Annotated in this window: 40 protein-coding genes (1 of these 40 running past the window's edge); 28 read left to right on the top strand and 12 right to left on the bottom strand. The window is 50.0% G+C overall.

The window, feature by feature from the left end; all coding sequences use genetic code 11:
• Positions 1-2538, top strand: a 2538-nt coding sequence (locus FCL47_RS18690) for a LamG-like jellyroll fold domain-containing protein (protein ID WP_304992178.1), incomplete at its 5' end; no start/stop codon positions are given.
• 91 nt (positions 2539-2629) lie between these two features.
• On the opposite strand, the gene FCL47_RS18685 is transcribed toward FCL47_RS18690, so the two are convergent.
• The 5 genes from FCL47_RS18685 to speA form a co-directional block, all read right to left on the bottom strand.
• A complete protein-coding gene (locus tag FCL47_RS18685; protein WP_136815156.1) occupies positions 2630-3238 on the bottom strand; it encodes a response regulator transcription factor in 609 nt (202 codons plus the stop codon).
• Positions 3238-4632, bottom strand: a complete 1395-nt coding sequence (locus FCL47_RS18680) for an HlyD family type I secretion periplasmic adaptor subunit (protein ID WP_240744297.1) — start codon at positions 4630-4632, stop codon at positions 3238-3240. The genes FCL47_RS18685 and FCL47_RS18680 overlap by 1 nt, the downstream gene beginning before the upstream one ends.
• A complete protein-coding gene (locus FCL47_RS18675; protein ID WP_136815155.1) occupies positions 4629-6782 on the bottom strand; it encodes a type I secretion system permease/ATPase in 2154 nt (717 codons plus the stop codon). Before FCL47_RS18675 ends, FCL47_RS18680 begins: the two co-directional genes overlap by 4 nt.
• 404 nt (positions 6783-7186) lie before the next feature.
• Positions 7187-8782 (bottom strand): TolC family protein, encoded by a 1596-nt coding sequence (locus tag FCL47_RS18670; RefSeq protein ID WP_136815154.1) that lies wholly within the window; start codon positions 8780-8782, stop codon positions 7187-7189.
• Positions 8783-8907: 125 nt separating this feature from the next.
• Positions 8908-10833 (bottom strand): biosynthetic arginine decarboxylase, encoded by a 1926-nt coding sequence (gene speA / locus FCL47_RS18665; RefSeq protein WP_240744295.1) that lies wholly within the window; start codon positions 10831-10833, stop codon positions 8908-8910.
• A gap of 698 nt (positions 10834-11531) precedes the next feature.
• Here speA and FCL47_RS18660 point away from each other — a divergent pair.
• Together FCL47_RS18660 and ctlX are read left to right on the top strand one after the other, a co-directional pair.
• On the top strand, positions 11532-11906 hold the full coding sequence (locus tag FCL47_RS18660; protein WP_240744294.1) for a hypothetical protein: 375 nt from the start codon (positions 11532-11534) through the stop codon (positions 11904-11906).
• A 30-nt stretch (positions 11907-11936) separates the two neighbouring features.
• Entirely contained in the window at positions 11937-12869 is a 933-nt protein-coding gene (ctlX, locus tag FCL47_RS18655) for a citrulline utilization hydrolase CtlX (protein WP_136815153.1), read from the top strand.
• Positions 12870-12907: 38 nt separating this feature from the next.
• On the opposite strand, the gene FCL47_RS18650 is transcribed toward ctlX, so the two are convergent.
• Positions 12908-14230 carry an aspartate kinase gene (locus FCL47_RS18650; RefSeq protein ID WP_136815152.1) on the bottom strand — a complete coding sequence of 441 codons (1323 nt, stop codon included), beginning with the start codon at positions 14228-14230 and terminating at the stop codon, positions 12908-12910.
• A gap of 209 nt (positions 14231-14439) precedes the next feature.
• On the opposite strand from FCL47_RS18650, the gene FCL47_RS24445 reads away from it, so the two are divergent.
• From FCL47_RS24445 to FCL47_RS18580, 15 genes are all read left to right on the top strand, one after another.
• A complete protein-coding gene (locus tag FCL47_RS24445; RefSeq protein WP_153306379.1) occupies positions 14440-14607 on the top strand; it encodes a hypothetical protein in 168 nt (55 codons plus the stop codon).
• A 238-nt stretch (positions 14608-14845) separates the two neighbouring features.
• On the top strand, positions 14846-15205 hold the full coding sequence (locus FCL47_RS18645) for a TusE/DsrC/DsvC family sulfur relay protein (RefSeq protein WP_136815151.1): 360 nt from the start codon (positions 14846-14848) through the stop codon (positions 15203-15205).
• 220 nt (positions 15206-15425) lie between these two features.
• On the top strand, positions 15426-16685 hold the full coding sequence (locus FCL47_RS18640; RefSeq protein ID WP_136815150.1) for a DNA repair exonuclease: 1260 nt from the start codon (positions 15426-15428) through the stop codon (positions 16683-16685).
• Positions 16682-20194, top strand: coding sequence for a YhaN family protein (locus FCL47_RS18635; RefSeq protein WP_136815149.1), 3513 nt, complete (start codon positions 16682-16684; stop codon positions 20192-20194). The genes FCL47_RS18640 and FCL47_RS18635 overlap by 4 nt, the downstream gene beginning before the upstream one ends.
• A gap of 322 nt (positions 20195-20516) precedes the next feature.
• Complete coding sequence (exbB, locus tag FCL47_RS18630; protein WP_136815148.1) at positions 20517-20939, top strand: TonB-system energizer ExbB; 423 nt, start codon at positions 20517-20519, stop codon at positions 20937-20939.
• Entirely contained in the window at positions 20932-21309 is a 378-nt protein-coding gene (locus tag FCL47_RS18625; RefSeq protein WP_136815147.1) for a biopolymer transporter ExbD, read from the top strand. Before exbB ends, FCL47_RS18625 begins: the two co-directional genes overlap by 8 nt.
• A complete protein-coding gene (locus FCL47_RS18620) occupies positions 21306-22061 on the top strand; it encodes an energy transducer TonB (protein WP_136815146.1) in 756 nt (251 codons plus the stop codon). Before FCL47_RS18625 ends, FCL47_RS18620 begins: the two co-directional genes overlap by 4 nt.
• A 38-nt stretch (positions 22062-22099) precedes the next feature.
• On the top strand, positions 22100-24235 hold the full coding sequence (locus tag FCL47_RS18615) for a TonB-dependent siderophore receptor (protein WP_167496559.1): 2136 nt from the start codon (positions 22100-22102) through the stop codon (positions 24233-24235).
• Between the two features lie 48 nt (positions 24236-24283).
• The gene (locus FCL47_RS18610) at positions 24284-24820 is read left to right on the top strand and encodes an FmdE family protein (RefSeq protein WP_136815144.1); all 537 of its coding nucleotides are present in this window, start codon (positions 24284-24286) and stop codon (positions 24818-24820) included.
• A gap of 2 nt (positions 24821-24822) precedes the next feature.
• Positions 24823-25986 (top strand): iron ABC transporter substrate-binding protein, encoded by a 1164-nt coding sequence (locus FCL47_RS18605; protein WP_136815143.1) that lies wholly within the window; start codon positions 24823-24825, stop codon positions 25984-25986.
• 31 nt (positions 25987-26017) lie between these two features.
• Complete coding sequence (locus tag FCL47_RS18600) at positions 26018-27040, top strand: iron ABC transporter permease (protein ID WP_205747367.1); 1023 nt, start codon at positions 26018-26020, stop codon at positions 27038-27040.
• A gap of 3 nt (positions 27041-27043) precedes the next feature.
• Entirely contained in the window at positions 27044-27802 is a 759-nt protein-coding gene (locus FCL47_RS18595; protein ID WP_136815141.1) for an ABC transporter ATP-binding protein, read from the top strand.
• A 309-nt stretch (positions 27803-28111) separates the two neighbouring features.
• A complete protein-coding gene (locus FCL47_RS18590; protein WP_136815140.1) occupies positions 28112-30127 on the top strand; it encodes a PAS domain S-box protein in 2016 nt (671 codons plus the stop codon).
• Positions 30124-30861 (top strand): PAS domain-containing protein, encoded by a 738-nt coding sequence (locus FCL47_RS18585; RefSeq protein ID WP_136815139.1) that lies wholly within the window; start codon positions 30124-30126, stop codon positions 30859-30861. The genes FCL47_RS18590 and FCL47_RS18585 overlap by 4 nt, the downstream gene beginning before the upstream one ends.
• Positions 30862-30894: 33 nt before the next feature.
• Positions 30895-32703, top strand: a complete 1809-nt coding sequence (locus FCL47_RS18580) for a sigma 54-interacting transcriptional regulator (RefSeq protein WP_136815138.1) — start codon at positions 30895-30897, stop codon at positions 32701-32703.
• A 112-nt stretch (positions 32704-32815) separates the two neighbouring features.
• Here the strand turns inward: FCL47_RS18580 and FCL47_RS18575 are convergent, their stop codons facing one another.
• Positions 32816-34201: an ammonium transporter gene (locus FCL47_RS18575; protein ID WP_136815137.1), complete on the bottom strand. Its 1386-nt coding sequence runs from the start codon at positions 34199-34201 to the stop codon at positions 32816-32818.
• Between the two features lie 33 nt (positions 34202-34234).
• On the bottom strand, positions 34235-34573 hold the full coding sequence (locus tag FCL47_RS18570) for a P-II family nitrogen regulator (RefSeq protein ID WP_136815136.1): 339 nt from the start codon (positions 34571-34573) through the stop codon (positions 34235-34237).
• Positions 34574-35137: 564 nt separating this feature from the next.
• Between FCL47_RS18570 and FCL47_RS18565 the strand changes: the two genes are divergently transcribed.
• From FCL47_RS18565 to FCL47_RS18525, 9 genes are all read left to right on the top strand, one after another.
• Positions 35138-35428 carry a hypothetical protein gene (locus tag FCL47_RS18565; protein ID WP_136815135.1) on the top strand — a complete coding sequence of 97 codons (291 nt, stop codon included), beginning with the start codon at positions 35138-35140 and terminating at the stop codon, positions 35426-35428.
• Positions 35429-35434: 6 nt separating this feature from the next.
• Entirely contained in the window at positions 35435-35803 is a 369-nt protein-coding gene (locus FCL47_RS18560) for a hypothetical protein (protein WP_136815134.1), read from the top strand.
• A gap of 145 nt (positions 35804-35948) precedes the next feature.
• On the top strand, positions 35949-36299 hold the full coding sequence (locus FCL47_RS18555) for a DMT family protein (RefSeq protein ID WP_136815133.1): 351 nt from the start codon (positions 35949-35951) through the stop codon (positions 36297-36299).
• Between the two features lie 18 nt (positions 36300-36317).
• Positions 36318-36479, top strand: coding sequence for a YqaE/Pmp3 family membrane protein (locus FCL47_RS18550; RefSeq protein WP_136815132.1), 162 nt, complete (start codon positions 36318-36320; stop codon positions 36477-36479).
• Positions 36480-37108: 629 nt separating this feature from the next.
• A complete protein-coding gene (locus tag FCL47_RS18545; protein WP_167496558.1) occupies positions 37109-39184 on the top strand; it encodes a PAS domain S-box protein in 2076 nt (691 codons plus the stop codon).
• A gap of 80 nt (positions 39185-39264) precedes the next feature.
• On the top strand, positions 39265-40962 hold the full coding sequence (locus tag FCL47_RS18540; RefSeq protein WP_136815130.1) for a sigma-54-dependent Fis family transcriptional regulator: 1698 nt from the start codon (positions 39265-39267) through the stop codon (positions 40960-40962).
• Positions 40963-41357: 395 nt separating this feature from the next.
• Positions 41358-45902 carry a choice-of-anchor O protein gene (locus tag FCL47_RS25725; protein ID WP_136815129.1) on the top strand — a complete coding sequence of 1515 codons (4545 nt, stop codon included), beginning with the start codon at positions 41358-41360 and terminating at the stop codon, positions 45900-45902.
• 252 nt (positions 45903-46154) lie between these two features.
• Positions 46155-46526 carry a hypothetical protein gene (locus FCL47_RS18530; protein WP_136815128.1) on the top strand — a complete coding sequence of 124 codons (372 nt, stop codon included), beginning with the start codon at positions 46155-46157 and terminating at the stop codon, positions 46524-46526.
• Positions 46527-46745: 219 nt separating this feature from the next.
• The gene (locus FCL47_RS18525; RefSeq protein ID WP_136815127.1) at positions 46746-47396 is read left to right on the top strand and encodes a glutathione S-transferase family protein; all 651 of its coding nucleotides are present in this window, start codon (positions 46746-46748) and stop codon (positions 47394-47396) included.
• A gap of 75 nt (positions 47397-47471) precedes the next feature.
• Here the strand turns inward: FCL47_RS18525 and FCL47_RS18520 are convergent, their stop codons facing one another.
• From FCL47_RS18520 to FCL47_RS18505, 4 genes are read right to left on the bottom strand one after another with little or no spacing between them, the layout of a single operon-like run.
• The gene (locus FCL47_RS18520; protein ID WP_136815126.1) at positions 47472-47717 is read right to left on the bottom strand and encodes a glutathione S-transferase N-terminal domain-containing protein; all 246 of its coding nucleotides are present in this window, start codon (positions 47715-47717) and stop codon (positions 47472-47474) included.
• Positions 47718-47757: 40 nt separating this feature from the next.
• Entirely contained in the window at positions 47758-48528 is a 771-nt protein-coding gene (locus tag FCL47_RS18515; RefSeq protein ID WP_136815125.1) for an ABC transporter permease, read from the bottom strand.
• A complete protein-coding gene (locus tag FCL47_RS18510) occupies positions 48525-49430 on the bottom strand; it encodes an ABC transporter ATP-binding protein (protein WP_136815124.1) in 906 nt (301 codons plus the stop codon). Before FCL47_RS18510 ends, FCL47_RS18515 begins: the two co-directional genes overlap by 4 nt.
• 19 nt (positions 49431-49449) lie before the next feature.
• Complete coding sequence (locus FCL47_RS18505; RefSeq protein WP_136815123.1) at positions 49450-50328, bottom strand: hypothetical protein; 879 nt, start codon at positions 50326-50328, stop codon at positions 49450-49452.
• A gap of 401 nt (positions 50329-50729) precedes the next feature.
• On the opposite strand from FCL47_RS18505, the gene FCL47_RS18500 reads away from it, so the two are divergent.
• Positions 50730-51435 carry the 5' portion of a transposase gene (locus FCL47_RS18500; protein WP_136815122.1) on the top strand. The gene runs 191 nt beyond the window's last position, so 706 of the gene's 897 nt are visible here — the first part of the coding sequence; the start codon lies at positions 50730-50732; the stop codon falls past the right edge of the window.

The following is a 51435-nucleotide window of genomic DNA, read 5'->3' as shown; positions in this document are numbered from 1 at the left end:
GCACCTACTGTACTTATTTCCGAAGATACCAATAATGACGGCACGATCGCACATTCCGAGATTGACGGAACGGTTGGCGTAAAAATAACTGCGCCTGCGGATGCGGTGATCGATGATATCCTGCGCGTCACCAACCCTGACGGCACGGTCACCGATCACGCCGTAACCCAGGATATTCTCGATAACGGGTTAATCCTCGAGTATGCACGACCGGAAGACGGGGAAAACATCACCGTCACGGCAACTCTGGTGGATAAGGCCGGTAATATCTCCGAGACGGCAAGTGACTCCGCCATCATGGGCGATACGACACCAACCCAGGCACCTACTGTACTTATTTCCGAAGATACCAATAATGACGGCACGATCGCACATTCCGAGATTGACGGAACGGTTGGCGTAAAAATAACTGCGCCTGCGGATGCGGTGATCGATGATATCCTGCGCGTCACCAACCCTGACGGCACGGTCACCGATCACGCCGTAACCCAGGATATTCTCGATAACGGGTTAATCCTCGAGTATGCACGACCGGAAGACGGGGAAAACATCACCGTCACGGCAACTCTGGTGGACAAGGCCGGTAATATCTCCGAGCCGGCAAGTGATTCGGCCATCATGGGCGATACAACAGCAAGCAATCCAATCATAACTGCATCAGATGCAGAAGGTGGAGAAGATACCGCCATAGCATTGCACATCGGTTCTACATTAACCGATATTGATGGCAGTGAAACTCTTTCAGACATGACGATCAGCGGTGTTCCGACAGGAGCCATACTAAGTGCGGGAATTGACAATAGCGACGGAACCTGGACTCTTACCCAAGATCAACTGGAAGGACTTACTGTCACCCCGCCTCATAATAGTGATGAAGATTTTACTCTGACTGCCAGCGTAACAAGTACTGAAATTAACGGAGATACTGCTACAACCACAGAACAGATCGAAGTTACCGTAAATGCTGTGGCGGATGCCCCAACCATTGTGGTTAATTTGAGCAGCCACAATGTTGTAAATAACGGGCTGGTTGGGCATTGGGTATTTGATGAAAACGATACAGGCAGTAAACGTACCTATAACCTGGTTGATAACCGCGAAGGAATCCTGATTGATGATGCGCAGTTTAATAGTGACGGCCACAATTTATCTTCAATGTCCCTTGATGGGAAAGGTGATTATGTTGAGGTTGTCGGAGGTTACACAACTCCTCTTGCCGGAACGGCAACTCTTTCTGCCTGGATTAAGCTGCCAGAAGGATTTATTGGCGTTAAAGGAAATAATAATATTGGCTGGGATTCTCCAAGTATCATCGGATCAGAACAAAATGGTGGAACAAACGATATCCAATGGGGTTGGATAAGTGATGATGGCCATATCAATATGGGTGTAGCCAACAGTTATGGTGCAAAATCAACTACTGTCGTTAATGATGGAGAGTGGCATCATGTTGTATTGACTCGGGATCATGTAACAGGTGAAACCAGTGTTTATGTGGACGGGAATTTAGAGAGTACTGTTAAGACAGTAACTGGAATTAAAGACTCAACACATATAAGCGGATTTGGTGCAACATTTGGCTCAAATGGCTTAAATGAATACCTGCAGGGGGAACTCGATGACATACGTATATACGACCGCGTCTTGACAGCGAGTGAAGTTTCCCAGATTTCTGCCTATGAAAACAATATGTCCGCTTATGATCTTATAGGCATTGAAGGAGATCCTGTTTTCTTCACACTAAATGCCGGACTTGTTGATACCGACGGATCAGAATCAATCACCAGCCTCATGATTTCTGGTATACCTGAAGGAGCAACACTGACTGACGGAGACCATTTCTTTACCGCCACTGCCTCAACTACTGAGGTGAATGTTACAGATTGGGATACAAATAATTTCAGTATAACAGCCTATGCGGATGCTGGCGGGGAAAATCAAGTTTACACATTAACCGCTTCGGCAACAACAACAGAGAGTTCAAACAACGATACCGCCACCACAAGTACCACTTTTAATATCTTTGTCATAGACACAAATCTTGCTCTTAGCGGCGATGAAGGCAATGACTACATTAAAGGCAGTGACACTGACGATGCGTTAGATGGAGGAGAAGGCCATGACACCATTGCTGCGGGTGCAGGTAATGATACAATCGTCTTTGACAGTGATGATATCTCAATCAATGGTGGTGAAGGTATCGATACCCTGTTGATTCATGATCCCGTACTAGATTTCAGTAAAATCTCAACAATAGTTCAGAATATTGAAAAACTCGATTTGAGTGACAATGGACACACTGTCGAGTTAAGTCTCAAGGATGTCTTTGATATGACTTCCGGGCCAAATCACACTTTGGAAATTGATGCGGGAGATGATGATACAATTAGTATTAATACGAGCGGTTGGACGCAGGATGCATCTCACTCAGGATTATTTACCAATGCAGGCGGTGAAACAGTGCAAATTGTCTCTTCAGATGATGCTGGAAATGATATCCACATTGATTATACCGATGACGGTACTTCTATAGGATAAATACCAAGCATTGTGATAACCAAAAACAGAGAGCCGGAGCAATTCATTACTGACACGGCTCTCTGCATTAGCCAAAAGGAACAGCTCTTTCTCAACAGTTGACAAAACGAGTGTCTTCCTTTAATCGAAGACCTAATTCCAAACGATTCCGCAAACCAGTCTTGTCATATATTGAACTCATATGGGCTTTAACAGTGCGCAGACTAACATACATTTTGTCGGCCATCTGCTGGTTGGTCATGCCTTCAGTGACATAAAGAGCTACTTCCTGCTCCCGTCGACTTAACTTACTCAGGATATCATGACTTGATTGATCAATGTTTTCAGTTCCAACTGAAGCAATCAGTTGAGAAATAATAGCCGGCGGAAGCCATATCTGGCCAGCTTTCACACTTTTCACCGCTTGATCTAAGTTCTCCTGACGCATATGCCGATTTCCATAGCCTCTGATACCGCGCTGGAGCAACATAACAGCCTCCGGGAAAGTCGGAACTACCGTAAGAGCAATGATTGGCAAAGAAATATGGCTGCCTTCCGGGATCTTGCTGTGCTTTATATCAACAACTAACACTTCACCTTCCGCCAGATTCCTTTTTCCCAAAAGACGAATATCCGGAATGAAAACAACGCCAGACTCTCCAAAGAGTGAGAGAAGTTTTCCTGACAATACATCATCTTTACTGCAACATATTACCGCCATTATCGTTCCCGCAAAGCATTATTTTTGGCTCTGAGAATTGGTTTCATAATATATTGCATTACCGTTTTCTTGCCCGTGATGATATCCACCTGTGCTGTCATACCAATGATGATATTTTTTTTATTATCTTCAGTGCCAAGATAATTCTGCTTACTTTTTACACGCACAAGATAAAATTCTTCCCCCTTTTCATCGGTAATCGTATCGGCACTGATAAGAGTAACCTCTCCTTCCAGACCACCATAAATTGCAAAATCGTATGCGGTAAATTTTAATATGGCTTTCTGCCCAGGATAGATAAAGGCAATGTCCGAAGGCTTTATCTTCGTTTCTACCAGGACACCTTTATCAGCCGGGACGATCTCCAGAATATCCATTCCTGGTTTTAACACACCACCAACGGTATTAATCAGGAGTTGCTTAACCGTGCCATCCACTGGAGACCGAACATTCGTTCGGGTAACCCTGTCTTCGATTGCGACCTGCGTGAAAGACAATCGGTCGATCTCGGCCATCACCGCATTGAGTTCTTCCAGGGCAGTCGCATGGCGTGATTCATCGATCTCTTTAATTTTTTGATCGGCTTCAATAATCTGCACATTCAATTTCTCAATCGTTTTTATGGTTCGATTTACTTCCTGTTTTTTTTCCAGATCCTTTTGCTGTAATTGTAAAAATTCGAGTTCGGAGATCAGATTTTTTTGCCGTAATGGACGACTTACTTCAATCTCTCTGTTTATCATATTCTGGCTCGCCTTAAAGGACTTAAGGTCCTGCTGCGCGTCCTGCAACTCAATTTTCCGTTGCTGCAATTGTTGCTGCAACACAGATTTTTGATTTTCATGTTGCCTGAGGTGAGTAGCATAAAGCCTTTTTTCATTTTTCATCAAATCAGCTATCTGGCCGTCACCTTCAATTTCAATAAGGGTCTCAGTAATACCTGATTCAGCACGTAATCTGCTGGATTTCGCCATGAGTTCATTAATCTTGCTGGCACTTTCATCATAGGAGCTGCCGATACCGGTATCATCAATCGTGAGGAGCGTTTCCCCCTGCTTCACGAATTGCCCTTCAACCACATGAATTTCCTTAACAATACCACCTTCCAGGTTTTGTACTACCTGGATTTGACGGGAAGGTATCGTTCGTCCTACTCCCCTGGTTCGTTCATCTAACTCAGCAAAATAACTCCAGGTTATGGAGGTAATCATGACAAGACAGATAACGTACAAAAGCACGTTCAGACGAGACGAACTCCCGGCAAGCATCGCCCCACTGAGACTGTTCATAAATTCAACATCTGTCTTGCTGTACTTACCATTACGCTTCATTGGGCCAACCTTGTTCTTGTCTGAAGGAACTGCGGAGGCGGTATCTTTTGGGTCTGTAATCACAGGCTTTTGCCTCCAAGTCGAGCAAGAATTTCATCCTTTGGACCGTCCATGACAAGGGCACCATCGTCCATCACCAGCAGACGATCAACAATGGCAAGAATAGAAGGCTTATGCGTGATTATAATGGTAGTTTTGCCTTTTGTGGCCTCTTTCAAGTTGTTAATCACCTTAACTTCTGTGTTGTAATCCATCGCGTTTGTCGGTTCATCAAGCAAAACTATGGGGCTTTCGGAAATAAAGGCCCGGGCAAGCGCAATTGATTGCCGTTGCCCACCGGAAATATTGTAACCTCGCTCGCCTACCTGTAAATCCATGCCAAGCGGGTGGCGGTCGGTCAAGGCGTTTACTACGCCAAAACCTGCTGCTTTGACAATTTCAGCATCTGTCGCATGGGGAGATTTAAGGGTAATATTGTCACGAACAGTTCCTGAAAAGAGGGTTACATCCTGGGGAACAAAATTATAATTCTGCCTTATATCTACTGGATCAATTTGTTTAATGTCCAGATTGTCGATGAAAACAGCACCACTGCCGGCTTCATAAAAACCGAGGAGAATATTACTGAGTGTTGATTTTCCTGAACCAACCTGACCTATTATGCCTACACGTTCACCCGCCTTAATTTTGAAACTGATATTTCGTAAGGCTTTTTGGTCTTCCCCAGGATAGGAAAAATCGACGTTTTTAAATTCTATTTCCCCCTTGAATTCCGGTCGTCTGATGAACCGTTTGCCATCGGGGCGTTCCTCTTTTTTGGCCATCAAATCATTGAGGGATTGCAGACCTGTTTTCATCTGTTGGTAGTTTGTCAGTAAAGAAGCAGCCTGTGTCCATGGTGCGATGGAACGAGTTGCTAATATATTGACGGCGATCAATCCACCCATTGTCAACTCACCATCTTTTATGAGATACACCCCGACGACAATAACGAGGACGGAACACAATTGCGTTAAAAAGGCGGAGATCGTTGACAGGGAACTCGACCTTATTCTAGAACTGAGACTTTTTGAGGCGATATCACCAGTCGACTCCTCCCAATGCCATTGAATGGTACTGCTGGCATTAAAGGCTTTGATTGTCTCTAAATTGGCAAGAGATTCAACTAAAATACTATTGCGCCTGCCTGCCGCAGCATGCGTACTTTCAACAATTGTCTGAATAGCTTTTTTCATGGGTACCGTGAAAAGAAACAGTACAAAGATGACAGCAACAGGCAACAGTGCCAGGGTGGGTTGTATGGAATAAATCACCAGCACAAAGATCACCGAGAAAGGTAACTCGATAAAAGCAGTGAGAGCAGTCGATGCCAGAAAGGAACGTATTCCGTCAAAATCACGTAAATTGCTGGCGAATACGCCAACAGACCGTGGACGTTCTGCCATTTTGATATTCATGGCGTGTTCAAAGAGCATCGAAGAAAGGATAATGTCGCTCTTTTTTGCAGCTCTTTCCAACAAAACTGTTCTGAGAAATTTCAACGTAAGATCAAATGAATAGATGAAACCAATACCTATAGCAAGAACCCACAGTGTGTCTATGGCGTTATGAGGAATGACCCTGTCATAAACATTCATGGTGAAGAGGGGACCGGCTACTACAAATATATTTATGAACAGAGTGGCCAGTATAACCCGGAGGTAAATATCCTTGAATTTATATAATGTCCCGAAAAACCAGTGTTGATTGCTCTTTAATTTGTTTTCATCAAGCAGAGTGTTCTGGCCAAACCCCTCATACTTTCTCCTTAACAGGAAAACATAGCCGAGATATTCATCCTCCAGCTTATCGAGAGCTATCTCCATAGGATCATCATCAATACTGGGGATAATGACAATTGCCCGACCCTCTTCAAGAGATAATTCGGTCAGCACACACGCATTCTCATTTTTTAGCAGGAGTATCGTGGGGAGAACAACTGCAGGAATTGATGCCAGGGGTCTTTGTTGTAGATTGGAAGTAAATCCAGCTCTGGCTGCAGCTCTTGAAAAGTTCGATTTAGAGCTGTTGATGGTAAATAATCTCTGTTTCTCCTCTTTTGGATCAAACGGGAGACCTTCAACCAAGGCCTCTGCCGAGGCAGGTTTTTTGTTGATTTTGGTTAAAGTAACCAGACAGAGTAGAAGAGGATCAGACCGTAATTTTTCATCCATATCTTTATTTCTATTTAAAATGGCAGAAGGCGGCGTTAAAGAGGAGATACAAGAAACGAGAAAACAACCGGGAAATCCTGATGACAAACCACCTGATTAAGGGGGGATTTCTTTGCTCAAAGGGGCACAATACAATCTTATGAGTTACTCGCAATGACTGAAAAGACTTCGAATTGTCTGATTTTTACCGATATTTTCCCTTCACTGAATCCGTGAAGGAGCGCAAACGGGGTGATAATTTCTTAGTGGTATTCTTATCGGAGGCAACGCCGCCTTTCATAAGAAATTTATCATCTCGGTGTCAAAGAAGCTTCTGCCTTAGCGGCATAAGTTGTGCTATGGCGTCACCCGTTATTAAAAATGATACCGGATGACGCCCCAAAGTTACGCCTTTACGCCTTGCCTCAGTTTGTCTTGGTTGAAGCCTTGAAGCCAGTGGGAGCAATATACGGAGCAAGTTGCGACCCGTCTATATGTGGATACCCTAGTGCCTTCCCATTATCTTCCTTGCACCCGTAAGGTTTGAGAGAAGAATGAGGCTCTGAGTTATCACATTGGTCGGAGACATCAAGAACCTGGTCCTGGTCACGATTGTCGCCCAGATCTGCATAAGTTACCGTTTCTTCACTTTCTTTTGCTGGAAGATTCAGCACCTTGCGCAGTCCGGTATCATGCTCGTCCAAAAGTACCCCGGTTCCCTGCATCATTCGGTACAAAGCAGTAAGGTGAGAGAATTGGGTCTGAGACATGGAGATCTGCGCATCTGTATATTCATTCTCCATATTGAGAAGATCCAGCAAGGTTCGCCGGCCGACAGAGTACTCGTCCTTAAAAGCATTCAACGTCTTTTCGCTCAGTAAAACATGGTCACGCAGGTACTCTTGTTTATAATCTTCCGCCTCTTTAATATTCCAGGCAAGCCGAATGGTTTCATTAACATTTCGTCTCTCGATATAGGAGCGCTGGTACTCTTTTCGAATAGACTGTTGCTCCTTGGCTTTGTTGCCTTCCCGGAATCCGCCATCGAAAAAAGTGTAGTTTAAAGTCAGGTATGCACCAGCCTGAGTCGTCTCTCCCTCTTCGCCACCGGTATCGGAGCGGTATTGCCCCTGGAGCTCAAAATCCACTGTAGGGAGATAGGCCGATGAAGCTTTATCATAAGAATGACGACGGGTCTCGATGTTATACTTGGCAACTTTTAAAGCCGGGTTCCTCTTTAATGCCATATCAATTGCGGTCTGTACCGAATCAGGAAATTGATACGCCGGCTCTGGCTTGATGAACTGTTCAGGTCGCAGCAGACGACCAAATTGTCGATGGAAGACAGTCAAGGCCTGATTAAGATCCTGCTGCCTGGAGATATAGCTTGCCTTAGCCAGTACCAGGCGTGATTCGGAGTTGTACAGTTCTGAGAAACGATTAAATCCTGCCTCGGTTTTCTCTCGAACCTGACGCATAATTCGCTCTTGAGTGAGCGCGTTTTCCTCCGCAATCTGCAATAGTTCAACGGCCTGGACCACGTTGATATACGCTTCGGCGGCATCTAAATAAACTTTATTGGCGACAGTTAACACTTCATAAGCAGCGGCTTTGATACGCGCGTCTGTTTCCTTGACAAACGCAGTAGTTTTTCCACCATTGTAGAGGTTTTGCCGGGCAAAAAGCGTGGCACTTGTTGCAAGGAGATTTTCTTCTCTATCATCTGTTGGTACACCTTTTGTTCTTTCCGGTCCCGTGGAAAGTTTCGTACCAACAGTTGGGTAATACTCGCTCGTTGCAATGGAACGTTCAGCGACAACACTTTCATACTGTTTCAAGGCCTCCAAAATGGAGGGATCGGTTTTGGTGATATTTTGCAGTACCTCCTGAAGACTTACACTATGTGCAGTAGCTGCTTCCGTCGCAAACAGCAACCCGGGAGAAACAAGAACAAGGGCAACAGGCAGGAATAATTTCTTTTTTATTGCTCTAATACAGGCAATACAAAAAACACGTGTCATAAAATTTATCTCTTGATGTTAGAGGGTACTGTCTGGAATTGACAAGTATACAAAATCTATGTAACTAGTTTGAAAATAGGTGTTTTTTTAACATATCCATTGACTGAAGCCAAGCCTAATCCGCCCTACCGTTCAAAATAGGTATACCCGCGCAGACCTGCCTCATAGGCCTGCATCACCTCTTTACGTTCCAGGGGTGAAATACGACCTTCCTTTACTGCGGTTTCGGCGGTTTTGCGAAACTTCATCAGCAGCCGTTTGGGATCATACTCCACATATGAAAGGATATCGGCAACCGTATCCCCTTCAAGCTCACCCGAAAAATCGTATTTGCCGTTTTCATGCAGGCTGACCGTCACCACATTGGTATCCCCGAGCAGGTTATGCAGATCGCCCAGCGTTTCCTGATAGGCACCGACCAGAAACACCCCGAGATAATACTCCTCCGATCCATTCAGATCATGGAGGGGCAGGAATCGTTTCGCGCCGAAACGATCGACAAATCGATCGATTTTGCCATCGCAGTCACAGGTGATATCGGCGATTATCGCATTACGTGTCGGTTTTTCATGCAAACGATGAATGGGCATGACCGGAAACAGCTGGTCAATAGCCCAGCTGTCAGGCAGCGACTGAAACAGGCTGAAATTGCAGTAATAGATATCAGAGAGCAACCGTTCGATTTCATGGATCTCCGCCGGGGCGTTTTTTAGTTCTCTGCCCGTTTTGAGGATCGAGTTGAGAATAGTCCAGAACAGATTCTCCGCAAGGGACCGTTCCCGAAGGGTTATCTGGCCGCGATTAAACAACTGCCGCACTTCATCGCGGTAATAGATTGCATCGTTTAAGGTCTCCTGGAGATTACGGATACTCAGATTTTCAAGCGATTCGAGCATATTCAGCAACTGGGGCGGACAATCTTCCGGCAATTTTTCCGGCAGGGAATCCGGTTCAAAAATTGTTTTGTCCAGTACATTAAAGAGCAGCACCGAATAATAGGCGACAAGGGCGCGACCAGTTTCGGTGATGATTGTCGGATGGGCAATTTCTTCCTCGTCCAGCGTGGTCATGACCGCCTCGGTTATATCGGTGCAATATTCGTTCAGGGTATAATTCCGGCTGCTGAGGAAGTTGGACTGTGAGCCGTCATAGTCCACGGCAAGACCGCCACCCAGATCGAGGTAACGCATTCCCGCCCCTTCTTTCACCAGCCCGGCATAGACCCGGCAGGCCTCGCCGACTGCGGTGCGGATCTGGCGGATGTTGGAAATCTGGGAACCGAGATGATAGTGAACCATCTGCAGGCAATCGAGCATTCCCTCTTCTTTCAAGAGGTCAACCGCATGTATCAACTGGGTCGTATTCAAGCCAAAAATAGATCTTTCTCCGCCCGATTCGGCCCAATGCCCGCCGCCTTGCGTTGACAGCTTGATGCGCACTCCCAGCACCGGATTGACTTTAATCACCCGGGATCGCTCGATGATAAGCGGCAGCTCGCTTGGCATCTCCACCACGAGAATACATCGAAACCCCAGTTTTACGGCATGCAGGGCCAGATCGATAAATTCCTCATCCTTGTAGCCGTTGCAGATAAGGGGAGCTTCTTTATCCACCATCATCCCCATTGCAGCAATAAGCTCGGCTTTGCTGCCGGCTTCCAGACCATGATGATACGGGGCACCGTAGTGGACCATGGCATCGATGACCTGTTTTTGCTGATTTACCTTGATGGGATACGCCCCCATGAAATTCCCCTGATACCCAAGGTTCTTCATGGCAGCAATAAATGTCTCGTTGAGTTCGGCAATCTGGGCATCTAGGATATTTTCTATCCGAAGCAGCACAGGCATATCGAGGCCGCGATCTTTCAGGCCTTCAACAATTTCCGGCAAAGAGACTGCTCGGTCAGGATATTTCGGTGACGGCTGCACAAGCATATCCCCTTTATCCGAAACTCTGAAATACCCGCCACTCCACTCCGCCACCCGATAGAGCTCCGACGACTTTTCAATCGTCCAGCTTTCTAAAAAATCGGCCAATATATCCACCACTTAATTTTCATACCGGATCACAATGCGCAATCCGGCAATAAGAACAATATAAAAAAAAGCATTGACCATACTTGACCAATACCTTCGTCCCCTGCCAGCAAAAAATCATTGGAGTTAAGTGTAACCACCTTTTCCCTCTCATGGGGAAAAATCTTTCAGGATACTGGAAAGTGTCGGCCCACGTCAATAAAATCCGCCAGCTCATTATTGATCCTTAAGCCAGTAGCCGTTTGCTTCGGTAATTGGCTGTTTACATCTTGGCATCTGTGCTTATGTTCTGCCCCCGTATCTTTGGCAAAGCGGCGAAGACAGGGTGCTGGAGAATCTGTGAGACACTCGTCCCGGCCAAAAGATTTACGGGATTTCGTTCAGTACTCGCTTGACGGGTGCTCTTTTCAGTACTCGCTTGACGGGTGCTCTTTTCAGTACTCGCTTGACGGGTACTCTTTTCAGTACTCGCTTGACGGGTACTCTGTATAGTCCCCGTGCGGTGCGGGGATAAGTTCCTTCACGAAATAAGTTGCTTGGAAAAAGCCCAAAGATAATTAAATGCAAGTCAATAATCCCGCCCAAAAGATTTGCGGGACTCTTTTCAGTACTCGCTTGACGGGTATAAGTTCCTTCACGAAATAAGTTGCTTGGAAAAAGCCCAAGCAACTTATTTCTAAGTCACTAACTTTACATACCAGGGGATCTTGATGGTTAAGAAAAAAGCACTGACCGGGTCGGGAAAGACCATTGCAAAAATAAAAGAAAAGGCGGCAAAGAAGAAAGAAGAGCCGGCCAGACCGCCGATGCTCCAGGCCCTGGTTTGGTACAAGGAAGAACATTATCAGGAACTTCTCAAGCTCTTCGATGACGCAGAACTGCTGCCGCCAACTTACCAGCACTGGCTTGCTCGAGCTGAGGAAAAGAAAGCCGAAGTCGAGGCAGGCGGAGATCAGGTTATGAAGGTTTTTATCGATCCCGAAACTTTTCCGGAATGGTGCGAGAAAAAAAATCTGGCCAAGGATGCCAATGCCCGTGCCCAGCTGGCCATCGAGGTTGCCCAGGCCAACTCTTTTTCACTCTGACCAGTCATCCTGTAATCAGGAATACATGCCATGACCTCAAAACATATTCAGGCCCCCGGTGCAGTCGTCATGATCCGACCGCACCGTTTCCATCCCAACCCCGAAACCGCCTCGGACAATGCTTTCCAGAGAACCGACGGTCACCTCTCCCCAAAAGAGATTGCCAGGGCGGCCTATGACGAGGTGACCAATGTCGCGGTACGCCTGGAAAAAGAGGGAGTGAAGGTGCATATCTTTGAAGACCGGGGCGAAAAAGAAACGCCCGACTCGGTCTTTCCCAACAACTGGTTCTCAACGCATCCGGGCGGTCATGTGGCCATTTTCCCCATGTACAATCCCAGCCGACGCCGGGAAAGGCGCTACGATATAATCGAGATGCTCAAGGCTGATTACCGGGTACAGGACGTAATCGATTATTCCTGCCTGGAATATGACCATCTTTTCCTTGAAGGCACCGGGGCTATGGTCCTCGATCATATCGCCCGGGTTGCCTATACCGCCAGATCAAACAGGGCCGACCCAATCCCCCTGGAACGGTTCTGCACCCATTTTAATTTTGAGCCGATGGCCTTTGCCACCGCCGACGAGAAGGGCGGTTCAATCTATCATACCAATGTGATGATGTGCATCGCCACCGACTTTGCCATGGTCGGTTTCGATATCATCAGTGATCCCCACAGGCGGGAAGAAATAAGGGCACGCCTTGCGGAAATGGGCCGAAGAGTCATCGCCCTTGACAATCATCAGATAAACGAATTTGCCGGCAACGCCATCGAACTGTCCGCCGGAGAGGGGCGAATTCTGGCAATCTCCGCCCGGGCCGCCGCATCGCTGACCAGACAGCAGAAAGATTTTATTGAAGAGTCCGCCCGGATTGTCGAGCTCTCCGTGCCAACCATTGAGCTGGCCGGAGGATCGATACGCTGCATGCTGGCCGGGATTCACCTGGCGCGGCGGTATTGATCGAGATCTCTTCCGGTGAAAGATTCTATGCCAAAACCTCATTGTCCAACAAAGGCCGCGTACAACGACTGCACGGCCTTTTCATAATCATCACCGCTCACGCCGATGATGATATTCATTTCCGAAGCCCCCTGACTGATAACCCGGACATTGATGCCGCCATTTTTCAGGGCGGTAAATGTCTTGGCCGCGATGCCGACCGTCCGGACCATCCCCTCGCCGACCACGGCGATCAAGGCCAGATTTTTTTCAATATACAACTTATCCGGCAGTAACTGCTGTTGGATCTGAGCAATAATAATTTCTTCAAGTCCCTGCAGGTTGGCGTCATCGACGATGACACTGATTGCATCGATACTTGAAGGACATTGTTCAAAATTGACCCCCTGCTCCCGGAAAATGCCAAGCAGACGATGGGCAAAACCGACTTCCTTGTTCATCAACGTTTTCTCAAGACAGATCATCGAGAAGTTTCGCCTGCCGGCAATGCCGGCAACCTCGGTTTCAGCAATCGTCTGTTCGCTCAGCTGAGGGCTGATACGTGTTCCCGGATCGCCGGGCCGGTTGGTATTTTTGATGCAAATGGGGATACCTGCCTCCTGTACCGGCAGAATAGCTTCGTCGTGGAAAACGGAGGCACCCATATACGACATCTCACGAATCTCGCGAAAGGAAATCTCGTCAATGGTTTTCGGATTATCGACAATGCGTGGATCGGCCATAAGAATGCCCGACGTATCGGTCCAGTTTTCATAGAGCAGGGCACCCGCAGCCCTTGCCGCAATAGCGCCGGAGATATCCGATCCACCGCGGGAAAACGTTTTCACCTCGCCATTGCCGTCATGGCCATAAAAGCCGGCAATCACGTAGAGCGCGCCCGGATCCGACAAACGATCGCCCAATTTCAGGTAACTGGCAGGGTCTATCGTGTTATTGGGTCGGATGAGCAGATAATCGGCGGGATCGACAAAATCGGCATGCAGATATTCGGCAATAAGCCTGGCCGAGAAATATTCCCCCCGTGAAGCGGCAAAATCCCGGCTGCATCCACGTAAAAGTTTCTTGCCGAATTGATCGATTTCATCGGGTACCGCGGAGCTCAGGTGCAATGCACCCGCTATCTCAGCAAACCTGTCCCGAATAAGACCGAACGGCTCGCAGATGTCGGTGGACATATTCGCCATATCATAACAGAGATAGAGCAGATCGGTAATTTTCGCTTCCGCCGCCTGCCGCTTCCCCGGGGCCGAAACCACCACAATTCTGCGCCTGGGATCGGCGTCGACTATCGCTTTAACCTTACCTATCTGCCTGCTGTCGGCCACACTTGAACCGCCGAATTTGGCAACAATCCTGTCCATCCTTTTTTCCTCTACGTTTGGTTTTGCATCCGTCAATCCTGCTTCCTGAGGAGCGCATCCTATACGGTTTCGGTTTCTTTATCAATTTCTGTTCACCTTGAACTCCCACATTGTCGGCCTTTACAAACCCATCCCCAATATTATATTCGTCTTATCTCAGCTGACAACGGATATGATGTACTCGCATGCAGACACAAGAGGAGTGGGTCATGACAACGAAGGATAAATCCTCCCAGAAAAAAAGGTCAACTCCAGGCGAAAAAAGAGCAACAGATCGCAGAAAAGAGACAAGCAAAGGCTACACGTACATCACCATGGTGGGTTGGATGTGCCGCAGGGAAAAAACCAGAAGAAAAAATGATGATTTCACCTTCTGACATCCGCCTCCAAAACCAATCCCACTTATCCCGCCAGACCGTGCAACCTCTGCTGTTACACTTTCTTTCATAAATGGGTTTTCAGAAAGGGTAAAAACGCGACTGTGGCCATGAAGGAAGGTTAGCATCGACACGATTGACAAGCGAGCCCTTGTTACTACTGTGTAGTAACAAGAAGTCGGTTTTGTGATTGCCTCATGCCATCACTACTGTTCACCGATTTCAAAGGAGGCTCATTATGGCTCAGTTAGATGGTGGAAATACGCAGATTGACATGGATGAAGAAGGTTTTTTAACGCATCCGGAACAATGGAACACCGAAGTGGCCAAGCTGCTTGCCAAACGTGAAGGCATAGACGAACTTGACCAGTCAAAGCTGGATATTGTTTTATTTTTAAGAGAATACTATCAAAAGCATTCCTCTTTCCCGATTCTCGGGTATGTCTGCAAAAACGTGCATGCCGAATCCCGTGCCTGTGTAACCGAAGAATTTATCGACCCGATGAAAGCCTGGAAGATTGCCGGCCTACCCAAACCGCCCCAGGTCTTTTTCACCAGCTTTGACGGCAAGCACTTCGCCGCAAATCCCTTTTATTGACCGATCAACACCCCGCCCCAGCCGAATGTACGGCTGAGGCCGGGTTCTGCCATGAAATCGAGGTTCCTGTGGACGTCGTGCCGATACGTGAATAGCAGTTGACTTCCAGCCTGCTGTTCGGTAAAAATTAGCTGATTATTCCGTATCATTGAAATGATCGAAGGTATTGACTTTTTAGCCGGCACCCCCATACCTGCCCGGCTCATTTCCCATAAGACAGATGTTACGCTTCCTCCACACTGCCGACATACACCTGGACAGCCCCCTGAAGGGTCTGGAGTCCCATGAGGATGCTCCGGTTGAGCAGATCCGGGGAGCAACCAGGCGGGCATTTGATAATTGTATTGACCTGGCGATCGAGGAAAATGTTGATTTTCTGCTCATAGTCGGCGATCTCTATGATGTTGACTGGAAAGACTACAACACCGGGCTTTTCTTTGCCAGCCGCATGGGTAAGCTGAACAAGGCGGGAATCCTGGTATTTATCGTCTCCGGCAATCATGATGCGGTAAATCAGATTACCAGAACCATGCCCCTGCCCGACAATGTGACGCTTTTTTCAGCAAAGAGAGCGCATTCGATCCGGCTTGAGGATCTTGGCGTCATTATCCATGGCCAGAGTTATGGCTCCCGCGCGGTCAGCGAGAATCTCGCCTTGCACTATCCACAATACGAGGCCGGTTATTGCAATATAGGACTGCTCCATACCTCGCTCACCGGCCGCGAAGGACACGAAGCGTATGCCCCCTGTACGGTGGATGAATTAAAATCAAAAGGCTATGATTATTGGGCTCTTGGGCATGTCCATAAGCGCGAAATTGTCGCCGACGACCCGTGGATCGTCTTTCCCGGCAATATCCAGGGGAGACATATCCGGGAGACCGGAGCCAAAGGTGCCACGCTGGTTACTGTTGCCGATGGCCATGTCACCGAAATTCAGGAGTATGAGCTCGATGTCCTGCGCTGGGTCACCTGCCCGGTTGACCTGTCGTCGTGCGAGACAACCAGCAGTGTTTACGAAGCCGTACAGCAGGCCTTTGCAGTGGAGCTTGCCCTGGCAAACGGCAAGCCTCTGGTCGTGCGCCTGATTTTGACCGGCCACTGCCCGGTGCATACCCAGCTTTGTCAGCGCACGGCACACTGGACCGAGCAGTTCCGGGGCATTGGTGCAGGACTTGGCAATGTATGGCTTGAAAAGGTCAAATTCCAGACCAGCCAGATGGTGCGTCCCGAGGAGGTCCTCGAAGCGGACATGGCTCTTACCGGGCTGCTCCAATCGATCCAGGAACTGGAATTCGACGGCGACACACTTGCAGCACTCGTACCGGAACTTGCCGCTCTACAGAGCAAATTGCCGCCCGAGATCTTCATCGGGGAAGAGTCCTTTCTCCATCCATCGCCGGAGGCAATCGCCGAGCTCCGCGGGCAGGTGCAGGACCTGCTGATCGCACAACTGCTCCAATACGGCAAAGTCCGATGAGAATAAAGCGCCTGCACCTGAAAGCCGTCGGTCCTTTCACCGACCGTACTCTGCACTTTGATTCGAAAGAACCCGGCCTGCATATAATTTACGGCCCGAACGAAGCGGGAAAAAGCAGCTCACTGCGGGCGCTGAAGGCTTTACTTTACGGCTTTCCCCAGCAGACGCCGGATAATTTTCTGCATAATTACGATCAACTGCTGGTCGGCGGCTGTATTGTCAACAGCAGCGGTGAAGAACTGACCTTCTGGCGTCGGAAAAAGCGAATCGGCGACATCATAGACGAGGCAGGCAACCCGTTGCCCGCCAATATTTTACGCCAATTTCTCCATGGGGTGGAGCCGGAGATATTCGCTTCCCTGTACGGTATCGATCATGAGATGCTGCTGCGCGGTGGAGAGGAAATCCTCGCCCAGAAAGGTGAGGTGGGACAAGCCCTGTTTGCTGCAGGGGCCGGAATTTCCTCTCTGCGCCAGGTCACCGAGCAGCTCGAGCAAGAGGCGGCGGAGCTGTTCAAATCAACCGGCCAGCTGCCTAAAATCAACAAGGCCATAAAAAATTTCAAGGAACTGCAGAAAGAAGCAAAAACTGTGTCCCTTTCCTGCAAGGATTGGAAAGATCTCCGGAGTTCCTTGAAAATTGCCGAGAAAGAACGAGCCATACTCGAAAAAGAGCGGGATCATAACAACAAAGAATTGCGTCGCCTCGAACGTCTGGCCCAGGCGATCCCCGAAATCGCCTCCCTGCAAGCTTACCGTGCACAGCGCGAGGACTTAGGCGAAGTAACGCTTCTCCCCCCTAATTTTACCGAGAACTACCGGCGGGTCGTCCAGGCAATTCGCGAAGCTGAGCTGCAACTGCAAAAAGACACCGAACGTCTCGACCATCTCCAGACAAAGCGCCAGGCACTTTCCTTTAACAGGGACCTGCTAAGCCAGGCGGAAAAAGTCGATGATCTGCACCAGCGTCTCGGTGAATACCGCAAAGGCCTTAAAGACAAGCCGGAAAGAGAGGGCATGCGCATCAGCCTCCGCAGAGAAGCGGCAGACCTGCTGCAACAGGTACGACCGGATCTGAGTCTGGCGGAGATTGAGCCGCTGCGCTCAGTGCTGATGAAAAAAAAGACAGTGCAGCGATTAAGCGAGGAATATGCGGCAATTAACCAACAGCTGATGCTGGCCCAAAAACAATACAGGGTCGCAGAACAGGAGCATCAGGAGGCAAATCGGTCTCTGGCGGCGATGCCAGCTACAGCCAGCACTCAAAACAGCGGGAAACTTCTCCAGGTTGTAAAGATGGCCCGGAAAGAGGGGAATATCGACGCCATGCTGGAAAAAAACCGGCATGAAATCGAGCAGTCCAAAAAAGATTGCCTGATAGAACTCAAACGGCACGGCCACTGGTCTGGTGATTTACAGATGCTGGCCGAACTCCCCCTCCCTCTAGCGCAGACAGTGCACCTGGCGGAGACCCGATACAGTGATATTGATGAGCAGAGACGTGCCCTGGAAAAAGAACAGAAGTATACTGAACATGAGTTGCAAAAGACCCGGGCGGAAATCAAAAAGGGGACCTATACAGGCGAAATTCCTTCAGAGGCAATGCTCTATAAGATTCGTGATAAAAGAGAACAAGGCTGGCAGCTTTTACGACGACAATGGCTTGATGACCAGGATACAACCGAAGAGAGTCTGGTTTATGCGCCAGACCAACCTGTTGCCGATGCCTACGAGGTATATGTGCAGGAGGCGGATGTTATCTCCGACCGTCTGCGCCGGGAAGCTGACAGGATTGCCGGCGCAGCAGCCCTTCGCGCTCAGGCAGAAAGCCTCCAGTCCAAGCTGACTGATTTAGCCCAAAACAAGGCAATGCTTGAACAGCGGCAGCAGGACCTCGATACGGCCTGGAAGGCTCTCTGGCAGCCTGTTGGCATCACCCCGCTCTCGCCAAAGGAAATGAGTGGGTGGCTGACCGCGATAGACAGGCTCCGTTATAAAACGGCTGATATCCTGAAAAAAGAGCTGGACATTGAGCGAGCTGCCCTGCGCCGCGAGGCTCTGCGACAGGCTGTGCAACAAGAGATTCAAGCCTTACACCCGCTGGAAACAACGGCGCATGCGACACTCGGCCCGACGCTCGCTTTGGCAGAAAACCTGCTCGATACTCTTGCCAACCGGCAGGCGGAAAGAGAAAAAGCTACCGAAAGACTGGCTGCTGCGCAGAAAAATGTCCAGCAGGCGCAACAGGAAGTGACCAGCGCCCAGCAAGCACTGGCAAAATGGCAGGAGCAATGGGACACAGCTACTTCCGGCCTTGGGTTGCCCGGCAGGATAGCGACATCGGAAGCCAACGAACTGATTGATATCATTCAGAGCTGCTTTGACAGGGTGAAAGAAGCCGCCGACCTGAAAAAGCGCATCGACGGCATCGATCGCGATGCGCAGAATCTTGACAATGATGTTCGGTCTCTGCTTGAAAAAGTCGCCCCCACCCAGCCTCCCCAGCCTCTTGACCAGGCCATTTTACATTTGCGGACGTTGCTCAGCCAATCGCAGAAGGATTGCACGCTCCATGACAAACTTTCCGAAGAAATCGATTCCCTGCAGACTGAGGTCTCCGGAACCAGGAAAACACTGCTGAGTGCTGCTGCGCAAATGGAAGAAATCCTGCGGATAGCCAAAAGTGACACGCAGGAAGATTTGACGGCGGCAATGAGAAAATTCGAGGAATACCGCAAGCTGAGTGAAAAAATTTCTGACATCCAGGCCAATCTTGCCAAAATTAGCGCAGGAATCAGCATCGAAGAAATCACCACCCAGGCGGCAGAAATAAATGGTGATGAATTAGCCGGTCGGATCGAGGCACACCGACGGGACATCACTGAGCGGATACATCCTGAGATCAACAGAATATCCCAGATAATAGGCGAGCAGACCAGCAAACTTGCGGCAATGGACGGCAGCGACAGGGCCGCCGAACTCTCCCAGGAAATGGAGCAGGAGCTGGCCAGGATGCGAAGGTTGGCAGAGCGGTATACCCTGGTTAAGCTGGCCTCGAAAATACTGCAGCTGGAAATCGAGCGCTACCGGGAGGAGCATCAGGATCCTGTGCTGATTATCGGTTCGAGATATTTCCGTGACATGACACTTGGTTCTTTTACCGGTCTGCGTACCGATATCGATGACAAAGGTGCGCCGATTCTCATCGGCATTCGGCCAGAAGACAGGCGGATACCGGTGGGTGGCATGAGCTCCGGCACAAGAGACCAGCTCTACCTGGCCCTGCGCCTCGCGACCCTGGAATATCGTCTGGAATCCCATGAACCGATGCCCTTTATCGTCGATGATATCCTTATCAACTTCGATGATGAACGTTCACGGGCCACTCTCCAAGCCCTAGCCAGGCTGGCGGCCAGAAACCAGGTCATTCTTTTTACCCACCATCGTCAGATCGTCGATGAAGCTGACAAATGTGCCGATAAAGGCACGGTCGTTGTTCATACCCTCTAAGCCCTGCTCAGATCACCCTTTTGCACCTCCCGGTCAGTCGACTGAAGCACCATTTTATGCGATTCATTGTGTAACTCTCCAGATCGATCCGGAAGATCGTCGTTTGCCCATCATTGCTGCCCCCGATCACCGAACAGATAACACGATAAAAAAGAATATGCTCCCTGGGTAATACTTCTTACACCATCGTAACACTTTTTTCTTGCATTATGCAGCATGGACATCTATATTCCTCTTCGAAACAAACATATGCACCATATGGGCTGCACCTCGCCGACAAGGCTTTCTGAAGCGAATTTCACCGACAGCGTAGGAGAAAAACATGGACTGGCTCAAATCCATTACCGAATATGGCATTATCGGCCTGCTGGCGGCGCTGAGTGTTATCGCCTTGGCTATCGCCATTGAGAGATTCCGCTTTTACAAATCCATCCGCCTGGATGCGTTTTCCGATCGCCGACATTTAGAGTTAATGCTTACCCGCCGCCTGCACCTGCTTGCGACCATCGGCAGCAATGCGCCATATATCGGCCTTCTTGGCACTATCTTCGGCATCATGTTGATCTTTTATACAATGGGCCAGGAGGGGATGGTTGACTCGTCCCGAATCATGATCGGGCTGGCCCTGTCGCTGAAAGCCACCGCAGCAGGTCTCCTTGTCGCCATCCCGTCAGTCGTGCTGTACAACCTGCTTTTGCGACAAGCCAGGGAAATCGTGGTCACCTGGGAGACACAACATGGATGAAAAGGGCTTTGATACCATCAACGTCATCCCCTTTATCGATATCATGCTGGTGCTGTTGACCATCGTATTGACCACGGCGACTTTCATTGCCAACACCACTATCCCGGTCAATCTCCCCAAGGCCGAACAGAGTTCCACAGAGAGTCAGGGGCTGAAGGTGGAAATCAATCAAGCCGGTAAAATTTATTTCGACGGCTTTGAGGTCAGCCGGGAATCGCTGCGCACCGCATTAGCCGTAGAAAACAAGCAGCTACCTATGGTCATCAGGGCCGACCGGGCAGTGGCCTTGCAGTCTTTTGTCGATGTCCTGAGCATTGTCAGGGAACTCGGCTTTGCCAAAATGAGCCTCCAAACGGAAAAATCGAGATGAGCAATACCGAGCGGGCACTTGCCGAATCATTTTTATTCCATGGTCTCCTGCTCGGACTTATGATGCTGATGTTTGCATCGTTTTCTCCGCAGCCAAAGAAAATGCCAATCGATTTCTTTCTTCTGCAACCCCTCACCGCCCCTGCTGGCGCGACGCAGCAGCAGCTTAATGCTGAGACGGTAAAGACTGTCCCTTGTCCCCAGCTGGCGCCACCCGTGACCAAACCCCGGCCGAAAATCACCGCCAGGGTTCCAGTCAGACACAGCGCCTCTCTTCGGCAAAAAATATCGCCGCAGACTGCTGAGAAAACAGCTGTGCCCAAACTGAATAATGACGGAAACCCTGCTGCTTCGCACACCGGCCCTGTTAAAATGAACAAAATGGTCGCCGCATCACGCAATCCAGCTGGAGCAGAACACATCGAATCATCGCAGGCAGCCGTCGGTCCTCCTCGGGACACGTCGCACCTGCGCAACTATCTCAGCCTCATCCGAACCAGAATCGAACACCATAAGCGATATCCTCTCTGGGCTCGGCGCCATCGACTGGAAGGAGAGGTCTCGGTTCGATTTATTTTAAGTCCGGGTGGCAAGGTTTCCGCGGTAAATGTAACCAGGAGTTCAGGACGGGATTGCTTAGATGATGCAGCCAAGGAAGCCATACAGAATGCAGCGCCGCTGCCCAGTCCCCCTGCCGGTGTCCTGACCAAACCGACCGCCATGAATTTGACCATTGTCTTTAAGCTCGCTTGATGACGATACTCTGCCAGCAATCTTCTACCGGAGAAACAATGCAGCCACCATTCAGGAGGAAAAATTACGCGGCACCTGTCATTGCCCTTGCCGGAGCAGCGCTTGCTGTCTGCAGTACTCCGTCTTTCAGCAAAGCCGTCGAGGCGGATACGACCCTCGAACACATGACCCTGGATAAAATTGTCATCACCGACTCAGCCGTCTCCGAGACGATATCCGTAATCGGTGCGAAGACCATCGAAAAGGGCAGGAATGCCACAATTCCCGATGCCATAAGAAATGAGCCGGACATTACCATCTCCCAGCGCGCAAGTATTGGTGATACAAAGGATATTGTCTCTATCCGAGGTCTGTCGACCAACCGGATTGAGCTGGACATCAATGGCCGACCGGTCAATGCCGCCGGTGTTGTCGGCGGCTATTATATCGACTGGGGGACCATTCCACTGGACAATATCGAACAAATCGAGATTATCCGGGGCGGCAGCTCCGCCCTGTATGGCAACAATAACCTTGGCGGGGTAATCAACGTCATAACCAAAGCCCCGACTGAACAACCCGAGGCTTCCCTCTACGGCAACACTGCCACCGGCAGCGGGCTGGATCTGGCCCAGAATTATCGGTTCACCCACTCCTGGAAGATAGGCGCAGTCGGCTATTCGCTGGGCGGCAGCTACCAGAAAGCCGATGCTTTTCTCTGGAATAATGACTTCGAGGGCAAAAATTTCAATATAAACACCGCTATTGACATGCCACTCGAGGGCAGTTTGTCGCTTGGGTTGCAATACTCCGAGAATATCCGCGGGTATATCGTCAATAACAGGAAATCGTTGGACCCCGATAACCCCGGGTTTTACCAGAAAATAAACGGCGATTTCCCTCTTTCCTTCGGTGAAAACCTGGCGCCGCCTTTTGGCCGGGCCTTCACATCTGGCGCAGGCAGCGAGTCGGATAAAACCAAATATTATATGGACCTCGGCTACGAACAGCCCATCGGAGAGGCCGTAGTGGAATTCAAGCTCTACAAGAACATCGAAGACCGGGATGAAAAGAACTACTCAGTGGCAGGACTCGTTCCCGGTTACGGCGACGGCACCTTGGTTCTCGACCAGTCGGTGGCATCCGATCGGTCCTATGGCGGCAGTCTGAAAGCGACCCTCCCCCTGGCCGAACACGAAATTATCGGTGGTATCCAGTATAAGGTGCTCTCCTATGGCGATATCGTCGAAAATTACATCGATACAGCCTACAACGGCAAGATTTATACTGGTTCCAAACCCAATCAGGAAGCAGAAATGATCGGTTATTTTATACAGGACAGCTGGAACATTTCCGATACATTCATACTGACCCCCGGCCTTCGTTACGACACATACAAACTCAAACCGTTGAACGGTGCGGATATTGCTGCATTGCATAATGATTCTTTAACCCCAAAATTGACGGCCACCTACGGAATCACCGCAGAGGACAAGCTCACCGCCTCGCTTTACCAGTCGGTTCGGACCCCCGGATTGCCGGAGATGTACTGGTGGGCCAACGGGAAGACCCAGGGAAATCCCACCCTGAAGCCGGAGAAAAACAATGCTGCGGAACTCATTTACCGCCACGATTACTCCGAAACCGCGTCAACGCAGCTATCCACGTATTACTATGACATTAAAGACTATATCATTTTCCGCAACGATCCCAATTGGCGGGGTGTCTACAATATCGACGAGATGACCCTGTATGGCGCCTCCGTGGAACAGCGGATGGCGGTAACCTCATGGCTGTCCGGCCGGGCCTCTCTCTCCTACCAGAAGAGCAAAAAGGACGGCGATACTTTCGACAACACAAACCTGAGTGATGAACTTGATTTCCTGCCGGAATGGAAGGGTTTGATCGGTGCTGATTTTCAGCTCCCCTATCGGATGATCCTGAATGCGGATCTGCGGTTCAGTGGCGATCGCACCGGCATATATGCCTATACCGACGACACAGGCAGTACGGTAAAGAAACTCGTTACTGTCGATTCCAGCCTGACCTGTAACCTGAATGTGCAAATACCGGTGAGCGAGCATGGCGAAGCAAACCTCTTTGTGGAGAACCTGTTCAATACAAATTATGAAGAGACATACGGCTACCCTCTGCCCGGTACGATTATCGGTGTATCGTTCAAATGGATTTTTTAGTTAATGGCGTCGCAACAACCCTATGAACACCAAGGAGGAGTATAAAAAATGTTTGATGAAACAAGCTGGCAGCAATGTGTGAATTTTCATGGCCATTCCTGTCCGGGTCTGGCCATCGGCTATCGAGCAGCGCTGGCGGCAAAAGACCGAATGCAGGTTGCCTTTTCGGCCGATGAGGAAATTGTCTGCGTCACCGAAAATGATGCATGCGGTGTTGACGCGGTGCAAGTGCTCACCGGCTGCAGTATCGGTAAAGGCAACCTTGTGTATCGCGGCACCGGGAAAATGGCATTCAGCTTTTTCGACCGGAAAAAGAAGAACGCCCTCCGCGTCTTTTTTAAAAAACCAATCCAGAGACCGGAAGATATTGACCGGACTCAATTGCAGCACATGGTCCTTTCCGCACCAGACGATGAGCTTTTCTCTTTTTCCATACCGACGTTTGCCCTGCCCGACGCCGCCAGGCTGTTTACCAGCGAAATATGCGAAAAATGCGGGGAGGCCGCCCCGGAGCATAAAATCCGCCTGCTGGGAGGCAAGAAACTCTGCCTAGACTGTTTTCCCGCGTACAATCGAGGCTGGTAGCCATGGCGGCGTTTCAGCAACGACATAAAGTATTTGCCCCAAAAGCCGTGAATCTTTATCTGGCCGGGTTGATGACATTTTTTGTTATATTAGCATCGGGGTTTCCGCAGCCGGACCTTGTTTTCGCCCAGACTCCGGAAAAAGTGACAGTGACTGATATGGCCGGCAGGAGGCTGCAGGTCGTCAAAAACATCAAAAAGATCATCCCGCTCGGCGCAGCCGCCAGGTTTATCGTCTATATGCAGAGCCTGGATCTGGTGGCGGGCATGGAGGCGATTGAGACCAAATGGACGACCGCTGGACGACCATACGGTCTTGCAACCTTTGCCAAAGCTGAAACCTTGCCGGTAATCGGCGCAGGCGGGCCCGGCAAATTGCCGGATTTCGAGAAAATCATCACCGTCTGGCCCGATATCGTCCTGGCGATGGGCATCGATATCGCCCAGGTCGAAACCATCCAGCAGAAAACCGGCATCCCGGTTTTTGTCCTTAGTTACGGCACACCCGGGACGATTGATATAGCCACGATCAAGGAGGCCTTCCGGACCTTGGGACAGCTTCTCGACCGTAACGCGCGGGCCGATCAGCTCATCGCCACGCTGGATTCCCTGAAAAAAGACCTGGCAGACCGGACGGAACGCATAGCCGGCAGCGCCCGTCCCCGTGCATATGTCGGTGCCATCTCGTATATGGGGATACAACCGATTACCAGCACCGAGTCGTTTTTCGTCCCCCTTGCCTGGGCCGGAGGCCGCAATGTCGTCGATGCAGTCGGCCGCACCGGCCATTTCTTCGTCGATCCGGAAAAGCTCCTGGCCTGGAACCCCGAACATATCTTCATTGATGCCGGCGGCCTGGACAAGGTCGCTGACGATTATCGCAGAAACCCGGAATTTTACCATCGGCTCAAGGCGGTGCAGCAAGGCCATGTCTTTCTGATCATGCCGTATAACAATTATCATACAAATCTCGAGATCGCTCTGGCCGACGCGTATTTCATCGGCAAAGTGCTCTACCCAGAGGTTTTCACGGATATCGACCCGGCAACCAAGGCTGACGAAATCTTTTCTTTTTTTATTGGCATTCCCGCCTATACCACGCTCAGCAAGGAGTACCACGGCTTCGGCCGGGTACAATTCGACAAAAATGGACATCTCAGCTTCTAATCATACCATTACCGCTTACAGACGGCGGCTCATGCAGAAGAACAGTGTAGGCCTGCTGCTGCTCCTTGTGCTCGCCTGTGGCTGTCTGCTTTCCATCCGAACCGGCTCGCTGCCGATAAGCGACACCGATGTCCTCAAAACCCTGCTCGCCTGGAGCGGGGAGGGGCGGATCGGCCATGTCATCTGGAATATCCGCCTGCCGAGGACGGTTGCCGCCCTGCTCGCCGGAGCAGGGCTTGGCATCGCCGGGGCGGTAATGCAGAATATCCTCAAGAACCCCCTCGCCTCACCCTTTACCATCGGTGTTTCCCAGGGAGCAGCGTTTGGCGCGGCCTTTGCCATCATCATCCTGGGAGCAGGTCAGACGCAAAGAGCCGGAGCAGAGATGGTAACCATCGCATCCCCTCATCTGGTTGTTTTCAGCGCCTTTCTTGGTTCCCTGCTTACGGTAATTTTTATTCTGGGCCTGTCGTCCATGCAGGACATTGCCCCTGAAGCGATTATTCTTGCCGGGGTAGCGCTCAGCGCTTTTTTCGGGGCAGGAACCATGCTTCTCCAGTATTTCGGCGACAACATTCAGGTCGCAGCCACGGTTTTCTGGACTTTCGGCGACCTTGGCAAGGCGGGTTGGTTTGAAAACGGCCTCATTTTGCTCGCCGTGCTCCCGGCCGCTCTCTTCTTCATTGCCAACGGATGGAACTACAATACCCTGAGATGGGGAGATGACGTCGCCTCCAGCCTGGGGGTCAGGGTGCAACGATTGCGCGTCATGACCATGGTCCTTGCAGCCTTCACTGTAGCAGTCAGCACTTCCTTTCTTGGCATTATTGGTTTTGTCGGCCTTATGGCTCCGCATCTGATGCGCTTTCTGGTTGGCGACGACTATCGTTATCTGATACCGGCTTCTGCTGTCTGCGGCGCGCTGCTACTCCTTGTCTCGGATCTTTTGGCCCGGACCGTCCTGGCACCGATCGTACTGCCCGTGGGAATCATCACCTCCTTTACCGGTGCGCCCCTCTTTCTGTACCTGCTGGCGAAAAACAAGAGGCCATAACCCATGCTCCGCACCGAAAACCTTACTTTCGCCTATGGCGACCGACTAATCCTCGAGAATTTAACCGTACGCATGACGGCCAGTCAACTGGTTGCCATTCTCGGGGTCAATGGCTCCGGAAAATCGACCTTATTGAAAAACCTCAACGGCCTGCTGCAACCGAAATACGGTACCGTCCTGGTAGATGGACATGAACTGGCCGCCATGAGCGGACGCGATGTGGCGCGACATATTGGCTATATGCCGCAAAAAACCACCCCGGAATCCTGCACCGTTTTCGATGCCGTCCTGCTGGGTCGTAAACCCCACATTACCTGGAAGGCCGGCAAAAGAGATCTTCGCATCGTCACTGACACCCTGCACCGTCTTGGCCTGGAAGATTATGCCCTTCGTCGGACCACAGAACTCTCCGGCGGGGAACTGCAGAGGGTCGTGATTGCCAGAGCGCTGGCCCAGGAGCCGAAAATTCTCCTGCTTGATGAGCCGATAAGCCACCTTGATATCAGGAACCAGCTGGAAACCATGCGCGTCCTCAAGAACATCACCCAAGAAATGCAGCTGACCGTGGTCGTCGTCATCCACGATCTGAGTATGGCCCTGCGTTTTGCCGACCAGTTTGTCCTGTTAAAAAAAGGTCGACTTTTTGCCGCCGGCAACCGACAGATCATCACCGCGGCAACCATTAAAGAGATCTATCAAATTAACGCTGAAGTCTTTAATATATCAGGAATCCCGGTAGTTGTGCCGACGAGTGTCCATTAATAATTTAACAAAATCCACGTTGCGCGTCTGACAATCTTTACCTGCATCTTTGATCAGCCTCCGAATATTCCCCTAAAACAGTGTCACCATCGACGTTTTCTCATCCGAGCAGGCCGTGCTCTATTCAACAGCACCTCATCTCGGCAGGCATAAGTACTCTTGACGAAAGGAGTACCTTTATGGTCGTATAAACTACGAGAGACCGACAGCAGGAATTCCGTAGCCAGCCGAAAAAGCGTACGTTTCGATAACGTTTCAACCGGCCCGCCCTGGTTTGAATTCACCCACCATCCAAAAAGGAGGGTACGAATGACAAGACCGCTGACGAAAAGAGATGCCGAAGCCCTCAAGCTGTTTCAGCACCGCAACAGATTGCTGACCAGCATCAGGGAACACAGTCTCCTTGATCCAGAAGAACAGAGTTATGCCTGCATTTTCCAGCGATGCTGCGAAATACTCACCGACGCCTTTCACTGCGATGGCGTCTGGGCCGGAGATATCGACAAGGAAAAGGGCAGCCTTATTGTGTTTGCTTCCTCCCCGCCAAATCCCGAAGCAGATTCTTCGACAAGAAACAGCCTTGCCCAACTCCTGACCCAACGCTTTGGCGAAAATCTTCAGTCCTTTACCGCACCACTCTTGTTGCAGTTAGACGAAAACGACTATCCGGGGACCGATTCCTGCGGCCTGCATTGCATGGTCTGGCCGGTCGGATATCAGCAGCGGATCTATGGTTTTGTAGTAATGCACTGCCGCGAACAGATCAACATCTGTGAGCTGAAGAATGAGTTTATCTGTCACGTTATCGACGATATAGCCCTCGCACTCTTTTCCCAGGATACCGCGTTGAAACTCAAGGTCGAACGGGATTTCAACAAGGAGATCATTGACTCTATCCAAGCACTGATGGTGAGCATCAGCCCCTGCGGCACAATTGTCTCCTTCAACAAGAGAGCCGAGCAGATCACCGGCTACAAAGAGCAGGAAATACTTGAAAAGTACTGGGTCGATGTGATGATTTCACCCCGCAGGAGACTCGAATTTCAACAGCTCTTTTCAGAAACACTGAGAGGTCCACAGATCAATATCAATTTTACGGCACCACTCCTCACCAAGGACGGCACAGAGCGCTTTATAAGCTGGCACGGTTCGATTCGGCATAATATCGACCAGGGAAAAGTCGGCATCGTGATGCTCGGAATCGATGAGACAAAAAACCTGGCTGCGGACCAACAGTTGAATATGTTCACCGCGCGGTGGGAGAAAATCTTCATAGCCATTCAGGACCCCGCCCTGGTGGTCTCCAATGATTATCAAATCCTTGAAGCAAATCCCGCGACCTGCGCCGCCGCGAAAAAACGGAGAACTGAAGTGATAGGCAAAAATATCTGTGATATTCTTCATGGCGGGCACAGCAGCGGCAACCAATGCCCGGTGGAACAGTTGATCGGCCACCAGCAAACCCGGATATCGGAAACCGAACTGCATGGCCTGCATGGCACATACATGCTGACAGTCAGTCCGCTCGTCGAAGAAAACGGCGATATCAACGCCACGCTGCTGGTTGCCCGCAACCTTACTGCGGAAGAGGTTCTGCGCGCAGAATCGATTCGAGCAGCCCAACTGGCAGCGATCGGCGAACTTGCCTCCGGGGTTGCCCATGAGATCAATAACCCCATTAACGGCATCATCAACTATGCACAAATTATCCTTGATGCCCCGGAAGACCCGGAAGCAACGGACCATCTCCGCAACATCATCAGTGAAGGCAAGCGTATCGCCGGAATTATCTCGAAACTACTGGACTTTGCCCGCCGCCGGGAAGAAATTCTTGCCCCCTCTGCAATCAAAAAAATAATTACCAACAGCCTGCAGCTGGTTGAGCACCTGTTAAAAAAAGACGGAATCATCTGTTCAGTCGATCTGGCCGACCCACTGCCCTCCCTGATGTGCAATGAGCAGCAGCTGCAGCAGGTGATGCTGAATCTGATCAGCAATGCCCGATTTGCCCTCAATGCCAAATACCCGAAACCTTGCCCCGAAAAAAGGCTTGAAATAAAAGGGGTGCTGCACCAACAACGGGACAGTCAGTACATCAGACTGACTTTCACCGATTATGGCGTCGGTATCGAGCCTGAGATTCTCGACAGACTTTTCGACCCGTTTTTTTCCACCAAACCAAAAGGTGAAGGCACCGGGCTTGGCCTCAGCATCAGTCATGGCCTGGTCAGAGACCATGGCGGATATATCAGAGTGCAGAGCAAGCTGGGTGAATGGACCCGGTTTATAATCGATTTACCGATACCAGCTGACAAAGGAACATGATGAAAAGACTACCGCCATGGCTGCTGCTGACAGCTGAATTTATCGTTTTTGCCGGCCTCGTCGCCCTTCTGACTATTCTTGATCATGCCGCCGGGATGAAAATGATGGTAATAGTCATTTGCCTGCTGACTCCTGCGCTTCTGCTGGCAGTAATCTTCACCCTGCGATATGCGACAAAAGAGCAGCAAAACATCACCACGAATCTCAAAAAAGAACTGGATGCCGAAAAACGTGAATATCAGACCATCCAGGCAAAATTCGATGAAGCTATCGAGAAACGGACCTTTGAACTGCAAAGGGTAAACGGTGCGTTAAACAGAGAAATTGCCGAGCGAATCCAGGCAGAAGAAGAAGTTCGTGGCCTGCAGAAGCAGTTGCACCTGATACTGGATTCCGCCGGGGAAGGCATTCTCGGTCTCGACAATCAGGGAAGGGTGATTTTCATGAATAAAGCCGCATCGTTAATGCTTGGATGGGAATCCGAGGAACTCATCGGCAACACCCACCATGAACTCATCCATCACACTCTTCCGGACGGCTCAACCCACCCCGTGGAGATCTGCCCTATTTACATGGCCTACCGGGATGGCCTGGTCCACTACAAGACCGGAGACATCTTCTGGTGTAAAAACGGCACCAGTTTTCCGGTGGAATATGTCAGCACCCCCATCAGGGACCGCGGCATGCTTACCGGAGCAGTTGTGGTTTTTCGCGATATGAACACCTATAAATAAGCCGTAATGCAACTTCAGCCGCTGGGAAATACCATGACCGAAACAGCAACAACAGAGGCAGCAATTCTTATCGTCGACGATGAAATAAGCTTAAGAAACACCTTCAGTATTTTCCTGAAGCGTGCGGGCTACGCAACCGTTATTGCCGTCGGTTCGTTTGAGGAAGCGGTGAAGGAAGTATCGTCGCGGATGTTTGATCTCATAATTTGCGATATCGTTCTGGAAACGCATTCCGGCATCGAACTGCTCAGACGATTCAGGCAACTGGGCGTCACGTGTCCGGTGGTCATCGTCACCGGTTATCCCGAGGTGGAGACAGCCTCGGAAGCCGTCCGCCTGGGGGCATTCGATTATCTGCCAAAACCTGTTGAAAAAGAGGCCCTTCTCAAAACGACAAGACTGGCCATTCGTCAATACCGTCTCGAGCAGGGGAAAAGAGAAGCGGAACTGGCCCGGGAACGCTATCGCCACTTTCTGGAAGCCCTGTTCAAAAGCGTTTCCGACTCCATTATTTCCGTCGATCATGACATGCGTATCCTGAAGATGAATCATGCAGCGAGTGTACTTTTTTGTGCCTTGCAACCCGAACTCCGCGAGGGCGACAATCTCCACAGTATCAATCAAAAGGAGGAGCTGACACAGCTGACGGACAACGTGGCCAAGGTACTGAAAACCGGCATTGAGCTGACCGATCACCGGGTTGAACTGTTTCTGGGAGGCACCTGCAAGGTACTCAGTATCTGCATTTCCCCGCTGGACAATGGAACGGGACAATCCGCTGGTGCAGTACTGGTACTAAGAGACATGACGCCCAAAAAACAAAAAGCCTCACAGAAAAGGAACCATTTTCACAAGATGCTTGGGGCCAGTCCGGCTATGCAAAAGGTCTACCTGCTGCTTGAAAATATTGGCCGAGTTGACACCTCCGTACTCATAACCGGCCCCAGCGGCACCGGCAAAGAGCTGGCGGTGCACGCCCTGCACCAGGAAAGCCCCCGACGCAATCGGCCGCTGGTCATGGTTGATTGCACGGCAATGACCGATACCCTGCTGGAAAGTGAATTGTTCGGCCATAAAAAAGGCGCCTTCACCGGGGCCGAAGAAAATCGCATGGGAAGAATTCTTCAGGCAGATGGCGGCACCTTGTTTCTTGATGAAATCGGCGATATCTCCATGACCATGCAACTCCGCCTGCTGCGCTTTCTGCAGGAGAAGACATTTTATCCGGTAGGCAGCGATAAAGAACTGCAGGTCGACGTCAGGGTAATCGCCGCAACCAATGTCAATCTTAAAGACAAAGTGAAAGCCGGCAGCTTTCGGGAGGATTTATATTTTCGCCTGTTGATTATTGACATCCACCTGCCTCCGCTCAGAGAACGGGAAGGCGACATCCCCCTGCTTACTGAATATTTCATTGGTCTATTCGCCAAGAAATTGCACAAAAAAATTACCGGCATATCCGAACAGGCCCTGGTGCACCTGTGCCGCTATGAATGGCCGGGAAACGTACGACAACTGGAACATGCAATTGAACGGGCCTGCATTCTCTGTCAGGGCACGACAATTTCTTCGGCTGATCTCCCCGATGAGATGCTGGGCCGGAGCAAGATCGACCGGCCCCAAACCATCCCTGAAATTGGTGTGACTGCAGAGAAATCAGGAAATCACCCCCGCCTGTTTACTCCCACAGACGAGGATAAACAAACCACTGAGAAAATACTGGCAGCCTTAAAAAAAGCTGGAGGCAACAAGGCGAAAGCGTCCCGTATTCTCAATATTGATCGCTCAACCCTGTATCGAAAAATGCGCGAGCTGCACATAGATGCGGATATGTTTGGCTGACGGGATGAATAGCCTCCTATCCAAAGGATAAGAAGGCAAAAAAACAAAGGCCCCTCATCTTCGGAATTGAACCGAAGATGGAGGGCCTTTTTAACCTAAGCAATCTTAAAGATTAATATTTGTAAGCAGACTCCCCATGGCTGGTGATATCCAGTCCCTCCCGCTCCTGATCTTCCGGGACTCTTAACCCAATAACCACATCTACCAGTTTATAGGCGACGATAGAGACGACGCCGGACCAGACTATGGTCATGCCAACGCCCCAGACCTGGCTGATCATTTGATCCACCGTAGAATAATCGGCGACTTTGTTGGCTACATAATCGTACACACCAACGCCGCCCAGGGATGGATTGGCAAAAATTCCGGTCAGCAGAGCGCCCAGGATACCGCCAACGCCATGCACACCAAAGACATCGAGAGCATCGTCCGCGCCGAACATACGCTTGAGACCATTTACGCCCCAGAGGCAAACAACACCGGCAGCCAAACCGATAACCAGCGCACCACCTATACCAACCCACCCACACGCCGGGGTGATCGCAACAAGACCGGCAACCGCGCCAGATGCAGCACCGAGCATTGACGGCTTGCCTTTAAGCATCCATTCTGTGAAAAGCCATGACAATGCAGCTGCGGCAGTAGCAGTCATGGTATTGCCAAAGGCAAGGGCAGCAAGACCTGTCGCCTCGAGATTGGATCCGGCATTGAAACCAAACCAGCCAACCCAGAGAAGACATGCACCGATCATGGTCATAGTCAGGCTGTGCGGCGCCATGGATTCTTTCCCGTAACCTACCCGTTTGCCCACCATGAACGCACCGATCAGACCGGCAATAGCCGCATTGATATGAACAACCGTGCCACCGGCAAAATCAATTGCTCCTTTCTGAAAAAGAAAACCGGCAGTCGCTCCAACCTTTGCCGCGGCATCCGCGTCGGTATAGGCGTCTGGACCTGCCCAGAACCAGACCATATGTGCCATTGGCAGATAGGCAAAGGTGAACCACAAGGTAATAAAAGCAAGCACTGCGGAAAATTTCATCCGTTCGGCAAAGGCTCCGAGAATCAGCGCCGGGGTTATAGTTGCGAAGGTTGCCTGAAAAAAGATATATACAAATTCAGGAATAACGACACCTTTACTGAAAGTTGCGGCAACCGAATCAACAGTCACCCCTTTCAGCAGAATTTTACTGAATCCTCCGAAAAAGGCATTGCCTTCGGTAAAGGCAAGACTGTAGCCGTAAATAACCCAGAGGACAACACAGAGACAGAAAACCGTAAAAACCTGCATCAGCACTGAGAGCATGTTTTTGGTCCGAACCAGGCCGCCATAAAACAAAGCCAGGCCTGGAATGGTCATAAGAGCAACCAGGACAGTCGAAACGAGCATCCAGGCAGTATCCCCTTTATCGGGGACTGGAGCATCAAGAGCGAAGGCATCACCGGCAAGATGAACGGCGAACACCACAAAGACAAAGGTTAGAAGATATTTCATAGCGTTTTTCATGGAAAAAGGTCCTCTCAAGGTTCAGATTGCATCAAAACCGGTTTCTCCGGTGCGGATACGCATTACTTGTTCGAGATCGTACACAAAAATCTTGCCGTCACCGATCTTACCCGTGTAAGCAGCCTTGGTTATTGTTTCGATTACCTGGGATAACTGATCATCGGCAATGGCCGCTTCAATTTTAATTTTCGGCACAAAATCAACAACATATTCCGCGCCTCGATAAATCTCGGTATGCCCCTTCTGGCGTCCAAACCCTTTGACTTCAGACACAGTCAAGCCACTGACACCGACGGCAGTGAGGGCCTCGCGGACACCTATTAATTTATAGGGCTTAATAATTGCGGTTACAAATTTCATTACCCGATCCTCCTGCAGACAGCCCGCCTGGACGAAGGAAGACTGCCTCTATGATGACTCTGCACATCAATATACCGACGCCGGATGCAGACGTTCCCTGCATCCATCGGTTGATATTTTTGACGAAATGCTCCTGGCATCACTTTAATTTTACCTCCTCACTGTTGTTAACGGGTTTTTCTGATATAATAGTTAGGTAAGTGTTACGACTCACTCCTTATTGAGCAAAAGGAGTGCCATTGACTGATATATTTAATATTTTATAATAATACAATACAGTTAGTGCCACACGATCAGAAAACCAAGGCCGATTCCAACAGGATTTTTCAATACATTTATGTAATTTTTTACAGCAATGCATGACGTTTTTGTTGGTTAAAACCGATTAACACCAACCGACAAACAAACCAGCCAGGCAGCCTCGTTCGATTTTCTCCTCCATCTTTTTCTGCCCGGGCGGCGCATAAACTCAGCGACAAACAGAAAACACACAGTGAACGAAAACTAGTGGACAATCACGAGAGACTGCTTACATAGCGAAACATAACTATGATTATGCAGACAATGGAATTTGCAGACATAACCGGCATCAAACTGCAGGAGCTCCTAATGTCGGCGCACTCGGCAGTTGGGACCATAACGGCAGGCGAAGCGATGCGTGCACAGAATCTCCAATGCAGGGAAAAATCTTATCCAACGCAGTCCGCCGAAAAAACGCCGCCAACCCTGTCTAACCAAGGCGGTTTTCAGGTCGGCAAGGTCAGTTTCCACACACCGTTCTGCCCTTTGCCGTTTCGCTCTTTGAATTTCATGATGACAATTAAAAATCGCCACAACTTGCTTTTTACCGGGTGAAAATAAATGAAGAAATCAACAAAAGCCGCCTTATTATCTGCATTTGCATTTCCCGGTATCGGGCATATGTATTTAAAGAGGTATATCTCCGGCCTCATTTTAATTGGCGCCTCGTTATTTGGGCTCTACTCTATGATAGCCACAACACTGGAGAGTGCTTTGCAGATAGCCGAAAAAATTCAGGGCGGGTCTGGTCAACCGGATGTGGCAGCAATTGCAGATGCAGTCGCAGAACAACTGATCGAAACAGGAAGTGGCGCGTATCCAGCCGGGATTGCTTCGGCTATATTTATAATCTGCTGGATAATCGGCATTATTGATTCTTACAGAATCGGCCGTGCTCAAGAGAAAAATAAAGCACGAGTTGAGATATAAATCCGCAGGAGACGGACAGATATACCTTGCATGTTTGGGATCTGTGCAATTAAATCCACCCCGGACAAATGTGACAAACAGGCTCCTGCGCAACACGGGAGAGCCCCCCAAACCAGATTAATCAACACAGCAGGCAGGGCAAGGTATGCGACCATTAGCAATCTCCATATGTTTACTCTTTTGCAGCAATATTTTCATGACGTTTGCCTGGTATGCGCATCTGAAAGAATTAAATAACAAGCCATGGATAATTGCCGCTTTTGTAAGCTGGGGAATCGCTCTGCTTGAGTATCTCCTGCAAGTCCCGGCAAACAGGATTGGCTATACCGTTTTGAACGTGGGGCAGTTGAAAATAATGCAGGAAGTCATTACGCTTTCGGTTTTTGTCCCGTTTTCAGTAATGTATCTCAAAGAGCCTTTGAAACTAGATTATTTATGGGCAGGAATATGCCTTGTCGGCGCCGTTTTTTTTATGTTCCGCAGCAAGTTTGTTTAATAAAAACAGAGGAATTACATGGAACTGATCAAAATTGTAGTCGCAATTATTCTGCCACCTTTAGGGGTATTCCTGCAGGTTGGCATCGGTAAACACTTCTGGATTAACATTTTATTAACGATCCTCGGCTATATACCCGGAATCGTTCACGCTGTATGGGTGGTTGCGAAAAATAAGTAAAACCCCCTTCTTTTGATCGAACCTGACAGCTGCATCTTCCCTGACAAAGGGAAGCTATCGCTGGTCTGCCTGAAGAAAATCAAGACGCAGCACGGACACACACTGTATTTGTTTGTGCGAAAGACCCCACATGCTCAATTTGACAGTCAGACTTATGCTCATTTTTCCCTTTGCCTGGAAGCCGCTTTATCACCTCCACAATGCGCTCAGGCACGTCGCATCCCTGGCAATCCATTATACCGACCAGGTCTTTGCGTCCACTATGACAATCGAGACAGCTTACATATTGAGCCGGTGCTGCAAAAGACCCTGCGTTACAGCGCTATTCGGCGCACTCATGGAATAGCCTAAATGTTTTTGCGGCTGGAACCTGGACGCCTGCATACCGGTGCTTAAGATGGTGGCCGACAAGCCATGACATACAACCACGAATGGTGCAGTCACGCGACACAGCAAGGATTTCTTGCAAATCCTGACCACCTAGTCCGTTAAAGGAATCCGGCACGCTGTTACAGCGAAACTCCTTGTTGAGGCTGAATTAATAAGGTAGGATCAGGAGAATGTGCAGGGTGATTTTGGTCGCCAGACAACTGGATTTTGCTTTAAACCGATTTCCCCAGGAGTTTTCGATGAAAGTCAAACGGGAAAACGCCCTCGAAAGAATTTACAGCCACCTTGTATTGGTAGGGGCTGTATTCGTTATCCTCTATTGGTTTATTGAAGCCGCTGTCCACAGCTGGTTCTTTGATGGGGGATCTTTTTTACTCCATGTGACTCACCCTGACAAGCATGAAATTTGGATGCGCCTGATCGTTGTGGCCCTGCTGATCATCTTCAGCCTCTACGGCCAGAATATCATCAACCGGCTCAGGCGGACAGAGGCAGCACTCATCGAACGTGAAAAAGATTCCCTGCGAATTTTAGAAAACAACCCTGCGGCCATCGTTCTGGTCGACTGCGAATCCCGCCAGATTACCTACGCCAACAACAATGCATTAAATTTGATCGAAACGACCGTAACCGGATTACAGGGGAAGGTATGCCATAATTACCTTTGCAGGACACAAAAAGGGCAATGCCCGATCCTGGATTTGGGTCAGCGAATGGACCTTTCGGAGCGTGAACTTCTCACCAAAGAAAAAACCGTCATTCCCATCCTTAAAAGCGTGACAAAAATTCAATACCAAGACAAACCGCACCTCCTGGAGGCCTTCTTCGATATCTCCGAACAGAAAAAAATGCAGCAGGCCCTCCGTCAGGCGCACGCCGAATTAGATCAGATTTTCCAGACCGCCACGGTTGGAATGCGGCTGATCGACAGCGACTTCAACATCTTAAAAATAAATCAAACCTTTGCTGAGTTGTCAGGAGTAGCCCCGGAAGATGCAGTCGGCAAAAAATGCTTCGAAATCTTTGCCGGCAGCATGTGTCACCAGGAAGATTGCCCACTGCAGAAGGTGTTAGACGGACAACAACTGTCAGATTACGAAGTGAGTAAAATCCGCTCCGACGGCTCTGTCCTCATCTGCAATCTCACGGTTACGCGATTTGAGGGGGTCGATGGCATGATTGGCGTTGTAGAGGCCTTCAAGGACATTACCGAGCTGAAAAAGATCCAGCATGCCCTCCAGTCGGAACACGACCGCCTCCATGGCATCCTCTTCCATCAGTTCGAAAGTGTTGGTATTATTTCCGACCAATACCATTTGGAATATCAGAATGAATTGCTGAAGCAACAGACAAACGGAAGAACTCCATGTCACTGCTACGAGGTTTTTCGTGACAGAGTTGCGCCCTGTGACGAATGTTTCATGCAAAAGGCGTTTGCCTCTGCAAAAATCCAACGTTTCGAGTTTGACTCCATTTCCGGTCATAGTTTCCAGCATACCTATACGCCGTTTGTCGACAACAAGGGCCAAAACAAGGTAGTGGTTTCTCGGCGCGATATCTCCGAACGCAAAGCTTCCCTGGCAATGGCGATCAGCTCCGAGCGTCTTGCGGCACTGGGAGAACTGGCCGCCGGGGTCGCTCATGAAATCAACAACCCCATCAACGGCATCATTAACTACGGCCAGATGCTGGTCAACAAAACGAAGCACGAAGATCCACTGAACACAATAGCCAGCCGAATTATCAAAGAAGGAGATCGGATTGCCGCAATCGTTGCCAGCCTGCTCTCTTTTTCCCGACGGGAAAACGAAAAGAACAGCTTAGTCAGCATCAGAGAACTGCTCCAGGAGTCGCTGACGCTGACCGGAGCCCAGTTAAAAAAAGATGGCATTGCGCTCTCTGTCAACATGGCCGAAAACCTTTTTCCGGTAGCAGCCATCGGTCAGGAAATTGAGCAGGTTTTCCTGAACATTATCAACAACAGCCGCTATGCTCTGAACGAAAAATATCCACAGAGCGGGGACCGGAAGAAGCTGGATATCAATGTAAGCATCGTTTCGACCAGCAATGATGATATCGTGGTGAGGACCTGTTTCAAGGATTACGGAACCGGCATCCCGGCCGATCTGATTGAAAAAGTTGTCGACCCTTTTTTTTCCACCAAGCCAAAAGGCAAGGGTACTGGCCTGGGTTTAACCATCAGCCGAAGGATTATCGAAAACCACAGTGGGACAATTGATATCGACAGTATTGCCGGGGAGTACACTGAGGTTACAGTTGATTTTCCCGCCCAATGCGGCAAAGAACCGAGCTAAAGGAAAAATTTTCCGAATACCCTTAATGTTGGGCAGGAGCTTCTTGGTGAATTTTTTTCTCAGCTAAAGCAGGACTGACTATGACCAAAAAAATTCTGGTAGTCGATGATGAAGAAAGCATCCGATTTACATTCCGGTCTTTTCTCACTGAAGAGGGGTATGAAATAGCAACAGCGGCTAATTATGGTGAGGCTGTAGCCCTTATGGCGCATGCCAAATTTGATCTTTTGTTTATCGACATCATCATGGAGGGGAAAACCGGCATCGACCTGCTCCGCACCATAAAAACAGGAAATCCCAATGCCCAGGTCATAATCATCACCGGGGCCCCAAGCGTTGATACGGCAACAGAAGCCCTCAGACTTGGAGCACTTGACTATATTGTCAAACCTATTCGCCAGAACGAGCTGATCAAAGCTGCCAGATTTGCACTTCGCCATAAACAGCTGTCCGATGAAAAAGACCGTTGCAATTCCAACGTTGAGACGATTTTCAAAAGCGTGAGAGACGGTATTATTACCGTGGATGAACATATGCGGGTGGTGGATGTCAACACAGCAGCCATGAAGCTCTGCGGCTTCCGGACCGATGATGCGCCGGGAGGATTGCTGCCGACAATGACCGGGGGGTGCGGGGGTTCTTGTGTCGATGTTTTAAAGGAAATCCTGGCTACCAGAAAAGCGGTTGGGCTGCGCCATATCGAGTGCCGGCGGAAAAACATGCAGAAACAGATCATCAGCATCAGTGGTTCGCCCATGATCGATCACATGAATCTTTTTACCGGCTGCGTTATGGTTCTGCGCGACGAAACCCGGCTGTTCCATCTGGAACAGAATGTCAAGGAAGACAGGGCCTTCAACCGATTGATCGGCACCAGCATGCAGATGAAAAAGGTGAAAGACTTGATCAAAGCTCTGGCGGGGGTGCAGACGACAGTATTAATAATCGGCGAAAGCGGCACGGGGAAAGAGCTTGTCGTCGAGGCCCTGCACAGTGCCGGTGATCGTTACAACAAGCCACTGGTGAAAGTCAATTGTGGCGCCCTGGCCGACAGTATTCTGGAAAGTGAGCTTTTTGGCCACGTCCAGGGAGCTTTTACCGGGGCAATCCTCAACAAGATCGGCAGGTTTCACCTGGCCGATGGCGGCATCATTTTTTTGGACGAAATAGGAGATATTTCCCCGAAAATGCAGCTGCAATTGCTGCGAGTCATCGAGACCATGTCTTTTGAGCAGGTAGGGAGTTCTAAAACACAACGGGTGGATGTCCGTGTCGTTGCAGCCACCAACAAGAATCTTGCCCAAAAAGTTGCAATCGGAGAATTCCGCAAGGACCTCTACTATAGATTGAAAGTTGTCCAGCTCAACCTGCCCCCGCTCAGAGAGCGTAAGGATGATATCCCCCTGCTCACCAGCCATATGATTGAGAAATTCAACCATAAATTCAAAAAAAAGATCAAGGCGGTTTCATCAGATGTTACAAAACTCTTTCTCCTGCATACATGGCCGGGGAACGTCCGCGAACTCGAGAATACCATCGAGCACGCCTTTATTCTCTGCAACCAGAACGTGATCACCGTTTCCCACCTGCCCATCGAATTTCAAAACCAGTTCTGTGGACCCTCTACATTCAACAACCTGAACCAGGACCTGGAAGCCCAATCCATCGAACGGGCCCTGGAACAAACCGAAGGCAATAAGGCAAAAGCCGCCAGAATGCTGAGCATGAGCCGCCGGACAATTTACCGCAAGATGGATAAATACAAGATTACGGGATAAGACAGAATCCCCTGTTTTCCCGGCAGCAATTTGCTCCCTTTTTGTTTACCCACGAAAGCTGTGTGCGCAAGTGACACATTAACGTGTGTCATCTACTGTGCCATGACGCATCTTTGGTTCAGCCTGTCTTCCTCCCCCAAGCAACCCTCCTCAACATAAAAAAACAAAACTTCAGTCAGTTGCATCGATATTCTCCCAATCCCAGAGACTGCTCAGGACTTGGCACGACTATTGTAATGTTAGGGTTATCGCTTGCTATGATTTACCACGTATTGGGTGATGTCTGTGCCAAATCGAATACCTAAACGACCAGGCAGAGCATCTGCTCAAATACTTCTTAATCACATTAACCATCCCCGCGAATTTTTATGACCGGGGCACTAAGGGAGGGAGTGATGAAATCGATCAGATGGTTACTAACCTTGCTGGCGCTGCTGCTTATTGCAGGCAGTTACTTGCCGTCACAGGCTGACTGGGTACCAGTTGAAGACACACTGGAGATTAACCAGGGAGCGCCTTACATCAGTGGCGATCACGCCAAAGTCCAAGTCACAATTACGAACAAGTCTGGGAGCAACGTTGAAGGAACGTTGCGCCTGTCATTTACGCTACAGGATGGTGCATTTCCAACTCCCGACAACGCAAAAAAAGCCGGTGAAGAAGGCAATGACCCAACGCCCTACTTCGATATCGAGACCCTTCAGAAAGATTTATTTGAAGGTGAAGATGACGTGCAGGAAGTCGCTTATGTAGATATGGAATTCAGCGTCGAATCGCTCAAGACTTTTTTCAACGTTGATGCTTCGAATCAACTGACCAGCGAACAGCTTGCATCAATTCCTACGCATTACACCTTACAAATTCAACTCAATGACGAGTCTCTTCTCTCGGAAATCTTCCGCAAGAAGATCTCCAAAAATCCGGAGTTTTACAGCGGCGAGGCCGGCATCCAGGTCATGCCGGTATATGTACCGGCCAGGGATACTAAAGATCGGCCATATATACGTGACTCGGCCGGGGAGTTGATGGTCTGCTGTGATGCAGACGGTGAACCTTTTGGCAAATGTACTGAAATCTGTGGCAGTGATGACAGCCCGCCATACGCCAAAGTCAAACCCCTCATCGTCACCTACCTGCAGGAAGAAGAGGATGCACCGTTTGACAACGTTCCCTGCTATGATGCCGATGGAGACGGTACAGCCGATGGTGGCCTGCGCCACGCCCATGACGTCTATTCAGCCGTCAGCCTGGATGATGGCCTGACCTGGAAGCGCAAGAATATTTCCAGAACTGCCTCTAAATCCTCATTTACCATGGAAACCTGTGATGGTAAAAAGCTTGAGTATCCCGGTGATTCCGAATCACGGGACATGGCGGTAGTCGGAAATTACGCGCTTGTCACCTGGGTCGACAAGTACTGCCGCAGCGGTAATCCATGGGACCTCGCTGAAGAGGAAGATGTCTATCAGGCGACCGGTACTCAGAAATCAGTGGATTACCTGGATGTAACGGGAGACGAAGATCCCCGCCCAGACCTCGGCGTGCGCCCCTTCTCCTGCCTTTGGGCGGCCAGAGGCGTCTTGGAGCTGAACCAGGACAGCCCTGATTACGGCACCATCGTCTGGTACAATGCCGAGCAGTTGTCCGTTGGCCGCAGGGATGCTATCCGCAACTTTACTGCGACCATGGATCCAGTCTATGGCACTGACGCCAAGGCCATAGCAGACACCGGCGGCTTTGCCGTTGTCTGGCAGGAAGACATCAAAGGGTTGAAAACAGGCAAGGGTCGCGGCCCCGGGGCTGGAATGTCCGGAGCCTCCGTCAATCACAAAACTGACGTCTGGTACAGTTATATCAAATGGGCAGACTTTGCTGCCATCGATCCGGATTTCATTGCCTCCGAAGGCGGAGATGATGCCGATCCATCTGGTGATTCAGATGGCTATACCGAATACATTTGTCCTGAATGCGGCTATGTCTATGATCCAGACGCCGGTGTCGGTGCAATAGGCGACGAAGATTACATTGCTCCGGGGACCAAGTTTGTCGACCTGCCCGCTAACTGGGTCTGCCCGGTGGATGGTACCCCAAAAAGTTCGTTCGTCAAAGACTCCCAACCCCATGCACTCAACCTCCTGTCGACGCCGGTGCCGCTCACCGACAACGCTGTCTGTCGGGATCGAACTCCGGAACCTGTCATGGGTCATACCCATAAAGATGTCGATGCTGATGGCCTCGCTATTGACTGTGTCTATTATTATGAAGGTGGAACCACCAATGAGCCGCTGTTATGGAGCGAATTGCCGGATGACTGGCAATGTCCCAAGTGCGGAAGAACGAAAGATACGTTTAAGGAAGAAGCAGAGCTTATAAAATATCGCAACGAGGGAGGCCCTTATTGCGACCAGTTTGCCACCAATCCTCGTGTCGATGGGGACGGCAACTATATCAGCCCGGGCACGGATGCGTACGCAGTAGCCTACTACACTCAGAACGGCGAATGGCAGGATATCGATAAAAAGCCTGTTTATGGTACCGCCATGTTCAACGATGGAATTGCGACAATCGATGGCACACGCGTCTACTGGAGTGGCGAGCCTCTGGATGGTAATACTGGTGCATCCCGGCCTAATCTCTCCCTGGTAAACTACAACAACCAGACCTTAGCCCTCATTGCCTATGAGGAGACGAAAGGCGTCGGTGCCGGCAGCGACAAGCAGGCCGCAGCCATGGAACAGAAAGCACCCTACCCCCTGGTGAAAATGGATGATGGTACCTGGGAAGCTGGTGCTACCAATTCCGACTGCCGAAGCTGCCACTACCAGAACGTGGTGCCGCGCGACCGGTTGATCCCCAAAAATAATCAAACAGACTGCGAAGCCGCGGCAGGAACATGGGTTGCTGGACTGGAAGCCTATTATCCCTACACCGGGTATCCGTTTATAACTGAAGAGCCTGTTTCTGAGCTGCCTGCAGATGTCAGTATCTATAAACCTGGAACGGAAACCGTGAACGCTGTTCCCTGCGTCAAATATTTTGGTGGCAAAGAGATGGTAGCCAGAGATTTGCCAAAACCTGCGGACGGTTATAACGATCTTCCCGACCATATGCCGGGCTGGCATCAGGCGGCGCTGGACTGCACCTCATGCCACCTGCCCTATAACACCAAGGACCTGGATAAAGACACTGTCGTAGACCGTGACGACTTGTGCCTGGGGACTCCGGAAGGCGAGGTGGTTGTGCTCGATTCAACAAGTAGCGACTATGGTTGTTCTGAAACCCAGGACCCTGAGTCTAAGGACAACAACAAGGATGAGCCGGACCGCTATCGTCACGGGAAAAACATTTACTACCACCACTTCCCATTTGCCGAGCCTGTAGCCATCGCCCATGGCGACCAGATCAACCTTGAAAACAAGTTCGGATGGAGTGAGCAGGGGGATGTATACGAGAATGCCCGACGCGTGAGGGTGGTACCTAATGCAGCCGGCTATAGTGCCTTAACTGAAGAGAGTGTATTTCTCGGCCTGCTCTACAAGGAGGGTAAAGACGGCCAGGGAGCTCCGGCCGATGCAATACTGCGGCTGTTCCACGGTGGTTTTGATGTGGAAAATATGGACCCAGTACCGTTGAACATGAGCTCTTCGACCCCGGTATGGTTCCAGGATCCTGCAGATGCTGGCAATGAAGACGGCACCGGCGACAACTCGTCCGGTGACGGCAGTGGGGACCTGATTGGCGGCAACCATAATACGCCCCATATTGAGTATTTTTACTGGAAAAATGACAACCTCTACGACCCCAGTGGATTCTGGCTGGAAGACGACAACGGCGAAAAGACATGGAAAAGCGATGACTACACCCCGATTATTCGGGCCAATCCTTTCGAGAATGTTTTCTCCACCCGCCTGGCAATTTTCGGCGATACCCTGGTTACCGGCTTTGCCCACTGCGCCAACTGGTCGGCCGGCAAAAACGCCAAAGACCATTACGATTTCTATATACGGGTATCCAAAGACAAAGGCACAACATGGACTCTGCCTGTCAATGTATCCCAGTTAAAGAACCATGAAGAATCAGTCTCTGACTGCCGGGTAATCCTCACACCCAAGGATATATATCCAGACTATCCCGCAGTACCTGGTACACGGGATGAAATGGCTATCGCAAAAGATATTGATGGGCCTGGTGATATCAACAATGAAAATGTCCTCTTTGTAGCAGTGGGCACCAAAGAGAATATCCCACAACCCAATCCCAGCGAGGACGAGATCGACGAGAACGAGGTATTCCTGGATCTTTTCTACTCTAAAGTCACCCTCACAGGCACCAAGGGGGGGGACGATGGGGATTTGACCTTGTGGTTTGAAACCTACAGCAAGGAAAATCCAAAGCATGAGACCGACTGTGCGGATAACAACTGTCTCGAATTCCTCGATGCTTATTTTGGATTTGAGACTGCCCTGGCGGAACACTGCGATGACGATGTTTGCATCCCCAACGAACCAAACCCGGCATACCCGGAATTCATTCAGGAGTTTGACTGGATGGCCAAAGGTGATGCCAACCAGGGTGATGTTCAGCTGTGCAGCAATCCTTTCGGATCAAGGATTTTCACCATCTGGGAACAGGAACTGCCCATGGTCGATGAAGATGGAATGAACCACTTTCAGGGAGCGGACGTCTGGTTCCGCAAGATATCTTATCCCGACCCCGAGGCCGCCTCCGATGGCGATGTAGACGGTGACGGCGATACAGATTGGGACGATGGCACCCTGATCCAGCAGAGTATCGGCACCACAGCCTATGACGCTGATTTTCTGTGGACAGCTGACTATGTGCCCGATCTGCGGATTACCGGGCAAGACTACAGTCGCTGGAAAGTACAGTACACCGAGGACATGCTCAAAAAGCAGCGAAAGCAATGGAAATCAAAATAGCATTGTAAACCGTTAACCTTGTACCCTGCGGGAGTCGGTTTTCCCGCAGGGTCTACCCGCAGGAATGTAAAGAGATTTAGCTGCAGACGGCCTTATCTCCACCAGCGACTGTATTATACCTTGCGATCAGAAGCGACGATGAAACTGGTTAAATGATAGAATCAACCTCGATTATTGTCGCGGAGGATATTATTGTTACTGATGATGAAATATACAATTCCGAGTTGAGAGCTAACAGGGCCCGAATACAAGATGAAACTACTCGCCAGTCAGCCACAAGGTAAAAGTTGGATTGTTTTGCAATCAATCTTTACAAGTCTACTCATTTGCTTCAGCTTGGCCTTCTCTTCCTGTTCAACCCACTTCTATAAAATTACCGGCAACAACGTAACCCTGTATCTTGAAAAACCTTCAGCCAAAAGCGTTTTATTCTTCAGCTCGCTAAATGGCTATGCAGGCCTAAAGCTTGCCCAGCATGAAGGATTATGGGAATTGACCGTACCTGCTGATAAACCTTTTAAATATTTTTACGAGGTTGATGGCGAAGTCTTTCTCCCCTCCTGTCCCATGAAGGAAAAGGATGACTTTGGCTCGGAAAACTGCATTTTTGAGCCAGAATCGTAGCCTCTGTTTCAGAGGTATCTTTAACAGGTAAAATCCATCATGTTGCCATGATATCGCATTTCAGCCAGCCACCTGCCAGTTGGCAGTTAACCACCAATACCCAATGACAATACACTTGTCATTGGGTATTGTTTTTTTACGGACCAAAGCAATGCAGAGAAGATAACATCCATGGCACCCTGCCGTGCCGGATTTCACCTGATAAGAAGAGGAGCAAAAATGAAATTAATCATCGGCAACAAAAATTATTCATCCTGGTCGTTGAGGGCATGGCTGCTGCTTGCCGCAAAAGATCTCCCCTTTGAGGAAGTAAGAATCCCCCTCTGTATGGAGAATACAGAGTCCGCGATAGCAGAATACACCGCTGCCGGCAAGGTACCTGTCCTCATTGATAACGACCTTACCGTCTGGGATTCTCTGGCCATATGCGAGTATATCTCGGAACAATATCTGGACGGCAATGGCTGGCCTGCTGACGCGGAAGAAAGAGCCGTGGCACGATCATGCTGCGCGGAGATGCATTCGGGTTTTTTCACCCTTCGCGAAGCAATGCCGATGAACTGCCGCGCAGTAAACCGCCGTGTACCCATGACCGCTGAACTGCAGGAGGACATCTCCCGCATTGACAGTCTCTGGACCTGGTTACGAGAAAAACATGCCCCGCGCGGCCCCTGGCTTTTTGGGGAATTTTCCATAGCAGACTGCATGTTTGCCCCTGTTGTCTTTCGGTTTTCGACCTACAACACCGCGGTTTCGGACATTTCCCAAAATTATATACAGACTGTACTTGAGCATCCGAAAATACAGCTCTGGCGGGAACAGGCCAAAGGCGAAGTCGAGACAATCGAGGGTGAGGAAGTTGGCATGTAGTGCCTCGCCAAACAAGATATCAGAGCCTCCCGTCGTTTCCCGGGGAAGCTCTGATGTAAAAAATATCGGTTAAAATCACTTACCGGCATTTTTTTTGAGATACGCAATGATATCATCGCTCTCATACATGGAGGTATCGCCATCGATCAGAAAGGGAACCATATAGTCACCGCCGACCTTCACCACCACATCCGCGCCAGGAGTCCCCGAGGCCGCATTGACTGTGGCAAAATCCTTTCCCTCTTCCAGCCCCATTTGTCGCGCGGCCCGCAAAACCTTCTGGCAGAATGGGCACGTGGCACTTAAGTATAGTTGAACCATTTACTCACCTTTTGGTAGATTTATTATAAATATTAAACGATTAAGCTCGAATGCCGACCCCTTTCTTCAACAGGGACAGAGTGAACAAAAAAAGCACCACAGAAAACAACAGCAGCATCCCCAGCCCCAGCCAGACATTACTGTCGGCAATCCCTAGAAAACCATAACGAAATCCGCTGATCATATACACAACGGGATTAATCCGGGACAGGTCCCGCCAGAATTCCGGCAGCAGGGAGATGGAGTAAAATACCCCGCCGAGATAGGTCAGCGGGGTAATAACAAAGGTCGGGATGATCGAGATATCGTCAAAACTCCTGGCGAAAATTCCATTGATCATGCCGGCCAGGGAAAAGACAAAACTGGTGAGCAGGGCAAAGAGAAGGATAAACGGCACATGAAAAAGAGGCAGCCTGACAAAAACAAGGCTGACCAGCGACACCAGCATGCCGACACACAGCCCGCGCGTCATCCCTCCGGAGATATAGCCAAGGACCATCACCCAGTTTGGTGTCGGGCTGACGAGCAATTCTTCGATATTGCGCTGGAACTTGGTGCTGAAAAAGCTGGAGACGGTATTGGAGTATGAATTGGTGATAATAGACATCATAATCAGCCCCGGGGCGATAAAGGCCATATAGTCATAGCCGCCGATAGCACCGATTTGCGAGCCGATAAAACCGCCGAAGATAATAAAATAGAGGGTGATCGTAATCACCGGCGGCACCAGTGTCTGCACCCAGATCCTGAATATGCGGATCATTTCCTTTCTGGCAATGCTGGTAAAAGAGATCCAGTTTCGACGCATCATTCCACCATCTCCAGGAAGAGTTCTTCCAGCCGGTTTGATTTATTGCGCATACTGTCGACAACTATATTCTGGCTGTCAAGATGAATGAAGATATGATTCATTGATTGCGTCCTGTTCTTGGTCACTTTAATCGTCGTTTCATCGACCAGGGAGAACTCGACGTTTTCAAGCGGCATAATTTCTGTTACGGGGTTCTTGGTATCGAAAAGAAATGTTTCCTTATCGAGCTTGCGCAGCAGCTCCCGTTTGCTGGTATTCTCGACGATTTTCCCGCGGGCGATAATCGCGATCTGGTTGCAGAGCTGTTCGGCTTCTTCAAGATAATGGGTGGTAAGAATAATCGTCCGACCCTCACGATTGATTTCCTCCAGAAAATCCCACATGCCCCGGCGCATTTCCACATCGACTCCCGCCGTGGGTTCATCAAGGATCAGCAGTTTGGGGTCATGGACAAGGCCGCGGGCGATCATCAGCCTGCGCTTCATGCCGCCGGAAAGCTCACGGGCGGCCACATTGCGTTTCTCCCAGAGTCCGAGTTTTCTGAGGTATTTTTCCGATCTGCGCAACGCCTCCCGACGGGGGATGCCATAGTAGCCGGCCTGCTGGGTGACGATATCCTGCACTTTTTCAAAGATCGAAAAGTTGAACTCCTGGGGCACAACCCCGATCAGACGTTTGGCTGCCGGAAAATCTGCATCGATATCAACCCCGAACACGCGGATTTTGCCGGACGTTTTAGTAACAAGAGAGGTAATAATACCGATTGTGGTGGTTTTTCCGGCCCCGTTCGGACCAAGAAGACCAAAAAACTGACCTTCCTGCACATCCAGGGACAGGCCACTGAGCGCTTCGAAGCCGCCTTTGTACTTTTTATGTAAGTCGGCGATGGATAAGGCAAACATAGTTTATAATATGAGAGAGTTACTGAACAAGTTTGACAAAATAATCGACAATCTCTTCGGCCAGCCTTCGCCCTTCCAGTGCAGATATCTGCACAATACCCGTCGGGCAGGTGATATTGATTTCAGTCAGCTGTTCGTCGATCAGGTCAAGGCCGGTAAAATGGATACTGTGCTGCAGCAGCCAGGGTCCGACTTCGGCGATGATTTGCTGCTCTTTAGGCGTTAGTTCGGTCTGCAGCGCGTCGCTGTTGGCAAAATTGGCATGGTAGCCTTTTTTGGGTCGCCGCATGGCGGCACCAAGAAATCTATCGCCAAGCAACATCACCCGTTTGTCACCTTTATGCACATTTTCAAGAAACTCCTGCACCATCACCGGCTGTTTGCCTCCCCCGGTAAACGAGGTAACCAGAGCCTGATCGGACGGTTCTATCTTCTGGACGGATTTGCCCTGAAAGCTGTCGAGAGATTTAATAACGCACGTGCCATGTCTGGCCACGAAATCGCCTATCACCTGAGGATTTGAGCTGACCAGGGTGGACGGCATGTATTTTCTAAAAGGCAGGGCAATCAGCTTTTCATTGAAATCGCGGAGCGAGGACGGACTGTTCACCACCAGCGATCCGGCAAGAGACAGCAGCTGGGTCGCATAATGAAAGGCCAGGTCGTATGGCGGTTCTTTGCGCATCAGGATCAGGGCGTACTCCTGAAGCGCTTTTGCCCCCTTCCGGCCTGCTGCGTCGGTCGCCAGTACCGCAGCGTGGGTCTCAAAAAAAAGATCTTCAATTGTCGCAGTATCGACATCGATACCCGACTCCCTCGCCTGCCGGATAATCGCCAGTGAGGTATCCGTTTTCGACACAAGCCCCTCAATGGGGTCGAGTACAACTAACCATTGCAAAATAAGTCCTCCGTTGACGGCAGATATTCAAACACACCGTATCCCCACCATGCTGACCGGGGACACGAGAAGATCCATACGAAATCCATACTATAACCATAACACGTTGCGGCACAATTCAATTTATTGCTAGAACTCCAATGTGCCTGCTTGCCACAGAAGTGTTGCCACATATCTGTGGCAAAATCCATGATTGTGTCGCATAGCCGGGAAAATATTCGGTACTGCCTGCTGCGTTATTTCCTCATCACAAGGCTGCAGCTTCCTCTTTTTTCCTGTAATCCCGAACCAATACGTTCATTGCCCGATCCTGCTTTTCCGGCTGGCACTCCATATGCTAGTGAGATATTGACCAGGATAGGTGGAACCGAAGCAACCACACCTAAAGGGGAATACAAAAAATGAATTCTTTTCAGAGACATACGTCGAAAACCCTGTTTGCCACAGAACACGCCTGCGTCACCTATCTGTTTCAGAAACGCTGGCCGTGGGGATTCAAATGCCCATTCTGCATGAGATTGCAGCCCGAGGTGGCTCCCGCCTATACAGTCGTCTGCCGATATTGCCGCAAGCAGACATCTATAACCGCCCACACCCTGATGCACGGCAGTAAAAAAAATCTGGTCGCGTGGATGCGCGTGGCCTCGCAGTTTTGCTTTCACGACCGGGGGGTAAGTGCGCGAGAGCTTCAGCGGTTGATGGAGCTTTCCTGCTACCAGACGGCCTGGAGCTGGTTGCTGAAAATCCGCCGCGGCGCCTCCCGGGCAGAGTCTGCTCCATGTTCCGGCATGGTACTTTTTGAGGTTCTACCGCTGCCAACTTCATCGGTAACGGATAACAAGACTATCGATATAGGCATGGCCCTGGAAATGGGCCAGGACAACCGGGACACGGCCCGCGTCCGACTCCTGGCCCTGGATATGGATACACCTGAAGAAATCGCCACTGCGATCAGCAGCCTCGTTGCCAAAAATGTCATCCTGCTGCTCGAAAACCGACGCTGGAGCGATGTAAGCAAGCTCCGTGCGTCCTATACCCTGGTGCCACCAACGCCACAACAGCTGGCTCAGGGAGACCTTCTTATGGAGGAAACATCGAGATGGCTTG

Origin of the sequence: Desulfopila sp. IMCC35006, assembly GCF_005116645.1 — a bacterium.
Lineage (GTDB): Bacteria > Desulfobacterota > Desulfobulbia > Desulfobulbales > Desulfocapsaceae > Desulforhopalus_A.
The sequence above is the reverse complement of the archived record's forward strand: the minus strand, read 5'-3'. Positions and strand labels throughout refer to the sequence as shown.

Coding starts and splice junctions, on each gene's coding strand:
- FCL47_RS18685 (WP_136815156.1), bottom strand. CDS start 3,238: ATGGCGGTAATATGTTGCAGTAAAGATGATGTATTGTCAGGAAAACTT.
- FCL47_RS18675 (WP_136815155.1), bottom strand. CDS start 6,782: ATGGATGAAAAATTACGGTCTGATCCTCTTCTACTCTGTCTGGTTACT.
- FCL47_RS18670 (WP_136815154.1), bottom strand. CDS start 8,782: ATGACACGTGTTTTTTGTATTGCCTGTATTAGAGCAATAAAAAAGAAA.
- FCL47_RS18660 (WP_240744294.1), top strand. CDS start 11,532: ATGGTTAAGAAAAAAGCACTGACCGGGTCGGGAAAGACCATTGCAAAA.
- ctlX (WP_136815153.1), top strand. CDS start 11,937: ATGACCTCAAAACATATTCAGGCCCCCGGTGCAGTCGTCATGATCCGA.
- FCL47_RS18650 (WP_136815152.1), bottom strand. CDS start 14,230: ATGGACAGGATTGTTGCCAAATTCGGCGGTTCAAGTGTGGCCGACAGC.
- FCL47_RS24445 (WP_153306379.1), top strand. CDS start 14,440: ATGACAACGAAGGATAAATCCTCCCAGAAAAAAAGGTCAACTCCAGGC.
- FCL47_RS18645 (WP_136815151.1), top strand. CDS start 14,846: ATGGCTCAGTTAGATGGTGGAAATACGCAGATTGACATGGATGAAGAA.
- FCL47_RS18640 (WP_136815150.1), top strand. CDS start 15,426: ATGTTACGCTTCCTCCACACTGCCGACATACACCTGGACAGCCCCCTG.
- FCL47_RS18635 (WP_136815149.1), top strand. CDS start 16,682: ATGAGAATAAAGCGCCTGCACCTGAAAGCCGTCGGTCCTTTCACCGAC.
- exbB (WP_136815148.1), top strand. CDS start 20,517: ATGGACTGGCTCAAATCCATTACCGAATATGGCATTATCGGCCTGCTG.
- FCL47_RS18625 (WP_136815147.1), top strand. CDS start 20,932: ATGGATGAAAAGGGCTTTGATACCATCAACGTCATCCCCTTTATCGAT.
- FCL47_RS18620 (WP_136815146.1), top strand. CDS start 21,306: ATGAGCAATACCGAGCGGGCACTTGCCGAATCATTTTTATTCCATGGT.
- FCL47_RS18615 (WP_167496559.1), top strand. CDS start 22,100: ATGCAGCCACCATTCAGGAGGAAAAATTACGCGGCACCTGTCATTGCC.
- FCL47_RS18610 (WP_136815144.1), top strand. CDS start 24,284: ATGTTTGATGAAACAAGCTGGCAGCAATGTGTGAATTTTCATGGCCAT.
- FCL47_RS18605 (WP_136815143.1), top strand. CDS start 24,823: ATGGCGGCGTTTCAGCAACGACATAAAGTATTTGCCCCAAAAGCCGTG.
- FCL47_RS18600 (WP_205747367.1), top strand. CDS start 26,018: ATGCAGAAGAACAGTGTAGGCCTGCTGCTGCTCCTTGTGCTCGCCTGT.
- FCL47_RS18595 (WP_136815141.1), top strand. CDS start 27,044: ATGCTCCGCACCGAAAACCTTACTTTCGCCTATGGCGACCGACTAATC.
- FCL47_RS18590 (WP_136815140.1), top strand. CDS start 28,112: ATGACAAGACCGCTGACGAAAAGAGATGCCGAAGCCCTCAAGCTGTTT.
- FCL47_RS18585 (WP_136815139.1), top strand. CDS start 30,124: ATGATGAAAAGACTACCGCCATGGCTGCTGCTGACAGCTGAATTTATC.
- FCL47_RS18580 (WP_136815138.1), top strand. CDS start 30,895: ATGACCGAAACAGCAACAACAGAGGCAGCAATTCTTATCGTCGACGAT.
- FCL47_RS18575 (WP_136815137.1), bottom strand. CDS start 34,201: ATGAAATATCTTCTAACCTTTGTCTTTGTGGTGTTCGCCGTTCATCTT.
- FCL47_RS18570 (WP_136815136.1), bottom strand. CDS start 34,573: ATGAAATTTGTAACCGCAATTATTAAGCCCTATAAATTAATAGGTGTC.
- FCL47_RS18565 (WP_136815135.1), top strand. CDS start 35,138: ATGGAATTTGCAGACATAACCGGCATCAAACTGCAGGAGCTCCTAATG.
- FCL47_RS18560 (WP_136815134.1), top strand. CDS start 35,435: ATGAAGAAATCAACAAAAGCCGCCTTATTATCTGCATTTGCATTTCCC.
- FCL47_RS18555 (WP_136815133.1), top strand. CDS start 35,949: ATGCGACCATTAGCAATCTCCATATGTTTACTCTTTTGCAGCAATATT.
- FCL47_RS18550 (WP_136815132.1), top strand. CDS start 36,318: ATGGAACTGATCAAAATTGTAGTCGCAATTATTCTGCCACCTTTAGGG.
- FCL47_RS18545 (WP_167496558.1), top strand. CDS start 37,109: ATGAAAGTCAAACGGGAAAACGCCCTCGAAAGAATTTACAGCCACCTT.
- FCL47_RS18540 (WP_136815130.1), top strand. CDS start 39,265: ATGACCAAAAAAATTCTGGTAGTCGATGATGAAGAAAGCATCCGATTT.
- FCL47_RS25725 (WP_136815129.1), top strand. CDS start 41,358: ATGAAATCGATCAGATGGTTACTAACCTTGCTGGCGCTGCTGCTTATT.
- FCL47_RS18530 (WP_136815128.1), top strand. CDS start 46,155: ATGAAACTACTCGCCAGTCAGCCACAAGGTAAAAGTTGGATTGTTTTG.
- FCL47_RS18525 (WP_136815127.1), top strand. CDS start 46,746: ATGAAATTAATCATCGGCAACAAAAATTATTCATCCTGGTCGTTGAGG.
- FCL47_RS18520 (WP_136815126.1), bottom strand. CDS start 47,717: ATGGTTCAACTATACTTAAGTGCCACGTGCCCATTCTGCCAGAAGGTT.
- FCL47_RS18515 (WP_136815125.1), bottom strand. CDS start 48,528: ATGATGCGTCGAAACTGGATCTCTTTTACCAGCATTGCCAGAAAGGAA.
- FCL47_RS18510 (WP_136815124.1), bottom strand. CDS start 49,430: ATGTTTGCCTTATCCATCGCCGACTTACATAAAAAGTACAAAGGCGGC.